This window comes from Streptomyces sp. NPDC102274, from assembly GCF_044766385.1.
Classification (GTDB): domain Bacteria; phylum Actinomycetota; class Actinomycetes; order Streptomycetales; family Streptomycetaceae; genus Streptomyces.
The window spans coordinates 264,428-321,616 of record NZ_JBIWLW010000006.1; the positions used below are offsets into that span (position 1 = coordinate 264,428).

A 57,189-nucleotide genomic window follows, 5' to 3' on the forward strand; every position below is an offset into this window, starting at 1 on the left:
GCCCCGCCGCCTGGAAGACCATCCCCTCCTGGGCCCTCGTCTCCAGCCAGGACAAAACCATCTCCCCCGAGCTGGAGCGCTTCGAAGCCGAGCGGGCTCGGTCTCATACCGTCGAGATCAATGCCCCGCACCTCGCCATGCTCGCCGATCCCAGGGCCGTCACCGACCTGATCCTCGACGCCGCCCGGTCCCGGGCGGCGGGCGGAGAGCCTGACGGGACGCTGGCCGCGTCGGGCCCCACCCCGTCGGTTGTCGTCGGGGTCGCCGGAGCGGCTGTCATCGCGGGGGCGAGCCTGGTCTCAGCGGCCCGCAGGCGCCGGCCTACCGCGAGCTGACGCGCGGGAGCGCGAGCACAACAGGAGACAGGAGCACAGGAGCACAAGCACGGGATCCGGCCGAGGGGTCCGGGCGGTTCACGGCGCGCAGGCCACCCGCCACCGTCACCACCGTCACCGCCCCTCCCATCACCGCCCCTCGGCCGGCCCTTCCGTCGATTCCTCCATCAGCGCCTCCGCGAGCACCTCCGCCAAGTGCCGTGCCCGGTGGCCGCCCAGCTGCGCGAGTTGGGTACGGCACGAGAAGCCGTCCGCCAGGATCTCCGTCCCCTTTCCGGCCGCCCGCACCGACGGCAGCAGCTGGTCCTCCGCGCAGGCCACCGAGACGTCGTAATGGCCGCGTTCGAAGCCGAAGTTGCCCGCCAGCCCGCAGCAGCCGCCGCTCAGTTCGCCGGTCAGGCCCGCGCGCTCACGCAGCCGGCGGTCCGCCTCGTCGCCCAGGACCGCGTGCTGGTGGCAGTGCGTCTGGCCGGTGACCGGACGGTCGAGCCGGGGCGGCCGCCACTGCGGCGCGCACTCCTCCAGGGCCTGGGCGAAGGTCCGTACGGACGCGGCCAGCCGCGCCGCGCGCGGGTCGTCTCCGAGCAGCTCCGGCAGGTCCGTGGTGAGCGCGCCCGCGCAGCTCGGTTCCAGGACGACGACCGGCAGGCCCGCGTCCACCAGCGGTTCCATCAGGTCCAGCGTGCGGCGCATGACCGTACGCGCCCGGTCGAGCTGGCCCGTCGAGACATACGTCAGTCCGCAGCAGACCCGGCCCCCCTGCGGGGGCGCCACGACACCGATCCCGGCCGCCTCGAACACCCCTACCGCCGCCCGGCCCACCGACGGCGTCAGATACTCGGTGAAGGTGTCCGGCCACAGGACGGCGGAACGGCTTCGGTCGAAGACCTCCGTACGGGCCTTCACATGCCGCCCCAGCCACCGTCCGAAGGGCTCGGGCGCCAGCCGCGGAATCGCACGCTCCGGGGCGATGCCCCCCAGCCGCTTGGCGAGCGACGCCAGCGGGCGCACCCGCGCCGCCGCGTTCAGCACCCGCGCGAACGGCGCCGCCAGCCGCAGCCAGCGCGGCAGCAGGCCCATCGCGTAGTGCGCGGCGGGCCGCATCCGGCCCGCGTAGTGGTGGTGCAGGAACTCCGCCTTGTACGTGGCCATGTCCACGCCCACGGGGCAGTCGCTGCGGCAGCCCTTGCAGGACAGACAGAGATCCAGCGCGTCCCGTACCTCCGTCGACCGCCAGCCGTCCGTCACCACCTCGCCCGCGAGCATCTCGTGGAGCAGCCGGGCGCGCCCGCGCGTGGAGTGCCGCTCCTCGCCCGTCGCGCGGAACGACGGGCACATCACCCCCGGCCCGGAATGCGCTCCCACGCCCGAACCGGGCCCGCCCACCCGGCACTTGGCGACGCCCACACACCTGCGTACGGCCGCCGAGAAGTCCCCGCCTCCCGGCCCGTCGTGCGGATAGCCGAACGCGACCTCGACGGGCTCGCGCGGCAGCACCGCGAAGCGCAGATTCTCGTCGAGCCGGGCCGGGCGGGCCAGCACGCCCGGGTTCATCCCGCCCGCCGGGTCCCACAGGTCCTTGAACCGGCCGAAGAGCCCGACCAGCTCGTCCCCGTACATCTTCGGCAGCAGCTCCGAGCGCGCCAGCCCGTCGCCGTGCTCACCCGAGAGCGAGCCGCCGTGCGCGACGACCAGCGACGCCACCTCCTGAGAGAAGCGCCGGAAGCGCCGTACGCCGTCGTCGGTCAGCAGGTCGAAGTCGATACGGACATGGATGCAGCCGTCGCCGAAGTGCCCGTAGGGCGTGCCGCGCAGGCCGTGTTCCGCGAGCAGCGCGCGGAAGTCGCGCAGATAGGCGCCGAGCCGGGCGGGCGGCACCGCGCAGTCCTCCCAGCCGGGCCACGCCTCCGTGTCGTCGGGCATCCGGGTCGCGGTCCCGGCCGCGTCCTCCCGTACGCGCCACAGCGCCCGCTGCCCGGCCGGGTCGGCCACGACCGTCCCGTCCAGCGCGTCGGCCGCGCGGAGGATCGTGGTGGCGGCGGCCCGTGCCTCGCCGGGCGTCGCGCCGCCGGTCTCCACGAACAGCCAGGCCCCGCCGCGCGGCAGTCCGTGCCCGCTGTCGCCCCGTACGCGTACGAGGTCCTCGGACATGCCCTCGACCGTCAGCGGACCGTACGGGAGGAGCCCGGCCGCGGCTTCGGCGGCGGCGCTCTCGTCCGGGTAGCCGAGGACGGCCAGGGCGCGGGCCGGGGGCGACTCGACGAGCCGTACCGTCGCTTCGGTGACGACCCCGAGGGTGCCCTCGCTGCCGCAGAAGGCACGGGCCGGATCGGGGCCGGCCTCGGGCAGCAGCGCGTCCAGCGCGTATCCGGAGATCCGCCGGGGCAGCCCGGCGGGGAAGCCCGTGCGCAGCGGTGCGAGATTGCTCTCGACCAGCTCGCGCACCCCGGCGGGGACGCCGTCCCAGCCCCTTCCGAGTCGCAGTGCGGCGCCTCCGTAGGTGGTCACCGACAGCTCGTGGACATTGTCGGCGGTCGTGCCCCAGGCCACCGAGTGCGCTCCGCACGAGTTGTTGCCGATCATCCCGCCGAGCGTGCACCGGCTGTGCGTGGACGGATCGGGGCCGAACGTCAGCCCGTACGGCCGTACGGCCTCGCGCAGCTCGTCCAGGACGACGCCGGGCTGGACGACCGCCGTGCGCGCCGCCGCGTCCACCGACACGATCGACCGCAGATGGCGGGTGAGGTCGAGCACCACGCCCAGGCCCGTGGCGTTGCCGGCGATCGAGGTCCCGGCGCCGCGCGGCACCACCGGCACCCCGTACGTACGGCAGACCGCCAGCGCCGCCGCCACGTCCGCCGCGTCGTACGGGGCGACGACGCCGACCGGTACCCGCCGGTAGTTGGACGCGTCCATGGTCGTCAGCGCTCTGGCCGCCGCGCCGAAGTCCACCTCACCGCGCACGGCCGCCGTCAGCGCCGCGGCCACTTCGGTGGCCGGTGGGGCGTCCCTCGCCGGTGCCGTCGCTTTTCGTGCGTTGCGGGTATCCCGCGTATCGCGCTCAGCCATGAATCCAGCATGCCCCCGTCGCACTCACCGTCCCGGTTTTTCCGGGTTCGCCGCTCCCGGAACAGCGAAGAAAGGAAACAGGAACCTCCCAAACTGATCGCCAATTCTCATATAGTGGCCACCGTTTGACACTATCCAACAGCGCCCGCGCCCCTCATCCCCGGACGGCCCGGGCGGCCGACCGCCTTCCCGATCCCCACATCCTGGAGCAGGTGCGCGTTGGACTCCGCGACCTCCGAACGGGCCACCAGCCCGTCAACGGCCCGGCCCACCCTGGCCAGTACCGCCGACAACGGTCTGAAGATCGTCATCGTCGGCGGCTTCGCTGTGGGCAAGACGACCATGGTCCGTTCCGTCAGCGAGATCCGTCCCCTCAACACCGAGGAGGCGATGACGCACGCGGGCCGGGACATCAGCGAACTCGCGGGGCTCGACGGACTCCAGAGGAAGAACACGACCACCGTCGCCTTCGACTTCGGCCGGATCTCCCTCGACGCGCGGTCGGTGCTCTATCTCTTCGGGGCTCCTGGGCAGGAACGCTTCTGGTACCTCTGGGACCGGCTCTTCTCCGGCACACTCGGCGCGGTCGTACTCGTCGACACCCGCCGCCTCTCCGACTCCTGGTACGCGATCGACCGGCTGGAGCACCACGGCATCCCCTTCATCGTGGCCTGCAACGACTTCGGCGGGCCCGTCCACACCGAAGAGGAGATCCGTGCGGCGCTCGTACTGACGCCGGACGTGCCGCTCGTGGAGTGCGACGCGCGGGACCGCTCGTCCAGCAAGTACGTACTGATCACGCTCGTCGAGTACCTCCACGCCCTGTCCGAGAGAAGAGCGGCGGCCACGGCCCCGGGCGCGAAGGCGGAGACCGCCCTGGAGTCAGCCGCCCCGGGGGCGGCTCCCTGACGACCGCCCTACTCCGTAAGGGTGAAGCGCTGATCGCGGAGGCGCGGGCGGCGGCGACACGGGCGGGGCCGCCGTGACCTCCTTCCCACCACCCGGACGGGGTGTCTCACCCGACGGACACGGTTATCGACCGTGCGCCGGGAGCGACTACGCTCCGACTCGTGGCCGATATCCAGATTCCCGCTGACATCAAGCCCGCCGACGGCCGTTTCGGCGCAGGCCCCTCCAAGGTGCGGACGGAGGCGGTGGACGCGCTGGCCGCCACCGGTACATCGCTCCTCGGCACATCCCACCGCCAGGCCCCGGTCAAGAACCTGGTCGGCGCGGTGCGCGAGGGCGTACGGAGCCTCTTCGAGCTCCCCGAGGGCTACGAGGTGATCCTGGGTAACGGCGGCTCCACCGCCTTCTGGGACATCGCGACGCACGGTCTCATCGAGAACAAGTCTCAGCACCTCTCCTTCGGTGAGTTCTCCTCCAAGTTCGCCAAGGCGGCGAAGCTCGCGCCGTGGCTGGCCGACCCGACCGTCATCTCCGCCGACCCCGGCTCGCACCCGGACCCGGAGGCCGAGGCGGGCATCGACGTCTACGCGTTCACCCACAACGAGACCTCCACCGGTGTCGCGGCCCCGGTCAAGCGCGTCGCGGGCGCCGACGAGGGGTCGCTCGTCCTCGTCGACGCGACCTCCGGCGCGGGCGGCCTGCCGGTCGACATCACCGAGACGGACGTCTACTACTTCGCCCCGCAGAAGTCCTTCGCCTCCGACGGCGGCCTGTGGATCGGCGTCTTCTCGCCGGCCGCGCTGGAGCGCGCCGCGCGCGTCCACGCCTCAGGACGCCATGTCCCCGAGTTCTTCTCGCTGCCGACGGCGATCGACAACTCGCTGAAGAACCAGACGTACAACACCCCGGCGCTGGCCACGCTTTTCCTCCTCAACGAGCAGCTCAAGTGGCTCAACTCCCAGGGCGGCCTGGACTGGTCGGTCCGCCGTACGGCCACCTCCTCGCGCACGCTCTACGGATGGGCCGACGCCTCCAAGTACGCGACGCCGTTCGTGGTCGACCCTGCGAAGCGCTCGCAGGTCATCGGCACGATCGACTTCGCGGACGAGATCGACGCGGCGGCCGTCGCCAAGACGCTGCGCGCCAACGGCATCGTCGACACCGAGCCCTACCGCAAGCTGGGCCGCAACCAGCTGCGGGTGGCGATGTTCCCGGCGATCGACCCGGCGGACGTCACGGCGCTGACGGAGTGCATCGACTATGTGATCGAACGCCTCTGACGGTTCGGATCCGATGATCCGGAACTTCGCTTCCCGGGCCCCGGCGCGCACACACCGCGCCGGGGCCCGTCCCATGCGCCCCGGACCTCGTCTCATCTGCTCAGCCGCTTGAACCTCCGTACGGCCAGCGGTACGAACACCGCGGTGAGCGCCACCGGCCAGGCCACCGACAGCAGCAGTGCGTGCTCCTCCGGCCAGCTGCCGCCGCTCGCCACCGGATTGCCGAACAGCTCCCGCGTCGCCGTCACCGTCGAGGACACCGGGTTCCACGCGGCCACGGTGCCCAGCCAGTCCGGCATCAGCGAGGGCGCCACGAAGACGCTGGAGATCATCGTGAGCGGGAAGGCGATCACGAAGAGGTTCCCGGCCGCTTCCGGGCCGGGGACCAGCAGTCCCAGCCATACCCCCACCCATATCAGCGAGAAGCGCAGGAGCAGCAGCAGTCCGAAGGCCCCCAGCGCGCCCGGGAATCCGCTGTCCCACCGCCAGCCGATCACGAACGCCGTCACGGCCAGGATCAGCAGTTCCGCGACCGCCGTGAGCAGATCGCCGACCCCCCGGCCCGTGACCACCGCCGACGGGGCCATCGGCATCGACCGGAACCGGTCGATGACCCCCTTGGTGCTGTCGGTGACCACCGCCAGCGCCGTGTTCATGAAGCCGAAGGCCATCGTCATCGCGAACATCCCGGGCATCAGGAACTCCCGGTAGTCGCCCCCGCCCGGCACCTTCATGGCGCTGCCGAAGACATATCCGTACAGCAGCACCGAGATGATCGGGAAGCCCAGCTGCCAGACGATATAGACCGGCTGGCGCTGGTAGTGCGTCAGCCCTCGCCGTACGACATTCCAGCAGTCGGCCACCGCCCAGTACGCCCGGCCATGGCCGCTTCCGTAGTCGCTCCCCGTCTCCAGATCCAGCGCGACACTCATGCCGCCACCCCCTCCTTCACGCCCGGGGCCACGTCCCCGTCCGGGCCGGCGCCGGTATCCGCACCGGCATCGGCGTCGGCGCCCGTACGGCGCCCGGTCAGCCGGAGGAACACATCGTCGAGGCTCGGCCTGCGCAGCCCGATGTCCTCCACCGCCGTCCCCCGGTCCTGGAGCGTGCGCGCCACCTCCGTCAGCGCGGCCACCCGGTCGCTCACCGCCGCGTGCACCCGGCGGGCCGCGTCGTCCGTCTCCACCGCCGCGTCGGCCACCCGCGCCACCGCCTCGACCGCCGCCGGTATGTCCGCGTGCTCCGCCACCACGACCTCGATCCGGTCACCGCCCACGGTGTTCTTCAGCTCCGCCGGGCTGTCGTCCGCGATCGCCCGCCCCTGGTCGATGACCGTGATGCGCGAGGCGAGCTTGTCCGCCTCGTCCAGATACTGCGTGGTGAGCAGTACGGTCGTACCACCCGCCACCAGGGCTCGGACCGCGTCCCACACCTCACCGCGGCCACGCGGATCGAGACCGGTCGTCGGCTCGTCGAGGAAGAGGACCTGCGGGGCGAGGATCATCGACGCCGCCAGGTCCAGGCGGCGTCTCATCCCGCCGCTGTACTCGCCGACGCCCTTGCCGCCCGCCTCCACCAGATCGAACTGCTCCAGCAGTTCACCGGCGCGCAGCGCCGCCCGCCGTCCGCCCAGGTGGAAGAGGCGGCCGAACATCTCCAGGTTCTGCCGGCCGGTCAGGATCTCGTCGACCGCCGCGTACTGCCCGGCGAGGCCGATCCTGCTCCGTACCCCCCGGGGATCGCGCGCCACATCGACGCCCGCCACCTCCGCCCGCCCGGCGTCGAACCGCAGCAGGGTCGCCAGAACACGGACCGCGGTGGTCTTGCCCGCGCCATTGGGCCCGAGCAGCCCGTGCACGGTGCCTCTGCGCACGGCGAGGTCGAAGCCGTCGAGCGCGTACGTCCCTCCCCGCTCCCCGTACCTCCCTTTTTCTCCCTTCTCTCCCGCCGCTCCCTTCTTCCGCTTCCCCCTCTTTCCGCCCTTCTCCCCGAACCTCTTCCGGATCGCCTCCGCCAGCACGGCGTGGTCGTTCACAGCCCCTCCCAGGCAAGCAATCGATCAACTGAGTACAGCGTACCCACATGAGAGTACACCGTACTCATTTTCTTTCCAGGGGATTACGCTGGGCCCATGACCTCGACGCAATCGACCGGCAGCGGCAATGTGGCGCGCAGTCTCGAACTTCTCTGGGGATCGGGCGAACGCCCCGGCCGCGGCCCCAAACCCGGCCTCACGCTCGACCGGATAGTCACGACGGCCGTCGCGCTCGCGGACGCCGAGGGGCTGGACGCGGTCTCGATGCGCCGGCTCTCCACCGAGCTGGGCACGGGCACCATGTCCCTCTACCGGTACGTGCCCGGCAAGGCCGAGCTGATCGACCTGATGCTGAACCATGTACAGGGCGAGACGGACGCGTCGGCCGAAAGCCCCGCCCCCGCCGGCTCCAGCGCCGACCTCGGCTCAGGCTCCGGCTGGCGCCGCGCCGCCGAGGCGATGGCGCGCGCCGCGCTCGCGCTCCATCAGCGCCACCCCTGGCTGCTCTCCGTGAACCAGGCCAGGCCGGTCCTCGGCCCGAACACGGTCAGCGGGCTGGAGAAGGCGCTCTCCGCCATCAAGGGCATGGGATTGACCGACCCGGAGATGATCTCCGTGATCGTCATGGTCGAGGGCTATGTCACCGGGGTCGCCCGTACGCATGTCCATGCCATCGAGGTGGAGAAGCGGTCGGGCATCACCGACGAGGAGTTCTGGCAGGTGCAGGAGCCGGTCCTGTCGAAGGCCATGACCAGCGGGGTGTATCCGGTCATGGCCTCGCTGTCCATGGAGGCGTTCAGCCCCGAATTCGACCACTTCGAATTCGGGCTCCAGCGGATCCTCGACGGCTTGGAGGTGCTGGTCGAACGACGCGCGGCAGAGCGGGGTACGTCGGAGCAAGGTACGGCGGAGCGGGGTACGGCGGAGCGGGGTACGGCGGAGCGGGGTACGGCGGAGCGGGGTACGGCGGGATGACGCCGGACGTCCGCGCTCCTGCTCTTGCTCCTGTTGCTCGTGCTCTGCCTCAGTCCTTCCGGCGCTTTCGCTTGAAGGCGAAGACCAGCGCGGCCCCACCGATGACGATGATCGCGCCGAGGGTGGCATTCCCTTGGTCCCCGCCGTCGCCCGCGCCGTCGGCGGTGCCCCCGTCCCCACCCCCGCCCGACGAGGAACTCCCGCCACCGGAAGGCGAGTTGCCGCCGGAGGACGAGTCGCCGCCGGTGTCCTTGTCCAGCTCCACCCGCACCACCCCGCTCTCCTCGCCCTCGGTACCGAACATCAGCGCCTTGCCGTCCGCCGTGTAGGTCACCGACTCGGCCTGCCGCTGGAACGGCGCGCTGACCCGGCGCTCCGTACCCAACCGGCCGTTCTGCCACGCGTAGGCACGCGCGCTGAAGTACGAGCGCAGCACCAACTCCTTGCCGTCCGGCGAGAACGCCCCGTCCGTCACCCAGGGCACGTCGTCGATCCGCCGGAAGATGTTCGTCCCGGACGAGGTCAGCTTGGCCGGGCCCTCGTACAGGCCGCCACCGTTCTCGTTCTTCGAGGCGATATAGACCCGCCCGGTCGTGGGGTCGACCATCATCGACTCGGCGTCGCGCGGCCCGTCGGCGTACTTCACGGTGAACTGTGTGGCGCGCACCGTCGCGTCCTGGAGCTCTTTGGGCTCGGGGAAGCGGTAGATCCACACGTGATCCCAGGTGCCGTTCAGGTTGTCGCCGATATCACCGACATACACATTCCCATCGGGACCCATGGAGATGGCCTCTACATCCCGGGGCTTGCCGATGCCTTCGAGGGTGAGCGTCGCAACCGTCTCACCCGTCCTGGAGTCCACGGCATAGATCTGGGGCCCATAACCGCTGTCGTTGTGTGTCCAGTAGACGCCGGGGTGGGCTCGGCTTGCGGCCAGACCGCTGGACTCGGTGATCCTCGGGTCCTTGATCGTGAAGTTCCGGTCGGGCGCCCCGTCGGCCGCCGCGGCCGGGGTGACGGCGGGCGCGAACACCACCGCCGAGGCCACCATCAGCAGTACGGCGGCGATGGCGCCGGTGATGGCACCGGCGGTCGCGGTGGCGGTGGTGGCGGCAGCAGCAGCAGCAGCACCGGAAACGCGCGGGCCGGGATGGCACGGAAGCGAACGCATTCACCAAGACTGCCATCCCCGCCCGTACCGGCCCGTCCGGGCGGCCCGCGCGGAGGGCCGGGGAACGGGGCTAAGGCGACCGCGGGATCCGCCCCGAGCTGAGGGTCGATCGGCGCCCGAGTGAGCCGGTTGCCATGGCATGCGTTGCGTACGGCGACGGTCATGACCCGAGGGCAGGGCATGAGAAAGCCTCGCCCGGCACATGGCCGGACGGGGCTGGTCCGCTGCCTCTGCTGTCGTGTTCGGGCATGAAAAGCCCCCGTGACTCGTCCGCCCGCACTCGCGCCACCACCCCGCCCCCGTCCGGGGTCCAGCAACACCTCCGTCCGGTGCTCAGACCTCCTGCCCCGGGCCGCGTTCCACCGGAGACTTCTGGTTGTCACTCCGCGAACCAGCGGCCACAACCACACCACGGGGGATCGACCATGACCGACCGGACTCGGCGGAACATCATGCGCGGCGCGGCAGTAGCAGCCGCCGGAGGGTTCTTCGGCCTGCACAGCGGGACACCCTTCGCCGCACGAGCCACCGCCGCAACCGCCACATCAACGCCCACGCCCAGCGCCACCGCGAGCCGCCCCTTCCTCGAAGGCCCCTTCGCTCCGGTGACGGACGAGCTCACCGCCTTCGATCTCCCCGTCACCGGCCGCATACCCCGTGAGCTCAACGGCCGCTATCTGCGCAACGGCCCCAACGTCCTCGGTCTTGAGGACCCCATGGCGCACCACTGGATGCTGGGCGACGGAATGGTCCACGGTGTACGCCTCCGGAACGGCCGCGCCGAGTGGTACCGCAACCGCTGGATACGGTCGGCCGCCGTGGCCCGCAAGCTGGGCGAGCCGTACAACGGTCCGGTTCCGGAGGACGACTTCGCGGCCAACACCCACGTGATCCCGTACAAGGGGCGCGTTCTGGCGGTACAGGAGAGCGGGCCGCTGCCGTACGAACTCGACGACGAGCTCAACACCATCGGCACGCACGACTTCGGCGGAACGCTGAGCGGCGCGTTCACCGCGCACACCAAGTTCGACGCGCGAGCCGACGAGCTGCACGCGATCACGTACTACCCGACGTGGGACCACGTGCGGCATCTCGTCGTGGACCGCACCGGCCGGGTCGTACGGACCACAAAGATCCCGGTGGCCGACAGCCCGATGATGCACGACTTCGCGCTGACCGAGAAGTACGTGGTCGTCTTCGACATGCCGGTGACCTTCGACCCCGTGGCGGCCGGGGCGGGCGCCCTCGTCCCGTACGTCTGGAACGACCGGCACCCCGCACGCGTCGGGGTGATGCCACGGGCCGGTGGCCGGGTCCGCTGGTTCGAGGTGCCGTCCGCCTATTACTCGCACACCCTGAACGCCTATGACGAGGGCTCGTCCGTGGTCGTGGATCTCACCACCATGCCGGCGCCCTTCTTCACGGCCGGCCGGGGCTCCGGCGGCCCCTCGGCGCTCGGCACCCCGTCCCTCGACCGCTGGACCATCGACCTGGCGCACGGCCGCGTGCGTACGCGGCGTCTCGACGACCGTCCGCAGGAATTCCCGCGGGTCAACGAGGGCTTGGTGTCCCGGCGGCATCGCTACGCGTACTCCGCCACGGCCGGGGAGATGTGGCAGGCGTATCTGACGGTCGACGGCGTCCCGCCGGACCACGCCTTCAGCAACGCCCTGATCAAGCACGATCTGTTCCGCGGCACCACCGAGGTGCACCGTTTCCCCCGGGGCGCGGCGGTGGGCGAGGCCGTGTTCGTACCGTCGCGGGCAGGGGCCGGCGCCACCAAGGGCACCGGCACCGAGAAGGGCACCCGCGCGGAGGACGACGGCTACGCGCTCGCCTACGTGCACAACCCCGAGCGCGGCGCGGCCGACCTGGTCATCCTCGCCGCCCAGGACTTCACCGGGGAGCCGGTCGCCCGGATCCATCTGCCGGGGCGGGTCCCCCTCGGCTTCCACGGCAGTTGGGTCCCCGACGCGTGACCACGTGACGGCGTCACCACATAACGGCGTGACGGCGGAACGGCATGACCGCTTCCGCCGTACGCCCGGCCCGGTCAGTCCCCAGTCCCGGTCCCGATCCCAGTCCCACTCCCGATCCCAGTCCCACTCCCGGTCCCAGTCCCACTCCCGGTCCCGGTATCCGAGTCCGGGCCCGGCCCCAAGGCCGACCGGTCCGCGATCCGCCGCCGCATCGGGCGCCGGTCCAGCGCCTCCAGTGCCTCACCGATCAGCCGGCTCAGCGGATACGGCAGCTCCGCCTCGAACTCCGCCGCCGCGGCCGATGTCGCCTCCCACTCGGCGTTCAGCGCCGGAAGCAGCTCCTCCGCCCCGGGTGTCAGCCGGACCATGCGCCGCCGGGCGTCGTCCCCCGGAGCCAGGGCGACCAGGCCGTTCTTGGCCATCTGCGCGACGGTCTGGCTCGCCGCGGAGTGCGTCACCCCGGTCGCCTCCGCCAGTTCGCGGATGGAGCACGGCCCGGGAGCGGCGGCCAGGGCTCGGGCGACGGGGGTGTAGCGGGGTCGGAAGCCATCCATGCCGAGATCGGCATAGACGGCCTCGACACCGGTTTCGAGACGGTCGAGGAGATGCCGCAGCCGGGTCCCGAGCAGCTCGGGACCCGGTGAACCGGGGCTGGCCGAAGTCATAAAAGGAAATGTAACAGTGCTGTTGTATCTGTAGGGTCGGCGCCGACACGACCGAACGACCCGCCCACCGCGTGACGCACCCAGGGAGCCCGCCCCATGCCCCAGCCACCGGACCCGCTCCACCCGCCCGTCGACCCCTACGACCACGGCATGCTCGATGTCGGCGACGGCAACCTCGTCCACTGGGAGGTCTGCGGCAATCCGCGGGGCAAGCCCGCGCTCGTCGTCCATGGCGGCCCCGGATCGGGAACCGGCCCGCATTCCCGGCGGTTCTTCGACCCCGAGCGCTACCGCACCGTCCTGTTCGACCAACGCAACTGCGGACGCAGCACCCCGCACGCGAGCGACCCTGCCGCCGACATGCGCCACAACACCACCGGCCATCTCATCGCCGACATGGAGCGGTTGCGTGTCCATCTGGGGATCGACCGCTGGCTGCTGTTCGGCGGCTCCTGGGGCTCGACGCTGATCCTCGCGTACGCCGAGCGGCACCCGGAGCACGTCTCCGAGATCGTCATCTCCGGGGTCACCACGACCCGGCGGTCGGAGATCGACTGGCTGTACGGGGGCGTCGGACAGATCTTCCCCGAGGCGTGGGACCGCTTCCGCGCGGGCGTCCCGGAGGCCGAACGCGGCGAGCGCACCGCCGATCTCGTCGCCGCCTACGCCCGGCTGACGGAGCATCCCGACCCCGCCGTACGGGAGCGGGCCACGGCCGACTGGTGCGCCTGGGAGGACACCGTGCTCTCCATGGAGCCGCACGGCTCGGCCCATCCGTACGGCGGGCGGGCACCCGCCGCCCGGCGGGCCGTCGTCCGGATCTGCGCGCACTACTTCTCGCACGGCGCCTGGCTCGACGAGGGCGCGCTGCTGCGCGACGCGGGGCGGCTGGCGGGGATCCCGGGCGTACTGGTGCACGGCCGCTTCGATCTGAGCGCGCCCCTCGGTACGGCATGGGAGTTGGCCCGCGCCTGGCCGGACGCCCGGCTGATCGTCGTCGAGGACGCCGGGCACAAGGGAAGTACGACGGAGCGCCGCGAAGTACGGGCGGCGATCGACGCGTTCGCGAGCTGAGACGGGCAGGGACCGAAGCGAGCCGAGACGGGCTTTGGACCGAGGTGAGCCGAGACGCGCGCGGGGCCCACGGCCCGCCGAACGGCCGTGAGCCCCCGCGCATGCGCCCCGTCCACCGGTGCGAAGGAGGCCACAAGGCCCAGCAGGGGTTGCTTCGAGTGCGCTCGAACGCGTTGGCTGTGGAGTCATGAAGTACACGCAGCTCGGACGCACCGGACTCAAGGTAAGCCGACTCGTCCTCGGGACGATGAACTTCGGCCCGCTCACCAATGAGGCCGACAGTCACACGATCATGGACGCCGCGCTCGACGCGGGCATCAATTTCTTCGATACCGCCAATGTCTACGGCTGGGGCGACAACAAGGGCCGTACCGAGGAGATCCTCGGCACCTGGTTCGCCAAGGGCGGCGACCGCCGCGACAAGGTCGTCCTCGCCACCAAGGTCTACGGGAACATGGCCGGCGACGGCCCCGCGTGGCCCAACCACGACAAGCTCTCCGCCCTCAATATCCGCCGCGCGGTCGACGCCAGCCTCAAGCGGCTCCAGACCGACCACATCGATCTCTACCAGTTCCACCACATCGACCGCGACACCCCGGTCGAGGAGATCTGGCAGGCCATCGACACCCTGATCCAACAGGGCAAGATCATTTACGCGGGCTCCTCCAACTTCCCCGGCTGGAAGATCGCCCAGACCAATGAGACGGCCCGCAGGCTCGGTTCGTACGGCCTGGTCAGTGAGCAGTGCCTGTACAACCTGGCCGAGCGCCGCGCCGAGATGGAGGTCATCCCGGCCGCGCAGGAGTACGGCCTCGGGGTCATCCCCTGGTCACCGCTGAGCGGCGGTCTGCTGGGCGGCGCGATCCGCAAGGAGCGCGAGGGCGGCGGATCCCGTACGTCCGGAGGCCGTTCGGGCAGCGGGCTCGCCAATACGGCGATCCGGGCGCAGGTCCAGTCGTACGAGGACCTGCTCGACAAGCACGGCATCGAGCCGGGCGAGGCGGCTCTGGCCTGGCTGCTCACGCGGCCCGGGGTGACGGGCCCGATCGTCGGCCCGCGGACGCTGGAGCAGCTGGAGTCGGCCGTGCGCGCGGTCGAGCTGGAGCTGTCGGAGGAGGTCCTGTCCTCGCTGGACGAGATCTTCCCGGGTCCGGGCCCGTCGCCGGAGGCGTTCGCCTGGTAGTTCTCGGGTACCTGGTCAGTACGCCGACGCCCGTACTGACCAGGTAGTACGCCGACGACCAGGGCCGCGACGCGGCCGAGGGCGGCCGGGGCCGGTGACCAGCCCCTGTCCGATCGGACAGGCGCTGAGGGCTCTCCCGTAATTCCCGGCGGGTGCGCGGCGTCAGCTGCCGCGCACTGATCCACCAGGGACAACGGGACAGCCCTTGGGGCGTGTTTCAGAAGTCCCGTCCGCACCGCCCGCCCTGCGCGCGGACGACGCTACTTCTGAAACACGCCCTAGCCGACCGCGGCCGCCACAGCGATGATCGCGAACATCAGCACAAGCACGACCGCCATGATGCGGTTCCGGGTTTTGGGGTCCACACATCGAGGTTAACGGCCGGGGGTGACAGCACCGGCGCCCGGGTTACCCGGGCGCCCCCGGCCGGGCCCTGCCGAGCGGGCAGCGCACGACCGCCTCATACCGCGGCTGCTCCCGCGCCACCCCGCTCACCGGCAGCCGGCTGTGTACGAGCACCAGCTCGGCCACCTCCCAGGGCGTGCCCGCGAACCCGCCGAGGGCCTCCACGTACAGCGGCAGGTCCACGTCCGTACTGTCAGTCATGTCCGTACCGCCGGTCACATCTCTACCGTCGGTCACATCCCTACGGCCGCCACGGCTGCGCGCGAGCGTCAGATGCGCCTGGTAGTGGCGGTGTTCCTCCATCGGCACCCCGGCCCGCCGCGCCGCCGCACCCGCGCGCTCCGCGAGAAGGCGCAAGTCGCCGATCCCCCCGGCGGCCCCGGCCCACAGGGCCCGTCCGCCGAAGTGCCCGCCCCCATGGATACGGAGCGGAAACGGCTCCGTACGCCGCGCGGCCCGCTCCAGCCGCTCGGTCAGCTCGGGCAGCAGCCGGTCCTCGACCTCCCCCATGAAGGCGAGCGTGAAGTGCCAGCCGCCGCGGCCGGTCCACCGCAGCCCGTCGGCGCCGGGCAGCACCTGAAGCGCGTCCACGGCACGGGCCAGTTCCCCGACGGCTTCGGCGGGCGGCAGCACGGCGGCGAACAGTCTCATAGTCATACGGCCGAGTCTCCCAGCCGTCCGAAAGCAGGACGCTCGTGGCCGATGGGACTTCGCGGACGTGGAGTTCATCGCCGAGGTGATCTCGAAGGACACGGCCGCCAACGACTACGGCCCGAAGAAGGCCGTATACGCCGCGGCCGGCATCCCCGTCTACGTCATCGCGGATCCGTACACCGGCAGGTGCCACGTCCACACGGATCCGAAGGAGGGCGAGTACACGGGCGAACTCACAGCCACCTTCGGCATGGAAATCGACCTCACCATCGCCGGCTCAGCCCTGACGTTGCGGACTGACGACTTCCCCCGCCTCTGACACCGCGCCCCGTGGTGGTCCGCACCCAAGTTCCTCGGTCCGGACCACCGTCGCCTCACGCGGCCGTCGCCAGCTCCTCCGTTTTCGGTACGAACGTCACGTGCGGCCGTCCGCCCCGCAGGCCGACCTTCAGCCGTACCCCTGCCACACGGGTCAGGATCAGGCCGATCGTCGCCGCCGCGAGCAGCGAGACCAGGCCGCCCGTCGCGAAGCCGACGCGGGCGCCGTACGTATCGGTGACCCAGCCGAAGAGCGGGCCGCCGATGGGGGTGCCCCCGACGAAGACCATCATGTAGAGGCTCATCACGCGGCCCCGCATCTCGGGGTCGGACGCCATCTGGACGCTCGTGTTGGCGCTGATGTTGGTCGTCATGCCGAGCATGCCGATGGGCAGGAGCAGCAGCGAGAACAGCCAGACCGACGGCGAGAAGGTCACCACGATCTCCAGCGCGCCGAAGGTCATGGCCGCCAGGACGAGCAGCCGCAGCCGGCTGGAACCGCGCCGGGCGGCGAGCAGGGCACCCGCCAGGGAGCCTGCCGCCATCAGGATGTTGAAGAAGGCGTACAGCCCGGCGCCGCCGTCGTAGACCTGGTGCGCGTAGGCCGTCAGCCATATCGGGAAGTTGAAGCCGAAGGTGCCGATGAAGCCGACCAGGACGATCGGCCAGATCAGCTCGGGGCGGCCACGCACATAGCGCAGTCCCTCCCTGAGCTGGCCCTTTCCGCGCGGTACGCGGACGGACTTGTGCAGCTCGTGCTGACGCATCAGCAGCAGTCCGACGAGCGGGGCGCTGAACGACAGGCCGTTGAGCATGAAGGCCCAGCCACTGCCGACCGTGGTGATCAGGACACCGGCGACGGCGGGGCCGATGAGCCGGGCGGACTGGAAGTTGGCCGAGTTGAGACTGACCGCGTTGCGCAGTTGGTCCGGGCCGACCATCTCGGAGACGAAGGACTGGCGGCTCGGGTTGTCGACGACCGTCACCATGCCGAGCAGGAAGGCGATCAGATAGACGTGCCAGACCTGGACATGTCCCGAGAGCGTCAGGGCGGCGAGCGAGAGGCCGCACAGGCCCAGCGCGCTCTGGGTGAAGAGCAGCACCTGACGTTTCGGGTAGCGGTCGGCGATGACGCCGCCATAGAGGCCGAAGAGCAGCATCGGCAGAAACTGGAGAGCCGTCGTGATGCCGACGGCCGCCGATGAGCCGGTGAGGCTGAGGACCAGCCAGTCCTGGGTGATCCGGGACATCCATGTACCGGTGTTGGAGACGACGGCGCCCGTCGCGAACAGTCGGTAGTTGCGGATCTTCAGCGACGAGAACGTCCCGCCGCCGGTCGTGCGCTCGACGGCCGTGCCGTCGGGTATCTCACCGTCGGACAGACCGCTTTCGGGTATGTCACTGTCGGGTATGCCGCTTTCGGGTATGCCGGGTGTGCCGCTGTCGAGCGGACCGTTGTCCTGAATAGCACTTTCCGAGGTGTTGCTCTCCGAAGTCGTGCTCTCCGAGGCGGTTCGATCCGACGCGGATCCGACCGAGTCGGCTCGATCCGAAGTGGCTTCGACCGAGGTGGCTCTGTCCGAGGTGGTGAGGTCGTGGGTGGATTTCGGTGCGGGGGCGGAGTCTGCTCCGGATCCCGTACTCAAAGTGGGTTCGCCTCCTTACAGCGCGCGGATCACAAGTGGGCGAGCTTCTCCAGAACGGGGGCGGCAGCGCGCAGCTTCGCCCACTCGTCATCGTCCAGGCCCTCGGCGAGGGACGCCAGCCAGACATTGCGCTTGCGGCGGCTCTCTTCGAGCATCGCCTCGGCCCGTTCTGTCTGGCTGACCACCTTCTGCCGACGGTCGTCGGGGTGCGGCTCGAGCCTGACGAGACCCTTCGCTTCCAGCAGCGCCACGATGCGAGTCATCGACGGCGGCTGGACATACTCCTTGCGCGCCAGCTCGCCCGGGGTGGCGGAACCACATCGGGCGAGGGTGCCCAGAACCGACATCTCGGTGGGACTCAGCGACTCGTCGACACGTTGGTGCTTCAGACGCCGGCCCAGCCGCATGACGGCGGAGCGAATGGAGTTCACGGCGGCGTCGTTCTCGTCGCCGTGGGGCAGGTCAGGCATGTTGTTAGGGTAACTCATTACCCAATCTAAATACCACCCACATGCACACACCTGAAGGCGGGCTCCGCACCGATCGCGAAGATCATGCGAAAGATCACCCAAACGAGTGAGACCGCTGCGGAAAGTGATGACTCGGGGCGCGCACGGGGCCGACCCTGGTGCGTATGGGATCGACAGTGCTCAGCCTGCGGATCGACGGTGAGCTGCTCGACCGGCTCCGGCGGCATGCCGCCGTACGCGGAATGAGCGTCCAGGACTATGTGGTCCGGACGCTCATCCGTGATGACTTCGACGAACGCTTCAAGTCGGCCGTCGAGGAGACGGAGAAGTTCTACGGGGTGAATGAATACGGGGTGAAATGAGGCGGCCCGCGCCGGGCCCGGCGACTACGTCAGGCCGAGCGCCGGCATCGCGTAGTAGAAGACGAAGACCGCCGAGACGACGTACATCGCCACCGGCACCTCGCGCCCCCGCCCGGCCGCCAGCCGCAGCACGCTGAAGCTGATGAAGCCGATGCCGATGCCGTTGGTGATCGAGTACGTGAACGGCATCATCACCATCGCCAGGAAGGCCGGAACGGCGATGGTGTAGTCGCTCCAGTCGATGTCCCGTACCGAACCGGCCAGGATCAGGAAGCCGACCGCCAGCAGAGCGGGTGTCGCGGCCTGGGACGGGACCATCGTCGCCAGTGGTGTGAGGAACAGCGCCACCGCGAAGAGCAGACCCGAGACGATGGACGCCAGCCCGGTCCTCGCCCCCTCGCCGACACCTGCCGTGGACTCCACGAAGCAGGTGTTCGCCGAGGCCGAGGACGCGCCGCCGGCCGCGACCGCGATGCCGTCGACGAAGAGGACCTTGTTGATACCGGGCAGGTTTCCCTGCTTGTCCATCAGCTTGGCCTCGTCACCGACGCCGAGGATCGTGCCCATCGCGTCGAAGAAGGACGACAGCAGCACGGTGAAGACGAACAGCACGCCGGTCAGGACGCCGACCTTCTCGAAGCCGCCGAACAGACTGAAGTCCCCGATCAGGCCGAAGTCCGGGGTGGAGACCGGATTCCCCGGCCACTTCGGGGTCGTCAGCCCCCAGCTCGGCACCTTCACGAACGCGTCGATGATCATCGCCAGGACCGTCATCGCCACGATGGAGATCAGGATCGCGCCCGGCACCTTGCGGATGATCAGCGCGAGCGTGAGCAGCGCCCCGATGGCGAAGACCAGCACGGGCCAGCCGTGCAGATGTCCGTTGGAGCCGAGCTGGAGCGGCACGGTGGTCTGGGCAATGTCCGGGATACGCGACACGAAGCCGGAGTCGACCAGACCGATCAGCATGATGAAGAGGCCGATACCGATCGCGATGCCCTTGCGCAGCCCGAGCGGCACGGCGCTCATCACGCGCTCCCGCAGACCGGTCGCCACCAGCAGCATCACCACGAGACCGGCGAGTACCACCATGCCCATCGCGTCCGGCCAGCTCATCCGGGGAGCGAGCTGGAGGGCGACGACGGTGTTGATGCCGAGGCCGGCCGCCAGGGCGATCGGCACATTGCCGATGACCCCCATCAGCAGCGTGGAGAAGGCCGCGGTCAGCACGGTCGCGGTGACCAGCTGGCCGTTGTCGAGCTGATGCCCGTACATGTCCTTCGCGCTGCCGAGAATGATCGGGTTCAGCACGATGATGTAGGCCATCGCGAAGAAGGTGGCGAAGCCGCCGCGTACCTCACGGCCCACCGTGGAGCCGCGCTCCGAGATCTTGAAGAACCGGTCCAGCCCGCCGGACGGCTGCCCGGGGGTCGGCGGCTGGACATCGGAGCCGACCGGAGCGGTGGCCGAGGGGGGCATGCGGAACCTCAGTCGTCATACGAGAAGGACGGGCAGGACGGCAAGAAGAACGGATGAGCGAGCGAAATCCAGCCGGACTTGGACATTCAGACGAATAAAACAAGTCAGCCAGAAACCGTATCAGTATGAATACATGAGTCGAAGATCGCTATCTCCGCGCGTAGAGCCTTGCGGCGCCCGCCTCCCCGGCGTCCCGCCCCTGCTCCCCTCAGCCCCGCCCGTGCCCTCCGCCGGCCCCGCATAGACTGACGCGCATGAGCGGTTCTTGGACGGGAACTCCCCGGCGTGCGGCGCCCGAGCCCCTGGAGGGGCCGGTCGTCGGCACCGTCACGGGCGGCACGATCATCTGGTTCGCCCTCTTCCTTCTCCAGCTCCCGTTCTACGGCTGGTTCAGCGACCACGGGCACACCTGGTGGATCTGGACCTGTCTCGCCGGCGGCGGGCTCGGGCTCATCGGCATCTGGTACGTACGGGGACGGGACGCGGCGATCAAGCGCGCGGCAGCCGCGGCGGCAGCCACGTCGGACCGGACGGACGGGACGGACGGCACGGACCGGACGGACAGCGCCGACCACCCCGACGGCACCCCCTGAGACCGACCCCGGCCGAAGTCCCGTCCCGGACCCCTCCCCGTACTGCCTGGGGACGATCCGCCTCGTCCCCGGGTCGGATCTTCCCCCCGGTCGGTGGGTGAACGCGCCCGACCGGCCGTACCGTCGGAACCATGACACAGCGGGCGAAGATCGACACCGACGGCCCCGAGCCGCACGGCCCCGAGCCGCACGGCCGTGGATCTCACGGCCCGTCCGACCCGACCGGCCTGTCCGAGCCGACCGGCCCGGCCGGCTCCAGTGGCCCGGCCATCGACGCGGGCGCCGAACTCGACCCCGTACACCCCATGAGGCCGCCCCGGCCCAGTGACCGCCACGGCGGCCTGACCGCCGCCGAGGTGGCGCGGCATGTCGCCCGCGGCGAGGTCAACGACGTCCCGGTCCGCAGCAGCCGCTCCGTCTCCGAGATCATCCGTGCCAACGTCTTCACCCGCTTCAACGCGATCATCGGCGTGCTCTGGGTGATCATGTTCTTCGTCGCGCCGATCCAGGACACCCTCTTCGGCTTCGTGATCATCGCCAACACCGGAATCGGCATCATCCAGGAGTGGCGCGCCAAGCGGACCCTCGACGGGCTCGCGGTCATCGGCGAGGCGAAGCCGACCGTACGGCGTGACGGCGTCGCCGCCGAGATCTCCACCAGTGAGATCGTCCTCGGGGACCTCATCGAGCTGGGCCCCGGTGACAAGGTCGTGGTCGACGGCGAGATGGTCGAGGCCGACAGCATCGAGGTCGACGAGTCGCTGCTCACCGGCGAGGCCGATCCGGTGCTGAAACGCCCCGGCGACCAGGTGATGTCCGGCAGCTTCGTGGTCGTGGGCGGCGGCGCGTTCCGGGCGACCAAGGTCGGCCGCGACGCCTATGCCGCGCAGCTCGCGGAGGAGGCGTCCCGCTTCACGCTGGTCGACTCCGAGCTGCGCAACGGCATCAGCACGATCCTCAAGTACGTCACGTGGATGATGATCCCGACCGCCCTCGGACTGATCGTCAGCCAGCTCGTCGTCAAACAGACCGACGTCAAGAGCTCCATCGCCAGGACCGTCGGCGGCATCGTCCCGATGATCCCCGAGGGCCTCGTCCTGCTGACCTCCGTCGCCTTCGCGATCGGGGTCATCCGGCTCGGCCGCAAGCAGTGCCTGGTGCAGGAGCTGCCCGCCATCGAGGGGCTGGCGCGCGTCGATGTCGTCTGTCTCGACAAGACGGGCACGCTCACCGAGGGCGGCATGGACGTCCGCGAGCTGCGACCGCTGAACGGCGCGGACGTGACGTACGTACGGCAGGTCCTCGGCGCGATCGGGCAGTCCGATCCGCGCCCGAACGCCAGCCTCCAGGCGATCATCGACGCCTACCGCGACGAGAGCGGACGGTGGCCCGTCACGAAGGCGCTGCCCTTCTCCTCCGCCCGCAAGTACAGCGGCGCCGCCTTCGGCGAGCTGGACGGGGAACCCTCCCGCTGGCTGCTCGGCGCGCCCGATGTGCTGCTCGCCTCCGACGATCCCGCCCTCGCCGAGATCGACCACCTCAACCAGCAGGGCCTGCGCGTCCTGCTGCTCGCCCGCATCGACCGTGACCTGGACGCCCCCGACGCCGCCTCCGGAACCCGCGCGACCGCGCTCGTCGTCCTGGAACAGCGGCTGCGGCCCGACGCCGCCGACACCCTCGCGTACTTCGCGGAACAGGACGTCGCCGCCAAGGTCATCTCCGGCGACAACGCGGTCTCGGTGGGCGCGGTGGCCGGAAAGCTCGGCCTTCCGGGCGCGGAGCACACGGTCGACGCCCGGCACCTGCCCGCCGACCGGACGGAGATGGCCGAGGCACTCGACTCCGGCGCGGTCTTCGGCCGGGTCACCCCGCAGCAGAAACGCGACATGGTCGGCGCGCTCCAGTCACGCGGGCATACGGTCGCGATGACCGGGGACGGCGTCAACGACGTCCTGGCACTGAAGGACGCGGACATCGGTGTCTCGATGGGCTCGGGCTCGGAGGCGACACGCGCCGTCGCCCAGATCGTGCTGCTGAACAACAGCTTCTCGACGCTGCCGTCGGTGGTCGCCGAGGGCCGCAGGGTCATCGGCAACATCACGCGCGTGGCGACGCTCTTCCTGACGAAGACGGTCTACTCGGTGCTGCTGGCGATCCTGGTGGCCTGCTTCCAGGTGGAGTACCCGTTCCTGCCGCGCCATCTGACGCTGCTCTCCACGCTGACGATCGGCATCCCGGCGTTCTTCCTGGCGCTGGCCCCGAACACCGAGCGCGCGCGGCCGAACTTCGTTCGCAGGGTGATGCGGTACGCGATCCCCTCGGGCGTCATCGCGGCGATCGCCACCTTCGCCACGTATCTGCTGGCCCGGAGCCACTACTCGGGTCCTGACGCCCTGAACGCGGAGACCAGCGCGGCCACGCTCACGCTGTTCCTGGTCTCCATGTGGGTGCTGGCGATCGTCGCGCGCCCCTACACCTGGTGGCGGATCGGCCTGGTGGTGTCGATGGGGGCGGTGTTCCTGGTGGTGCTCGCCGTGCCGTGGCTCCAGCACTTCTTCGCGCTGAAACTGGTGGGTACGACGATGCCGTGGACGGCGGTCGCCATCGCGGTGGTGGCGTCGGCGGCGCTGGAGTTCTGCTGGCGTTGGGTGGGCCGCAGATTCACCGCGTAGTTCCCGCCGGATAACGACGAAGGGCCCGGCCGACGGCTGCCGGGCCCTTCTCCGCTGTCGCTAGCGCGCGCTTCCCAACCCCCGCCCGTCCTCCGTCAGTCGAACCAACGGTCCCTGGCCAGCTCCGCCGTCCGCGACGGATCCTCCAGCAGCGCCGCCACCTCGAAGCGCCGCGGCCACTGGCCCGCCGCCCACGCGAGCCCCGCCGCCACGCCCTCCAGCGTGGCCGCGTGCAGCACTCCGTCCGGCGTACGGCGCCAGTCCAGCTCGACGCCGCCCGCGAGGAGTTCCTCGTGTTCCACATAGGTGTCGGGGGTGTCCGCGCCGAGCAGTACGCGGACCGAGTCCGGGACCGTGTGCTCCTCGCCCTCGGTGGTCACCTCCGCCGCGCCGGCCACCACCTCGCTCAGCCGCCGTACCTGAAGCAGGTCGGCCAGCTCGGTCACCCGGGTCGGCGACACCGGCAGCAGTGGCAACCCGCCCGCCAGCGGCAGCAGATCGGGCGCGTCCGCGATCACCGCGTCCGCCGCGTCGGCCACCCGCACCTCGCCGTCGACGACCGCGCGCAACTCGTCCGGGAGCGTCACCTGCTCGGGATCGAGGTCCGCGAGCGCCGTGTAGAGCCCGTGCAGCTGCTCCGGGCTCACCTCCCGCTCCGGGTCCGCCAGCCTCCCCAGCAGCTCCGCCGCGCCGCCCGGCTCGTCCAGCAGCGCGGCGACCGAGGTCCGTACCCCCAGCGCCCGCAGCACCTGTGCGTCGTCGAAGCCCGTAGCGTCCACGGAGTCGTACAGCCCCGCCAGCAGCGGATCACCGCTCGCGGCCCGCAGTCCGGCCGGGCGCCGCCCGTCGAGTACCGGATGGCCGCGCAGCCACCACGCGGTGTACGAACGCACCGTCTCCGTCGTGCCGTCCGGCAGCAGCACCCGTACGGACTGGGTCAGCGCGTCCCGCAGCGGCGGCCGTGCCAACAGCGCCAGCGCCCGCGGCCACGCGTCGTCGTCGACCAGGTCCAGGTCCCGTACGGCCACGATCTCCGTCGCGACCGGCGGCACCGGCGTCTCCGGCAGTCGGTCCAGTACGTCCTCGCACCACACATCGACGGCGTCCAGCAGCCCGGCGTCGTCGGGCTCGGCGAAGTCCCCGTCGCGGGGCTCCAGTTCATCGGGGTCCAGAACGACATCCGTGGCCCGTACGAGCGCGAAGTCCGCCAGGACGCCGCACGCGGCGAGCGGCTGCTCGCCCCAGCGCTCGGCCAGCTCCGCGTCACAGAAGGCGAGTTCGTCCTCGCGGAGCACGGACGCGAACGACCCGCCGGGCAGCACCAGTTCACCGGCCGGCGCCAGCTCCCCGTCCTCGTCGGTCAGCGCCAGCGCGCCGAGCCACGGCTCGTCCCCCGCCTCCAGACCGGCGTCCCGTACGAGACCGAGCACGATCTCGGCCAGTTCCTCCGCGTCGGGCGTGTCGGCCTCCTCGTCCCAGACCTCTCCCGCGTCCAGCGAAGCGGCGACCGCCGCGCGTACCTGGGGGGTCGTCAGTACGGCACGAGGAGTGGCGGGCAGCGCGCCCAGCTTCTCCAGCAGCGGATGCGCGGCCTCCGGATGGGCCACCTTCAGCCCCAGCCGCGCGAGTTCGGCCGATCCCTCGGCGTCCGGCAGCGGCAGCAGGATCTGGCGCGGCCCGATCGTCGTACGCCCATTGGCCAGCGGCACCGGCAGCCCGGACAGCCGCTCGGGATCAACCCCCGCGAGCGACTCGTACAGCCGCCACCACCAGGCCGGCGGCCGCTCCGCGCCCGCGATCCGCTCGATGGCCTCACCGAGCGGCAACCGTCCGACGCCCAGCGTGCGCAGCTCCACCCGCCGCTCGAACCCGGCGGGCAGCAGCGTCGGCAGCACCTCCGCCAGCACGCCCACGGTGTCGGCGCCCGCGCCCTCCACGACCTCCGCCTCGAACGGCCGCAGCGCGGTCAGCTCCTCGCTCGGAGCCGCCGGGGCGAGGAAGGCCACCCGGGGCAGCCGCTCCAGGATCGCGGCCCGCAGCCGGCCGTCCAACTCGCCCTTGCCGAGCGGGCCCGGCACCAGATCGATGGTGCCGGTCGAGACCGGCTCCCAGCCGCCCAGCAACTCCGCGTACGCGTCGGCCGCCTCGCCGACCAGGAAGTCGGTGAGCGGCCCCGGCGCGGGATGGCGCCGTGTGGTGTCGAGCGGCAGCGAGGCGATCAGCAGCGCGGGCACGCCGAGCGGCTCGTCCGTGGGCGTCGGCGCGTGCACGACGGGGACGGTACGGAGCCGCGCCGGGGCGCCCTCCCCGTCCACGGGCACGGCCCAGGTGACCGACCAGTGGGGCCGCAGCCGCTCCTCGACGGGCCGCCCTTCGAGCAGCGCGGGAGGAGTGGCGCCATGGTGGCTGACGACCCGCCAGCGGTGCGTGGCGCCGTCCGCGCTGTCGTCCACGTCGATGTACGGGCCGTCCTGCGAGCGGCGCAACACCCGCACCCCGTCAGGGGTTTCGATCACGACCTCGGCGAGTCCGGCGAGCGTCAGCAGCAGCGCGTCATCGACCTCGGCGAGGAGCCGCGCCACCAGATCGGCGGCGGTGCCGTCCCGCAGCGGCAGGATCACGGCGGTGTCGTACCCCTCGGGGGCCGTGCCCTCCGCAGGCAGCGGCAGCCGCAGCAGCGGTACGTGTCCATTACGGCGCCGCAACTCGTCCCCGAGACCGGGGCTCGCCTGGGCCGCCGCCCCGGCCAGTTCGCGGGCCTCCGCGAGGGACCACCGCACCCCGCCGTGCCGTCCGATGACGGCGGGCTCGTCGCTCACGGCGAGCACGGCGGCGAACCCGACACCGAACCGGCCGACGGCGCTCTCGTGCCCCTCACGCTTCGCCGAGGCGCGCAGCGTACTGAGCGACTCAACGCCGATCGCGTCGAGCGGCGCGCCGGTGTTGGCGGCCACGAGTACGGCGGGGCTCTCGGGGTTGCCGTCCGCGCCGCCGGGCCGCAGGGTCAGCCTGAGCCGGCCGGGCACGCCGGCGCGGGCGGCCGCGTCGGCGGCGTTCTGGGCCAGCTCGATGACAAGCCGGTCGCGGTAACCGCCGAGCGCGAGGTCTTCCTCGGCGTTGGCGTCCTCCCGGAAACGCGCGGGGCTGGCCCCCCAGGCATCGAGCACCCCACGCCGCAGCCGAGCCGTCCCGAACGGGTCGGCCCCTTCGGTGGTCCTGACGCTCACGCTGTGACTCCGCTCTTTCGCTGTCGCGTACGTGCGGGCCCGAAGGTACCGCGATGCGGTGTCCTCCGGGGGGTGCGGGTGCGCCTCCGGCGGGGGGCGGGTGCGGGTGCGGTGCGCCTCCGGCGGGGGGGCGGGGTGCGGTACGGGGTGCGGGGGGGGCGGGGTGCGGGTGCCAGGTGCGGGTGCCGGGTGCGGGTGCCGGGGCCCGGGGCCTCCGGAGGTCCGTGTCCGGACTGCGCTGCGATCGATATGCGACTCCGTCGCGTGGTCACCGCGCTTCGCGCGAGCTGCGACGCTTTACGTCCTGACACGCACCTCCTGCGACCCCGACCCCCTCCCCCCGGCGGTCAGCTCCCACCCGCAGCCCGGCTGGGGGATTGGGGGTAGGTGCGGCCCGGTGGCCCCGGCCACTCGCCATCTCGGCGGGGGTGAGTGGGCCGGTGCGCCAGAGCCTGGCCACTCACCGCCTCAGCACCGGGTGCGGGAGGATGCCGCCGCCTCCGCCCGCCCTCGCGCACGACCCCGTGGCTTGTGCGGGCGGTGAAGGGGGGCGCGCAGGGGTCGTGTCCGGGACACTAAAGCGTGATGTGTGGCGCGCGACCGCCCGTGCCCTGACTGTGGGCAGCTGCGCGCCAAAATCATGCCGTCCAGGGCGTGAGCCCCGGAGCGCCACCCGGCGACAACCCGCACCGCACCACCGGCCCCAGCCGAAACGCGGCCGGACAACGACCCCCGCCGGACGGCGCACCGCGACGCCCGGCGGGGACCCGCACCCGGAAACCGGCCCCGGGCCAAAGACGACCGCACCACGGCCCCCAGCCGGGAGGCTAAGAGTGGCCCAGGTCCTCCGACTCGTCCTCCGCCGTGATCACCGACCCGCTGTCCGCCGGCGGTCTCAGCGGAAACGCGTCCGTCGCCATCGAGTCCAGTACCGGCGCCGCCCGCCGCGGCGGCTTCGGCATCACCGCCGCCTCGGAGTGCCCCCCGCATCCGTACGCCAGCGACACGACCCGCCCGTCCGCCGGCGAGAACTCGTTCGCGCAGACGCCGAAGGCCTGCCGCAGCGAGCCCGCCAGCGGCAGCAGGAAGCCGCAGGTCACGCATGGCGCGGGCGCCGCCTGTGCCATCGGGGTCTTCGCGCCGAACGCCTCGTCCCAGCGGTCCGCCGCCGCGTGCAGCCCGTACCGCGACAGCACCCGCGCCCGGCGCATGCCAAGTTCCTCGGCGACCGACGCGATCGAGCCACGCTCGGGCGCGGGCGACGTGTCCGTCGCGCGGTCGGCCGGTTCGAGAGCCTCCGGCCCCGCGTCCTCCGCCTCGACGAGGTCCGCGAGGTTCTGCGGGGTCACCGCGTCCGGCAGCACCGAGTTCGGCGGCAGGGCGTCCGCGCCGGAGTAGCCGGGCTCCAGCCGCAGATCCTCGGCCTCGGTGGGCAGCAGATCGCCGGGGCCCATGTCCCCGGGCCGCAGCCGTTCGCTCCAGGGCACCCACTCGGGAGCCAGCAGGGCGTCGGGGCCGGGCAGCAGCACCGTTTCGTCCAGCGTGACGACCTTCGCGCGGGATGCCCGCGCCACCGTCACCGCCCAGCGCCAGCCCCGGTAACCGGGCTCCTTGCACTCGAAGAAGTGCGTGACGACCCGGTCCCCGTCCGCCACCACCGAGACATGTTCCCCGACGACACCGGGCGCGGCGGCCTCCTCGGCAGCCGACCTGGCGAGGTCTACCGCCTCGGCGCACAGGCGGTCGGGGGTTCGGCTTCGCGTCGTCGCAGCACTCACAGGTCTCGCTTCTCTCCTACGCCGTCTCACGGGTGCGCCGGCCGATTCGCGATGTACGAGCCGAGGGCGGAGCGGACCAGAGGGCCGCATCGACGTCCACGCCCGATCTCTCCTCGGGCACACCTATCGTTATCCATTCTGCGGGATGACGAAGAGGCGCGCGGCCGAGAACAACCGCCGGTGGCGCGCTACGCACGCTACCCCCTCTGTCGCCCCCCGCCCACCTGCACGCCGCCTTTCCCGGACTTCGGACCACACCGCAACCAGGCCGTGACCCGGGGAAACCCCATGGCGGAAGGCCGACAATGTGTTCGGATCCGGCTGGGAGAGATTCCGGGCGCGTTCGCCGTTCCGGCGCCGGAACGCCTCGCTCCGGTACCAGCCGGTGAACTCCCTCCGGCTCGCCGGTGACCCGGGCCGGCTCGTCCGTCATGGCAGCGTCACGGCCCCGTCACGCTCGGGTTCGGTTCGCACCAGGGGCCCTTGGGGCACTATGACGAGGTGGCAGCCGTGAGGTCGTCCGACACACGTACGTCCGGCCCGCTCCGGAGGACCGGGCGGGCCATCGGTCATGCCCTGCGGCTCCCCTTCACGGCCGGGGCGAGGGGAATCCGCAAGGCCACGCACGCGCACGGCGCGGGTGAGTCGGGGCTCGGCAAGCTGATCGAACTGCACGCCGTGAACGGCGCGGGCGATGTCATGATCACCGTCGCTCTCGCGTCCACGGTCTTCTTCTCCGTGCCGACGGACGAGGCGCGGGGCCGCGTCGCGCTCTATCTCGCCGTCACGATGGCGCCCTTCACCCTGCTCGCCCCCGTCATCGGCCCGCTCCTCGACCATCTCCCGCACGGCCGCCGCGCCGCCATGGCCTGCGCCATGTTCACCCGGGCCGCGCTCGCGATCCTTATGTCGACCGCCGTCATCACGGGCAGTCTGGAGCTGTATCCGGCCGCGCTCGGGGTGCTCGTGGCGTCGAAGGCGTACGGGGTGGTCCGCAGCGCGGTCGTGCCCCGGCTGCTGCCGCCCCGTTTCTCGCTGGTACGGGCCAACTCCCGGGTCACGCTGGCCGGGCTGCTGGCCACCGGCGTGGCGGCGCCGATCGGCGCGGGACTGCATCAGATCGGTCCGAGGTGGCCGCTGTACGGCGCGTGTCTGATCTTTCTCGTCGGAACGTTCCTGGCGTTCACGCTGCCGCGCAAGGTGGACTCCGCGAAGGGCGAGCGCAGGGCGCGGCTGGTCACGGTCGTCCAGGGGAAGAAGCGGAAGCCCTCGCTGCGTACGGTCGGCCCGGCGGTGCTGCACGGTCTCCAGGCGAACGCTTCCCATCGCGCCCTCTCGGGCTTCCTGACCTTCTTCCTCGCCTTCCTGCTGCGCGAGCACCCGCTGTTCGGTCACAGCGCCGTCGTCTCCCTGGGCATCGTGGGCGTCGCCGCGGGTGCGGGCAACGCCCTGGGTACGGCGGTGGGCGCCTGGCTGAAGGCGCGTGGTCCGGAACTGATCATCGTCACGGTCCTGGGCATCGCCCTCACCGCGGCGATCGTCGCGGCGCTGCTCTTCGGCGGCGTGATGATGGCGGTGCTGTGCGCGGTGGCCGGTTTCACCCAGGCCCTGTCGAAGCTGTCCCTGGACGCGGTGATCCAGCGGGATGTCCCCGAGCAGGTACGGACCTCCGCCTTCGCCCGTTCCGAGACGCTGCTCCAGATGTCCTGGGTGGTGGGCGGCGCGATCGGTATCGCGCTGCCGCTCAACGGCGTGCTGGGCATGTCGGTGGCCGCGGCGATCGTCCTGATCGGGGCGATCACCGCCGGACGCGGTCTGCTGTCCGCGGCCCGGCGCGGCACGGCCCATGCGCGCATCGCGTGACACCGGCCGACAGGGCACCCCGACGTGACACCCGGCGACATGGCACCGGCCGGGCACCGGCCCGTCCGGCGCCCCCGGTACGTCCGTTGACGGCTCGCCGTACCCCCTCGCGGCGTGGACGCGGGCGACCGATAGCCTTCGCCCCATGACCGTTGCGTTCTTCTCTGGTAGGTCCCGCCGGGCCGGCGCCGCCCTCGGCGCGGTGTCCGCCGGGCTCCTCGTCCTCGCCGCCTGTGAAAAGCCGACGCCGCTCGCGACCGTGACGGTCGGTGACAACTCGATCAACACCGCGGCGGCCTGCTACAACGACGGCAACGCGATCAAGACCGCCGACATCCAGCCCTGCCTGAACAAAAAGGCGGAGAAGGTCGTCGAGATCTCGATGGACGACAAGGTCCGCTTCGGGGTCGACCCGGCGATCGCCGAGCACGGCTGGACGCTCTTCATCAACGGCCAGCAGGCCGAGCAGGAGCCGTACAAGAAGACCTACCGGACCATCCCCGGCAACGCGTTCTTCTCCACCCAGACCGGCGAGACCACGAGCGACACGCAGGTCAGCATCGTCGAGACCAACGGCAAGACGCTGACCGGCATCTGGCACTTCGAGTTCAAGAAGATTTCCTGACCGACCCGGTGATCCGGCGGCCGGTACGGCCCCGGAGACCGGGCGCCCCTGGAGGCTCCCGCCATGCGTGTACTTGTCGTCACGGCGGTGGCTGCGGAAGCGGACTCCGTCGCCGCGGGCCTCGAACGGTTCGCGGGCGCCGGTGTCCGGGAGCTGACGGGTGGGTACGAGATGACGACCCACGCGCAGTTCACACCGCGGCCGGGGTCCGTGCGGATACCGGTGGTGGAGGTCCTGGCGGGCGGCGCGGGACCGGTGGCGGCCGCGGTCGCCACGGCGACGGCGCTGGCCGCCTCCCCGTACGACCCTCCGTACGATCTGGTCATCTCCGCCGGTATCGGCGGCGGCTTCGCGCCGCACGCCCCGCTCGGCTCGCTCGTCGTCGCGGACACGATCATCGCCGCGGATCTGGGCGCCGAGACCCCCGACGGCTATCTGCCGGTCGAGGAGCTGGGTTTCGGCCGCAGCGTCCACTCGCCGCCGGCCGCGCTGACCGCCCGGTTGTCGAAGGTCCTGGACGCCGATCCGCGAGTCCGCTCGGTCCTCGCGCCCGTCCTCACCGTCACCACCGCGACCGGCACGGCCGCCCGTACCGCCGAGCTGACCGCGCGTCATCCGGGCGCCGCCGCCGAGGCGATGGAGGGCTTCGGTGTCGCGGAGGCCGCCGCCGCCCACTCCGTACCGTGCGCCGAGATCCGCGCCATCTCCAACACCGTCGGCCCGCGCGACCGCGCCAGTTGGCGGATCGGCCAGGCGCTGGACGCGCTGCGGTACGCGTTCACGCTGCTCACCCCCGTATTCGAGGAGCCGTCATGACCCCGCCCCCGTTGCAGATCGCCTACTCGCCCTGCCCCAACGACACCTTCGTCTTCGAGGCGTGGGCGCACGGCAGGGTCACCGGCGCGCCCGACATCGACGTCACGTTCGCGGACATCGACATCACCAACGGCATGGCGGAGCGCGGGGAGTTCGACGTACTGAAGGTCTCGTACGCCGTGCTGCCCTGGGTCCTGGAGGAGTACACCCTGCTGCCCTGCGGCGGCGCGCTGGGCCGGGGCTGCGGCCCGCTCGTCCTGACGAAGGAGCCGGGCGCGGATCTGACCGGCAGGACCGTCGCCGTACCGAGCGAGCGCTCCACGGCCTATCTGCTCTTCCGGCTGTGGGCGGCGGATATGGTCCCCGGCGGGGTGGGCAAGGTCGTCGTGCTGCCCTTCCACGAGATCATGCCCGCGGTACGCGACGGCAAGGTGGACGCCGGACTCGTCATCCACGAGGCGCGGTTCACGTATCAGGACTACGGGCTGCACCGCCTCGCCGACATGGGCGAGCACTGGGAGTCCACGACCGGGCTGCCGATCCCGCTCGGCGCGATCATCGCGAAGCGCTCGCTGGGCACCGAGGCGCTCCAGCTGCTGGCCGAGTCGATCCGCAGGTCGGTACGGATGGCCTGGGACGATCCGGAGACCTCACGGCCGTACGTGCTGGCGCACTCCCAGGAGATGGACCCGGCGGTGGCGGACCAGCACATCGGGCTGTACGTCAACGAGTTCACCGCGGACCTGGGCGAGGACGGCTACGCGGCGGTCCGCGGGCTGCTCACCCGCGCCGCGGCCGAGGGGCTCGTACCGCCCCTCGGCCACGATGCGCTGCGTTTCGTCTGAGAGGCCCCACCTCTGTGCGCGGCCTCTGAACCGCCAGGCCGGTCAACAGCCCGGATCACACGTCCGAACCGCCCCCGCGCGGCTCACACGTCCAGTTGGTCGGCCACCGCGCGCAGCAGGCCGGCGATCTTCCCGCCCTGCGCCTTGTCGGGGTAGCGCCCGCGCTCCAGCATCGGCGTGATGTTCTCCAGCAGCGTCGTCAGATCCTGGACGATCGAGGCCAGTTCGTCGGGCTTGCGCCGCTGGGCCGCCGCGACCGAGGGCGTCGGGTCGAGGACCGTCACCGAGAGCGCCTGGTCACCGCGCTGTCCCGCTACCACGCCGAACTCGACGCGCTGGCCTGGCTTGAGCGCGTCGACTCCGGCGGGGAGGACCGACGAGTGCACGAAGACGTCGCCGCCGTCGTCGCGGGAGAGAAAGCCGAAGCCCTTCTCGCTGTTGAACCACTTGACCTTGCCGGTAGGCACGTCTGTCCTCGTCCTCGTACTCGTTGGGGCGCCGGAGGGTGTCGACACCCCCCGGCGCGCGCAGAAAACGGCTCTGGATAGCACTACAGCGGGTCCATCGACCCGCCATCACCAAGGCTAATGGTCCAGAGGCTGGTGACAAGACGTCGCCGGATGGTTCCTGTCCGCTGCTTTCCGCAGGGAACTACCCTGGTGGCGTGACTGCTACTCCTGAATCCCGTGCGACGGAAGAGGCCGGACCCGGCGACGGGCTGGTCCGTATCGGCGCGATCGTCTTCATCGTCGGCGCCCTCGCCACCCTGATCACCGTCGCGCCGCTGTTCCTCGGAACCGAGCCCTTCCCGTCCATCGCGTACGCCGTCTGCATGCTGATGGGAGTGGGTTTCCTGATCGCGGCCGCGGGTGTGCTGCGTTCGATCGCCGCTCAGCGGCGGCGGGCCAAACCGGCCGCGTAGCCCTCCAGCCAGGTGGGGAAGGCCGTCAGATCGGGCAGGATCACATCGGCTCCGGCCCCGCGCAGCGTCTCCTCGTCGCACGGCCCGGTCGGTACGGCGACGGCGAGCGCCTCCGCCGTGAGCGCCCCTCGCACATCACCGATGTGGTCGCCGACGAACACCGACGCGCCGTGCTCCCGCAGCGCCTCGCCCTTGGCCTCGGCCCACAGCCAGCCGATCACCGCGTCCGGCGCGATCCCGAGGTGGGTCAGGTGGAGCTTGGCGTTCGGCTCGTGCTTGGCCGTGACGACGATCGCGCGCCCGCCCAGCTCCTGGACGGCGGTGACGGCCTCCCGGGCGCCGGGCATCGCCCGCGTCGGCGGGATGGCGAATGTGGGATAGATCTCCCGGTAACGGTCGGCCACTTCAGCGACCCGCTCCTCCGGAAACCAGTGCGCCAGCTCCTGTTCGAGCGGCGGCCCGAGCCGGGTGACCGCGAGATCGGCGTCGATCGGCACCCCAGTCTCCTCGGAAAGCGCCTGGTAGACGCGGCGAATCCCGGGCCGTGAGTCGATCAGGGTCATATCGAGGTCGAAGCCGACGGTGAGCGGTTGCCGAGCCGTGAGGGAAGCCATGGGGCCATTGTGCCCAGGCGGCCGGTACGTGCGTCGGGCCCCGGCGGATGGCTGGAACCGGATGCTTAGACTTAGCCAAGCCTAACCATTGCTCGTCCGTCTTCACCCGTCCGTCTTCGCCTGTCCGGTCCCATCTGTCCGGTCCCATCTGTCCGGCTCCATCTGTCCGGCCTCGGCCGCCTGCCCCCGTCCGTCCTGCCGCACCGTCCGATTGGTTCCGATGCCAGCCGCCGCCCCGCCGATCCACAGCACCAGACACGCCCTGGTCGCCCGCCGTATCGGCTGGACGGCAGCAGCCGTCGTGGCCGTGCTGCTCTCGATCCTGCTGAGTCTCGCGGTCGGGGCGCGCGCCGTCGCTCCCTCCGCCGTCGTCGACGCACTGCTGCACGGCGGCCACAGCGACGACGCCGAGGTCATCCGTCAACTACGGGTGCCGCGCACGCTCATCGGGCTGATGGTCGGCGCCGCGCTCGCCCTGGCGGGCACCGTCCTCCAGGGCATCACCCGCAATCCGATCGCCGACCCCGGCATCCTCGGCATCAGCCAGGGCTCCTCCGTGGGCGTCGTCCTGGCCATCGCCTTCGCCGGGGTGCACACGCTCTCCGGCTATGTCTGGTACGCCTTCGCGGGCGCGGCGGTGGCGTCGGTGGCGGTGTACGCGATCGCCTCCGGCGGACGCGGCGGCGCGACCCCGGTCAAACTCGCCCTCGGCGGCGCGGCGATCAACGCGCTGCTGGTGTCCGTGACGATGGGCGTCCTCACGACGAACGCGGCGACGCTGGACGAGTTCCGCTTCTGGCAGGTGGGTTCGATCGCGGGCCGCGACGCCGAAGTGGCCGGTCAGGTCTGGCCGTTCCTGCTGCTCGGCACGGTACTGGTGATATCCGTGGCCCGCGGCCTGGACGCCCTGGCCCTCGGCGAGGACGTGGCGAAGGGCCTGGGCCAGAATGTCGCGGCCGTCCGGATCGTCGGCGGCCTCGGCGCGACCGTACTGACCGGAATGGCGGTCGCGGCGGCGGGACCGATCGCCTTCATCGGGCTCGCCGTTCCGCATATCGCCCGCGCGATCGTCGGCTCGGACCACCGCTGGGTGCTCCCGATGGCGGCCCTGATCGGCCCCGTGATGCTGCTGGTCTCCGATGTCATCGGGCGGATCCTCTTCCCGCCGAGCGAGGTCCCCGCGGGTGTGATGACGGCCCTGCTCGGGGTGCCGTTCCTGGTCACTCTCGTACGCCGGAAGGCGGTGTCGGCATGACGACGGCTCTCAAGGAAGCCCCGGAGCGCGTCGCCGGGGCGGGCAGGGCCCGCCCGGCGGGCTATGCGCGGGTACGGATCGGACGCGCCTCGCTCCTGCTGCACCGGCGGGCGGCGGTCGTGGCGGTCGCGCTCGCCGTCGCGCTGGCCGCCGTGTGCGTGGCCTATCTGAGCGTCGGCGAGAGCTTCGTACCGCCGTCCGAGGTCCTGAAGGTGCTCCTCGGACAGACCTCGCCGGACGATCTGGTGGTCGGCACCCTGCGGCTGCCGCGCATGGTGGTCGGGCTGCTGGTCGGGCTCGCGTTCGGCATCGCGGGCGCGCTGATCCAGACCGTCGCGCGCAACCCGCTCGCCAGCCCCGACATCATCGGCATCAGCCAGGGCGCGAGCGCGCTCACCGTCGGCGCGATGACCTTCGGTGTCACCTCGTACACCGTCCTTCCGTATCTCTCCGTGGCCGGCGGCATCGCCGCCGCGGCGCTGGTGTACGTCTTCGCCTGGCGCGGCGGCCTGCACGCCACCCGCTTCGTGCTCATCGGCATCGGCTTCGCGATCGCCCTGCGCTCCATCACCACGCTCTTTCTGACCAAGGGCGACTATCTGGTCGCCCAGCAGGCCCAGGTCTGGATGACGGGCTCGCTCAACGGCCGGGGCTGGGACTCCGCCGCGCCGCTCGGCTGGCTGCTGCTCGCGCTGGTGCCCGCGGTGCTGTGGGCGGCGCGCGCGCAGCGCACGGTCTCGATGGACGACGACACCGCCACGGCCCTGGGCGTACGGCTCGGCCGTGTACGGCTCGGGCTCGTCCTGCTCGGTGTGGTGCTCGCGTCGGTCGCGACGGGCGCGGCGGGTCCGGTGGACTTCGTGGCGCTGCTCGCGCCGCAGATCGCCCGGCGCATGACCCGTACCGCGCAGATCCCGCTGCTGTGTTCGGCGCTGATGGGCGCGGTGATCGTCGTTCTCGCCGATCTGCTGGCCCGCAAGCTGCTCTCGCCGACCGAACTCCCGGTGGGTGTACTGACGGCGGCGGTCGGCGCCCCGTATCTGATCTGGCTGATCGTTCGCGGCCGTACCGCAGGAGGCAAGGCATGAGCAGGATCGTGGCCCGCGAGCTGACGCTCGCCTACGAGGACCGCACCGTCGTCCACGAACTGGACCTGGCCGTCCCCGACGGGCAGGTGTCGGTGATCGTCGGCCCGAACGCCTGCGGGAAGTCGACGACCCTGCGCGCGCTCGGCCGGCTGCTGAAGCCGCGGGGCGGTTCCGTACTGCTGGACGGTACGGAGCTGGCGCGGATCCCGACCCGGAAGATCGCGCAGTCGATCGGCCTGCTCCCGCAGTCGCCGGTCGCCCCGGAGGCCATCACGGTCGCCGACCTGGTCTCGCGCGGCCGCCAGCCGCACCAGCACTGGTGGCAGCAGTGGTCGGACGAGGACGAGCGCGCGGTGACGGACGCCATGGAGCGTACGAACGTGACGGCCCTCGCCGACCGCTCGGTGGACGAACTGTCGGGCGGTCAGCGCCAGCGGGTGTGGATCGCGATGGCGCTGGCGCAGGAGACGGATCTGCTGCTGCTCGACGAGCCGACGACGTTCCTGGACATCGCGCACCAGGTGGAGGTGCTCGATCTGGTCCGCCGCCTCAACCACGACCAGGGCCGTACGGTCGTGATCGTGCTCCACGACCTCAACCAGGCGGCGCGGTACGCGGATCACCTCGTCGCGATGAAGGCGGGGCGGATCGTGGCGGAGGGGCGGCCGGGAGAGGTCGTGACGGCGGAGCTGGTACGGGAGGTCTTCGGCCTGGAGTCGGTGGTGGTCCCGGACCCGGTGACGGGATCGCCGCTGGTGGTGCCGAGCGCGCCGTACCGGCCGGGTGGTGACCCCTCGTAAGCGTCTCGGGCTCGCCCGCAACTCGTAAGCCTCCCGGGCTCCCCGCTGCCTCTCGGCCTCTTCCGCGACGGGGCCCCGCTCGCCCCTCGCCTCGCCCCCGCCTACCCCGCCGACTTCCGCCGCGCCCGCCAGACCAGATACAGCGCGGAGGTCACCGCCGCCGTGCGGAGCACCACCGGCCAGGCGCTGGAGAGGACGTCGGCCATCCCGTCCTCCGGGATCGCCTCGCCCCAGCGGCGGTCCAGCCGGCCCCAGAGCCAGACCAGACCCCCGGCGACCGAGATCCCGGGGAGGCCGAAGACCGCCCATTTCGCCTCGGCGCGGGAGAGCGTGCGGGAGGCGTACGCGAGGAGCCAGCCGCCTCCCAGGGCCAGCAGGGAGCCGAACACCGCTCCGGTGACCAGCAGCGCGGCGGCGAGCAGCAGGAACGGGTGGGAGACGCCGCCGGCCCGCTTCTCCGGGCTCCGGCCCTTGCCCTGGCCCTGGCGCTTTCGCGACAGCCGGGGGCGCCAGTTGCGACGGCCCGCGCCCTGCGGCGCCTCGTGCGCCTGGTCCCGCGGGTCCGGCGTCGTGTCCGCATCCTCGGCGGCCTCGGCGGCCTCGGCGCCCTCCGCCGTCTTGCCCGGCTTCTCCTTCGGCGGCGGCTTGAGTATGTCGGGGATCTCGACCCCGCCCACGAACCCGGGCACGTGGTCGGCCGAGCCCGCGCCCATCGGCCCCGGTTCGATCCGCCACCAGTCGGGCCCCGGGCCGGGCGGACCCAGCTCGTCCATGCCCGCCAGGTGCGGCGGCGACGCGGCGGGCATCGCGGGGGCGGGCGACTCCGACGCCTGCTCCGGGATGACCAGTCTCCTGGCTCCCCTCACCCGGCGGGTGCGCTGCTCCGGCAGCGCGGACCGCGGTTCCGGCGCACGGGCGTCGTCGCCCGAGGCGCCGTCGGAGGCCGCCCGTACCACCGCGTCCGGTGTCCCCAGCCGCCCCAGGATGCGGCGTACGGCGGCCGGGCTGTCCCCGCCGGCCTTCCCACGCTGCTTGTCGATCTCGTTCCGCAGCGACGACACCAGCCGCATCCGGTCCCCGGAGGGCAGATGCCGCTGCTGAGCCTCGTCTCCCACGCGGCTCAGATAGTCATAGACCAGCTGATCGCTCTCGATCCCCACACAGTCCTCCGCACAAGCACGCCCGGCAGCCGCCATCACGACGGATACCCGTAGGCGATCGTGTCGAAGTCACCCCCGTACGTCCACCCCGTGCCCCCGCCCGCGAACGCGCCCGCACATCCGCCCGCGAACCTGCCCGTACATCCGCCCGTACATCCAGTACGAAGAAGGCTCGGCGGCGACCCCATGGCCCGGGGGCGCGGGCAGAGCGCCTCCCAGGGGCTAACGTGGAACGGATGGGGACCCGCGAAGCCTGACCAGGAGGCGCACGTGCCAGAAGGAACCGGCGGTACGCCACCGCGTACGCTCGCGGAGGCCCTGCGTGCCCAGGGTGACGGATCGCTCGTCGCGCTCCTGCGTGCCCGCCCCGATCTGCTCAACCCCGTACCCAGCGACCTCTCACAGCTCGCGACGCGCGCGGGCACCCGCGCCTCCGTCGTACGGGCGCTGGAGCGGCTCGACCGGTTCACGCTCCAGACCGCGGAGGCCCTGGCCGTCGCCACGGAGCCCGCGCCGTACGACACGCTGCGCGCGCTGCTGACCGGCGACGAGGGCGACCCGGAGATCGAGGCGGCCCTGCCCCGCGCGGTGGAGACGCTGCGCGACCGGGCGCTGATCTGGGGCGCGGACGACCGGCTGCGGCTGGTGCGCACCGCCCGCGAGCTGCTCGCTCCCTCCCCCACCCATCCCTCGCCGACCGGGCTCGGCCCGACGGTCGCCGAGGCCACCGCGGGCATGTCGCCGGGCCGGCTCCAGGAGATCCTGACCGCCGCCGGACTGCCCTCCACCCACGATCCGGTCTCCGCCGTGGCCTCGCTCGCCGCGCTCTTCACCGACCGGACGCGGATGGCGTCGCTGCTCGACACCGCCCCCGTGGAGGCCCTGTCGGTGCTGGACCGGCTGGTGTGGGGGCCGCCGTACGGCGAGGTCACCTCCAGCCCCACCCCGCCCGTGCAGTGGCTGCGCGACCGCGGGCTGCTGCTGCCGGCGACCACCCGCACGGTCGTCCTGCCGCGCGAGGCGGCGCTGCATCTGCGCGCCGGGCGCGCGCACCGTACTCCGGAGCCCGTGGCGCCCACCGTCGCGCCCCGCGCCTCGGATGCGAGCGCGGGCGCCCGTCCACAGGTTGTGGACAACACGGCGGCCGGGCAGGCGTACACGGCGCTTGCCACCATCGAGGAACTGGCCAAGGACTGGAACGAGGGCGGCCCGAACGTCCTGCGGGCCGGCGGTCTGTCCGTACGCGACCTCAAGCGCACCGCCACCGCCCTCGACGTGACCGAGTCCGTCGCCGCGTTCTGGGTCGAACTCGCCTACGCGGCCGGACTGTTGGCGGCCGACGGCGAAACCGACGAACGGTACGCCCCGACGCCCGCCTACGACGACTGGCAGGAGCTGCCCGCCCCGGAACGGTGGGCCCGGCTCGCCACGTCCTGGCTGACGGCGACCCGCACGGCCGGTCTCGTCGGCAGCCAGGACTCCAAGGGCCGTACGCTCGCCGCGCTCGGCCCCGATCTGGACCGCGGCGCCGCGCCCGAGGTACGGCGCCGGATCCTCGACCTCCTCGCCACCCTCCCCGAGGGCACGGCCCCCGAACCCGAATCGCTGCTCGCCCGGCTGCGCTGGGAACGCCCCCTGCGTGGCGCGTCCGCCACCGGCCGGCACGACGATCTGCGCGCGCGGCTGGCGGCCTGGACCCTGAACGAGGCGGAGATGCTGGGCATCACGGGCCGGGGGGCGCTCTCGTCGCACGCGCGCGCCCTGCTGGCACCGGACGCCGCCGACGCCGCACGCACCTCTGGTGAACCCGCTGTCACCGCGGACGGCACGCGTGCCCCCGGTGAACTGGCCGCCGCGAGCCTCCGAGCCGTCCGCGCCCTCGCGCCGCTCCTCCCCGAACCGCTCGACCACGTCCTCCTTCAGGCGGACCTCACCGCCGTGGCGCCCGGCCCCCTCCTGCGCCACCTGGCCGAACTGCTCGCCATCGCCGCCGACGTCGAGTCGAAGGGCGGGGCGACCGTCTACCGCTTCACCCCCGGCTCCGTACGCCGCGCGCTCGACGCCGGACAGACGGCCTCCGACCTGCACGACTTCCTCAGGAACCACAGCCGTACGCCCGTCCCCCAGCCGCTCGCCTACCTCATCGACGACGTGGCCCGTAAACACGGCCACCTCCGGGTCGGCGCGGCCTCCGCGTACGTACGCTGCGACGACGAGGCCGTACTCGACGAGATCCTGGCCGACAGACGCTCCCAGGGCCTACGACTGCGCCGCCTCGCCCCGACCGTACTGGCCGCCCACGCCGACGCGGTGACCCTGCTCGACGGGCTGCGCGTCATGGGCTTCGCACCGGCGGCGGAGTCGGCCGAGGGCGACGTGATGATCACCCGCGCCCACGCCCATCGCACCCCACCCAGAACGCCCCCCGCCCCGGTCCCGGACGGACCCCCCGCCCCGGGCACGGCGCTGCTCGGCGCGGCGGTGAAGGCGATCCGCGCGGGCGACCTGGCCGCCACGGTCGTCCGCAAACCGGTCCCCGAACCCTCCGGCTCCGGCTCGGCCGCCCTTGCCTCCGCGGCAGCCGCCTCCAGAAACGGCGCCCTCCCCCGCACCACCTCCGCCGAAACCCTCGCCACGGTCCAGGCCGCCGCCATGACCGGCTCAGCGGTCTGGATCGGCTACGTCAACGCGGACGGCGCGGCCAGCCAACGCGTCATCGCCCCGGTACGGGTGGAGGGCGGCTACGTCACGGGCTACGACCACACGGCGGACGAGGTCCGCACGTACCCCTTGCACCGGATCACGGGCGTGGCGGAACTGGCGGACGACCCGGCCTGAGCCTGCCCCTCCCCCTCTTTTCTGGGGCTCGGTTCGCCTCCGGGGCGCTTTGTGCCGACGTCGACGGTCGACCGTGCTCGATTCGCTCGTTCCTCACGAACCTCCGCCCGCGCGGCGGAGCCACATATCGAGCACAGCCTCCCTTTCGACGTCGACGCGCCCCTTCGGCTCACTCGCCACCGGAAAGACCCCACCCGGAACGAATCGGCACCCCACCCAGCCCGCACCCCGCGAGCCGGTCCGGGCCCGACCGTCCGCACCGACGCTGGATACGCTCGTCTCGTCTTCTTCAGGGAAGTCGTGTACTCCGCTCGGGCACTTGGTCATGACCTGGCCGCCCCATGGCAATGGCAGTCGCAGCGAAGGGTCTCCACGGGCGGCTGGATCAGTGCCTGCCAGGGCAGCCGCGTCTCCCCGGGCCCCGGACACTCCCCGTGCTCGTCGATACGGCAGGCGGGCGCCTTGTACTCGGGTGTCCTGGTGGCCGTCACGGCTTCTCATCCGTCCGGCGTGGCCAGTACCCGTGGGTGTCGCGGTGGAAAGGGCCGCCATGGCCCCCTTGCTCGGTGCCGACATCCTCAACCCGCGCCCGACCGACCCGGAGCAGCTTGGCCACCTCGTCGGGGGCGCACAGCGTTCCCACCTGCTGAACCGGCACAGCCCAGTATGGATTGACGGAGGCGGCTTCCGTACGGTCGGGCCGGGGGATGCCGAGCCAGCCGCCCCGGCCGCGGACCACGGCCTCCGTGCAACGCCACGTCTCGCAAGTCCCGGGCGGTACCAGTGCGTAGTACCAGACGCCTGGGTGACAGATCACCGGGCCGTCGAGGACCTCGGCCAGTACACCGGCCACCACGTTCGGGACACTGCTCTCGGCCGCCGCGTGGACCAGCATCCAGGGCATCCGTACCGCGTCGTACGCGCCGCCGGTGCGCAGCATCGCCGGGCGGCCGTGGTACCACGCCTCCTTGGCGACAGCGGGGTCCGGGCTGGAAGATGTCAGCCATCGGGCGATCGCGCTCTCGATGAACTGGCTCATACGACGGCCCTCGGCTCTGTGTGTCGCAGCTGGTTGGAATATCCGGAGTCCCCTGTGCGGCAGGGCGTACTGGTGACAGCCATAGAGACCTCGTAGGTGCGAAGTGAGCGGTCTTGTCCGAGTGAACGACGGCCAACGGCGCGGGAGCAGGAAGAATCGGTCGAGTACAGCTCCCCGCCGACCGGAAATTCGGGCCGACTCCGCTCACAGATCGGGTTTCGGTGGCTACGGTGGGTAGGTGGAGGGGAACGAGAGCCTCAACGGCGCCATGCGTGAGTGCGGCTACACCCAGGCCGAGTTGGCCGACGCGGTGAACGCCCGTCTGATGTCCCTCGGGTACGAGGGCACAGTGAGCGACCGCACGGTTCGCAACTGGCTGACCGGAAAAACACGTTGGCCGCACCCCCGTCAGCGTGAGGCGTTAGTAGCGGTATTCGGCAGTACCGCCGAGGAGCTGCGGTTCAGCCCACCGGCACCAGGACGACGCCCCTTCACCACTCCGGAGCAGCCCGTGAGGCGCAGGAACTTCCTCACCGCAACCACCGGCACGACGGCCGCCGTAGTCGCCCCGCTCATTACCCAGCACTCTGTGGGCACCTCCGACGTGATCCGGCTCCGCTCCGGCCTGGACGCACTCATGGCCCTGGATGCCACGCGAGGCGGTCACGAGGGCCTGGAGCATGCGGCCCTCGCCGGGGCCGGCGAGGCCCTGGGGAAGCAGAAACAGGCGGCCTCCCAGCGCATCCGCCAGAGGCTGTTCAGCGTGGCCGCCGACTACACGGCGACGGCCGCCTGGTCCGCCATCGACGCCCGCCGGTCCGACCGGGCGCAGAGCCTTCTGGATCGGGCGCTGTACCTGGCAGGAATGGCAGGGGACCCCATCGCGGAGCTGCGGGTCTGGAACTCGTACGCCATGCTGGCGCACCAGCGCGATCAGCACGCCGTAGCAGTGGACTCCGGGTATGCGGCCCAGTCGACGGTCATCGCCCGGCGCAACCCTCTGTTCGGCTCCCTGGCGCACGCCCGTACGGCCATCGCCTACTCCAACCTGGGTGACTGTCAGGCCGCCCTGCGATCCCTGGGATATGCGCAGGAGGCCCTGGACAAGGCGGCTTTGGACGAGCCCCGTCCGAGCTGGCTGGCCTTCTACGGCCCTTCCGAGCTGACAGCCATGACGGCCATCATCCGGGATCGGATCGGTGACCCCGTGGAATCTGAGGCCGCCTCCCACCAGGCCCTGGCTGCCATCCCCGCTCAGTTCCGGCGGAACCGGGCTTTGGCGACCACCCGGCTCGCCCTGGCCCAACTCCACCAGCGCGACATCGACCACGCATGTTGTGCCACGGCCTCGACCGTATTCGAGTTGATGAGTGGCAATCCGATGCCCGGCCGGATGCGGTCTCTGCTCGGGGACTACTACCGGGACTTGATCACCCTTGCGCCGGACGCGAGCGTCGCCAGAGAGTGGGGAGACCGCTACCGATCCGAATGGAGCCGAGCTTGAGCGCCGCCGAGCTGGACGTCCGACACTTCACGCACGAAGACCTGTCGCAGATCGGGCAGACGATCATCGACGTGCACGCCGAAGCCCAAGGCGCCGACAGGGATGACGAGTTCAAGAAGAAGTTCCCCTGGTTCGTGGACCACTGGGGCGGCAACCCGGCCTTCGCCTGCGTGATCGCGTACGACGGTGACGAGCCAGTGGCTTTCGCGTACGGTGCTCCGGCCAACCCGGACCGCGAATGGTGGCGCGAGCACCTCGACCCCGCGCCGATGAAGACCCGTACGTTCGCCTACTCCGAGCTGGCCGTCCGACCGAAGTGGCGCAAGAAGGGCGTCGCCGAGCTGGTCACGCGCATGCTGCTCGAAACCCGGGCCGAGGATCTCGCCGTCCTCCTGGTGGACGTGGAACATCCCAGGGTGCAGACCCTGTACGAGTCCTGGGGCTTCCGGAAAGTCGGGGAGCGTCGGCCCTTTCCGGACTCGCCGGTGTACGCGGTGATGTTGACGGAACTTCCGCTGGGCTGAGCCCGGACGCACGAACGAGCCCCCAGCCCACCGCGGTGATCGGGCCGACCCGCCGGGGGGAGGGGGTCGGGGTCGCAGGAGGTGCGTGTCAGGACGTAAAGCGTCGCAGCTCGCGCGAAGCGCGGTGACCACGCGACGGAGTCGCATATCGATCGCAGCGCAGTCCGGACACGGACCTCCGGAGGCTCCGGGCCCCGGCACCCCGCACCCGGCACCCGCACCCCCGCCGGACGGCGCACCGCACCCCCGCCGGAGGCGCACCACACCCCCATCAGCGCCGCCCCAGCCTGCCGAGCCGCTCACGCCAAGCCGCCGCAGGCGCCGACTTCCGCCCGGCGGACGCACCCGCACCCGCACCCCGCGCGCCCGCCGCACCACCCGCGCCTCCCGCACCCGGCGCGCCCGCCGCGCCCCGCGCGCCCAACGCGTGGAACCGCCGCCCAATCACCCTCCCCACCAGCACATACGCGATCACCGCACCACCCGTGTTCAGGATCACGTCGTCCACATCGAACGCCCGCCCCCGCACCACCGCCCCCTGCGCCAGCTCCACCAGCACCGTCACCACACCCGTCAGCGCCACCACCCGCACCAGCCGCAGCCTGCGCGGCACCAGCACCGGAAGGATCAGCCCGAAAGGCGCCCCCATCAGCAGATTGCCGCCGATCTGCTTGCACGCGGCGAGGAACGTGTAGTCCTCCGCGTACTGCCTCAGCGAGTGTCCTGGCCTGAGATTGGCCCCCGCGATGTCCTCGGACGCGGGGGACGGCGTCAGAGTGAGTTCGGCCAGCACCGCGGCGAACCCCGTCAGGGCGACCAGCGCCACCGTCATGATGAGCATCCGCAGCACAGCACGCGCGGCACGCCCCCACGGGATTCCCCCGGGGGCCCCGGGGGCCGCCTTCGCCGGCTTGGGCCTTTCCTTCTCCGCGGTCATAGACCCCGGGTGCCCCCGCCGGCCGCGGATACGCGGCCCCGCTCCCGATACGCGGCCCGTGCGCCGGATACGCCGTCCCGCCCCCCGGATACGCGCCCCCGTCCCCGATCCGTCGAAGATGCGCGACACTGGTCATTTGGCCACTGGTCATTTGGCCGTGCAGAGCCATCCCGAAAGGCAGCCGCGCGTGAACGGACCCCTCATCGTCCAGAGCGACAAGACCTTGTTGCTCGAAGTCGACCACGAGCAGGCCGATGCCTGCCGCCGCGCCATCGCGCCCTTCGCCGAGCTGGAGCGCGCGCCCGAGCACATCCATACCTACCGGCTGACCCCGCTCGGGCTGTGGAACGCCCGCGCCGCCGGGCACGACGCCGAGCAGGTGGTCGACGCGCTCGTGGAGTACTCCCGGTATCCCGTGCCGCACGCTCTGCTCGTCGATGTCGCCGAGACGATGGCCCGCTACGGGCGGCTCACCCTCTCCAAGCACCCCTCCCACGGCCTGGTCCTGACCTCCACCGACCGTCCCGTGCTGGAGGAGATCCTCCGGTCCAAGAAGGTCCAGCCGCTGGTCGGCAACCGCATCGACCCGGACACCGTCGCCGTCCACCCCTCGGAGCGCGGCCAGATCAAGCAGACGCTCCTCAAGCTGGGCTGGCCGGCCGAGGATCTCGCCGGTTATGTCGACGGCGAGGCGCACGCCATCGAGCTGGACGAGTCGGGCTGGGCGCTGCGCCCGTACCAGAAGCAGGCCGTCGAGGGGTTCTGGCATGGCGGCTCGGGTGTGGTCGTGCTGCCCTGTGGCGCGGGAAAGACGCTGGTCGGGGCCGGTGCGATGGCGGAGGCCAAGGCGACGACGCTGATTCTGGTGACCAATACCGTCTCGGCCCGCCAGTGGAAGCACGAGCTGGTGAAACGCACGTCACTGACCGAGGACGAGATCGGCGAGTACAGCGGTACGAAGAAGGAGATCCGCCCGGTCACCATCGCCACGTACCAGGTGCTGACCACCCGCCGTAAGGGCATCTATCCGCACCTGGAGCTGTTCGACTCCCGTGACTGGGGCCTGGTCATCTACGACGAGGTGCATCTGCTGCCCGCGCCGGTCTTCAAGTTCACCGCCGACCTCCAGGCACGGCGCCGCCTCGGGCTGACGGCGACGCTCGTACGGGAGGACGGCCGCGAGTCGGACGTCTTCTCGCTCATCGGGCCGAAGCGGTTCGACGCGCCCTGGAAGGAGATCGAGGCACAGGGCTATATCGCTCCGGCCGACTGTGTCGAGGTACGGGTCAATCTGACCGACAGCGAGCGGCTGGCGTACGCGACGGCCGAGACCGAGGAGAAGTACCGCTTCTGTGCGACGACCGCGACGAAGCGGAAGGTGACGGAGGCGCTGGTACGCAAGCACCGGGGCGAGCAGACGCTCGTCATCGGCCAGTACATCGACCAGCTCGACGAGCTGGGCGAGCATCTGGACGCCCCCGTCATCAAGGGCGAGACCAGCAACGCGCAGCGCGAGAAGCTCTTCGAGGCGTTCCGGCAGGGCGAGATCTCGGTGCTGGTCGTGTCGAAGGTCGCGAACTTCTCGATCGATCTGCCGGAGGCGACGGTCGCGATCCAGGTCTCGGGTACGTTCGGCTCCCGTCAGGAGGAGGCCCAGCGCCTGGGCCGTGTCCTGCGCCCGAAGGCGGACGGCCACGAGGCCCGCTTCTACTCGGTGGTCGCGCGCGACACGATCGACCAGGACTTCGCGGCGCACCGCCAGCGGTTCCTGGCGGAGCAGGGCTACGCGTACCGGATCGTGGACGCGGACGAGCTGCTGGCGGAGAACTGAGAGCTGGGAGCGAGTGCCGAGAGCCGAGAGCGCGGCCGGGCCTCCGGCCCTCTCGCCTCGACGCCCGTACTCACCCCGTACCCGACGTCGTACTCACCCCCGAGCCGGCCTCCGCGCGCTGCACCGGAAGGACGAGGGCGGAGCCGTCCTTGCCCGCCCCCGCGCCCGTGCGCCACACCGCGAACGCCAGCAGCCCCAGCGCGAACAGCGGGTACGGCGACGCCGGCAGCTGCTGCCACCACGGCAGCCGGAGATCCAGATCGCCGTCGTGCGGCACGATCCAGAAACTGCGCGCCGTCCAGACCACCCCGACCGCCGCGGCCGTACGGAACCGGCGCTCCGCGATCAGCACCGCCAGCAGCGGTACGCACCACACCCAGTGGTGCGACCAGCTGATCGGCGATACGAGCAGCGCGGTCAGCGCCATGACCAGCACGCCCCAGGTCTCCAGCCCGGCCCGTACGACGGCCCGCCGCGCGATCCACAGCCCGGCGACAGCCGTGACACCGGCGACCACCGCCCACGCCACGCCCGGTTCCGGGGTGTGCAGGAGGCGCCCCAGCATCCCTTGCAGTGACTGGTTGTCGACGATCCACGCCTTGCCGACCCGGCCCGTCTCGAAGAGGCGCGTCGTCCAGAACTCGCCACTCGCCTCGGGCAGTACGAGCGCTCCGAGCAGCACGGTGCCGGTGAAGGAGGCCAGGGCGATCAGTCCGGACCGTACGCGCCCGGTCACCAGCAGATACACGATGAAGACGGCCGGAGTCAGCTTGATGCCCGCCGCGACACCGAGGGCGAACCCCTTGCCGAGCGCGTGCTCGGGTCTCGACAGGTCCCACAGGACGAGGCAGACGAGTACGAGGTTGATCTGTCCGAAGAGGACGGTCTGGAAGACGGGTTCGAGCCAGAGCCCGACGGCGACGGCGGCGAGCAGCGGCACGGGACCGGCGGGCATCCCCGCGAACCGCCAGGACAGCCGTACGAGCAGCGCCAGCAGCGCGGCGTTCCCGATGACGAACGCGACCTTGAGGGCGTCGACGGGCAGCCAGGTGGTGGGTACGAAGAGGATCGCGGCGAACGGCGGGTAGGTGGCGGGAAGTTGCCACTGGGTGACCGTGAAACCGTAGAGATCGGTGCCGTGCACGACGGCAGCGCCTTCCGCACGGTAGACGAGTGTGTCGGCCATGGGGATGCGCCGGGCGACGCAGAGAGTGGCGAGTGCGGCCAGCGACAGGGCGAGCGCGCCCACTGCGGCGAGTGAACGAGGCGTCACGGTCCGGTAGGTCACGGCCGCGACCCTAGTGGATCAGAGGCGTTACTCAGGAGCGCGGCGGGACGAGGCGGCGCGCTGTCGGCGCGATACGGATCAACGGCGCTTGATACCCGCCTCCTCCGCGTACTCCCCGAGGACGGCCACTCTGAACGCCGTGCTCACGAAGACCTTGATGGCGCGCAGCGCGTTGCCGACATGGTGGGTGTGGTGGGGAACGGAGCCCGTGGCGGTCGCGCCGGGAAGCGGCGAACCGTGCGGGGCATGGGCCGGGGTGAAGGTCGCTGTACTCATACATCCATGATGGGCACGTGCGCCGTGTGAGTCATCGCTCCCGGGTTTGAGCCTCGTGCGAGGCCGTGTACGACTCCGGTCCAACGGCATCCCCTACGAGACGGAGGCCGCCGATGGCCCGGAGGATGGACGCGCTCCCGCCGCCTAGGGCGTGTCTGATAAATAGCGCCGTCCGCCCGGAGGGCGGGGCTCACGGCGTCTGGTGCGTGCGATCGCAAGGCAGAGGGTCGTCCTCGTAGCGGAGCTACGTGGACGGGCCCGACAACGCAGCGAGCGCGCGTGCCAGACGCCGCGAGCCAGGCGGGATGTGTCAGACACGCCCTAGAGGTCCCGCCGGACCGTACGCACGCCCGGCAGCAGCCCCCGAGCCTGCCCCTCGCGGAAAACCATTCGCCTCCCCGTCACCCGCTGGCTACAATCGCCCACCTTGCCCGCCTCCCTCGCGGAGCGCCGTCGTCCGGACGGAAACCGGACGGCCCACCGCCATGACGTGATCCACGCCGAACGGCCACCCGCCGCCCGTCGCCCGACGGGTCGCGCCCCGTCGGCCTGCGTAAAGCCCCCGGAGGCACCACCGTGTCCGCGCACGCCCCTGACCCCGCCACGCCCCCCGCCGACCCCCTGGATCCGCTGGACCCCCTGGCACGGGAACGTTCCCACCTCGCCGCCTCCCGCTCCGCCCTCCGCACCATGCGCGAGGACGTCCAGGCGCTCGACATCCGCGACGTCACCGCGAACTGGGTCAACGCCGCCGTCCTGGAGGCCCAGATCGAGGACCGCATCAAGGCGCTGGCCGATCTCTCCCACACCCCGCTCTTCTTCGGCCGCCTCGACTATCTGCACCCCGTGGGCGCGGATGAGGCCGAGGGCGCCGAGGGCGAGCGCCCGCCGCCGAAGGCGGCTTATAGGACACTGCACATCGGCCGGCGCCATGTCCACGACGCCGACGGCGATCCCATGGTCATCGACTGGCGCGCCCCCGCCTCCCAGCCGTTCTACCGGGCCTCCAAGAAGGACCCGCTGGACGTCGGACTGCGCCGGCGCTTCGGCTACACGGCCGGCGACATCACCGCGTACGAGGACGAGCACCTCTCCGACCCGGCCGAGGCCGCGCACTCCAGCAAGCTGCTCCAGGCCGAGATCGAACGGCCGCGCGTCGGCCCGATGCGCGACATCGTCGCGACGATCCAGCCCGAGCAGGACGAGATCGTACGGAGCGGCCTCGGCGGCACCGTCTGCGTCCAGGGCGGCCCCGGCACCGGCAAGACCGCCGTGGGCCTGCACCGGGTCGCGTATCTGCTGTACGCGCACCGCGAGCGGCTGGCCCGTACCGGCACGCTCGTCATCGGCCCGAACGCCTCCTTCCTCCACTACATCGAGCAAGTCCTGCCCGCGCTGGGCGAGTTGGAGGTGAAGCAGGCGACGGTGGACGATCTGGTCGCCTCGGTGGACGTACGCGGCACGGACCCGGCGCCCGCCGCCGTCATCAAGGGCGACGCCCGCATGGCGGAGGTCCTCCGACGGGCCGTACGGTCCCATGTCACGCCCCCGACCGAGCCGGTCGTGGTCGTACGCGGCTCGCGGCGGTGGCGGGTGCCGGCGTACGAACTCGAAGAGTTCGTCGAGCAGTTGCTCGCCCGGGACATGCGGTACGGCGCCGCGCGCGAGGCCCTCCCGCAGCGGATCGCGCACGCCGTGCTCGTACGGATGGAGGAGTCGGGCGAGGCGCCCGACGACCGGGTGCAGGACGCGGTGGCCCGCAACCCGGCGGTGAAGGCGGCGGTGAAGGCGATCTGGCCGCCGGTCGATCCGGCGAAGCTGGTGCTGCGGCTGCTCTCCGACGCGGAGTTCCTCGCGGCGCAGGCCGAGGGCGTCCTCACGCCCGACGAGCAGAAGACGATCCTGTGGACGAAGCCGGTGCGGAGCGTGAAGTCGGCGAAGTGGTCGGCGGCGGACGCGGTACTGATCGACGAGGCGGGCGATCTGATCGCCCGTACCCACTCGCTGGGACATGTGGTGCTCGACGAGGCGCAGGATCTGTCCCCCATGCAGTACCGCGCGGTGGGCCGCCGCTGCTCGACCGGCTCGGCGACGGTACTGGGCGACCTGGCGCAGGGGACGACGCCATGGGCGACGGCGAGTTGGACCGACGCGCTGCGGCACCTGGGCAAGACCGACGCGGTGGTGGAGGAGCTGACGGCGGGCTTCCGTGTGCCGCGCGAGGTGATCGCGTACGCGTCGAGACTGCTGCCGTCGATCGCGCCGGGGCTGGCGGAGGTGGCGTCGGTACGGGAGTCACCGGGGTCGCTCTCGGTACGGCCGGTCGCGGGGCCGGCGGGTCTCGACGAGGCGGTCGTCGCGGCCTGCGTGGAGTCACTCGCGCACGAGGGCTCGACGGGCCTGATCACGGCGGACGCCCGTATCCCGGCGCTGCGGGAGGCGCTGACGGCGGCCGGGCTGCCGTATCTCTCCCCGGGCGAGGAGACGACGGCCGAGGCCCGGCTGACGCTGGTCCCGGCGTCCCTCGCGAAGGGCCTGGAGTACGACTACGTGGTCCTGGACGAGCCGACGGCGGTGGTCGACGGCGAACCGGACGAGCGGACGGGGCTGCGGCGGCTGTACGTGGCCCTGACGCGGGCGGTGTCGGGCCTGATCGTCCTGCATGCGGCGGAGCTGCCGGCGTCGCTGTCCGCGAGGTAGCGCCTCCGGCGGTGCGCCGTCCGGCGGGGGGCGAGTGCGGTGCGCCGTCCGGCGGGGGGCGGGTGCGGGGTGCGGGGTGCGGGTGCGGTGCGCCTCCGGCGGGGGGCGGGCGCGGTGCGGGGTGCGGGTGCGGGGTGCGGGTGCCGGGGCCCGGGGCCTCCGGAGGTCCGTGTCCGGACTGCGCTGCGATCGATATGCGACTCCGTCGCGTGGTCACCGCGCTCCGCGCGAGCTGCGACGCTTTACGTCCGGACACGCACCTCCTGCGACCCCGCCCCCCTCCCCCCGGCGGTCGGCTCCCACTCGCCGCACGGCTGGGGGGGTTGGGGGTGGGTGCGGCCCGGTGGCCCCGGCCACTCGCCATCTCGGCGGGGGTGAGGGGGCCGGTGCGGCCAGAGCCTGGCTACTTCGCCCGTCCTGGCGGAGCGATCGGGCTCGGTACGGGAGGATGCCACCGCCTCCGCCCGCCCCGCGCACGACCCCGTGGCTTGTGCGGGCGGTGAAGGGGGGCGCGCGGGGGTCGTGTCCGGGACACTAAAGCGTGATGTGTGGCGCGCGACCGCCCGCGCCCCGACTGTGGCCCGTCACGCGCCGCAAATCATGCCGTCCCGGGCGCGAGGCCCGGAGCGCCACCCGGCGACAACCCGCACCGCACCACCGGCCCCAGCCGAAACGCACCCCGTACCGCGGCCCCCGCCGGACGGCGCACCGCACCACCGACCCCAGCCGAAACGCGGCCGGACAACGACCCCCGCCGGACGGCGCTACGCGTCAAGCCGCGCCCGCCACCCCCGCACCGCGTCCGACGACACCGACCCCGCCCATCCCCCCGGCCTCGCCGCGCCCCCGATGTGGAACGCGTCCACCCCCGCCGCCAGCAGCGCCCCCAAGTGGTCCAGCCGCAGCCCGCCGCCGACCATCAGCCTCGCCCCGTACCCCGCTTCCCCACGCGCCCCGGCCGCCGCCTCCGCCAGCAGCGTCGGCAGCCCGTCGTCCACGCCCGCCGCCGAGCCCGCCGTGAGGTACGTGTCCAGGCCCGGCAGATCCGCCAGCCGCTTACGGAGCGCGTCCCGGTCCGTCGCGCGGTCGATCGCGCGGTGGAAGGTCCACCGGCAGCCGTCCACTTCCGCGAGCAGGCGTTCCACCGTCACCAGGTCCGGCATCCCGTCCACGTCGAGGAAGCCGAAGACGAACTCGTCCGCCCCCTCGGCCCGCAGCCCCCGCGCCACCTCGACCAGGGCGTCCGCGCCGCCCGGCCCGCCCGCCGCGAACCCGTCGGCCAGCCGCAGCATCACCCTCAGCGGGATGTCGACGGCGGCCCGGATCTTCGCGAAGGTCTCGCGGGGTGGGGTCAGCCCGTCCGCCGCCATGTCGGTGACGAGTTCAAGGCGGTCCGCGCCCCCGTTCCGGGCGGCGACCGCGTCCTCCGCGTCGAGAGCGATCACCTCCAGGAGTGCACGCTTACTCATGGGACCTCATTCATAGGTATGCAGGCGGATCAAGAACATGACTGGACGGGACCCAAATATAGGTCTAGTCCAATATCAAGCCTACGGGGCCTCCCCGCCCGCGCGCATCAGCGCACCCACGCAGCCCCTTGCGTTGTATACCCCATGGGGGTATACATAGAGGAGTGAGATACCCCTAGGGGGTAGGATGCTTTCGATCGAGGAGAAGGAGCCGCCAGCCATGAGCCCCACACAGACCGCAGCCGGCACCGCCGGCACCGGCACAGCCGCCGAAGTCGAGCTCATGATCGGCGGTATGACCTGCGCCTCCTGCGCGGCGCGGATCGAGAAGAAGCTGAACCGGATGGACGGGGTCGAGGCCACCGTCAACTACGCCACCGAGAAGGCCAAGGTCAGCTACCGAGGCCAGGACGTCGCGGTCGAGGACCTGATCGCCACCGTCGAAGCCACCGGCTACACCGCCACCCCACCCGCCCCCGTCCAGACGGACACCCACGCCTCCGGCACCCCGGACACACCGGACTCGGCGGACGCGGAGCTACGGCCGTTGCGGCAGCGGCTGACCACCGCCGTCATCCTGTCCGTGCCGGTGATAGCGATGGCGATGATCCCCGCCCTCCAGTTCGACTACTGGCAGTGGCTCTCCCTCACCCTCGCCGCCCCCGTCGTCACCTACGCGGCCTGGCCCTTCCACCGCGCGGCCTTCACCAACGCCCGCCACGGCGCCGCCACCATGGACACCCTCATCTCCGTCGGCACCTCGGCGGCGTTCCTCTGGTCCCTGTGGGCGCTGTTCTTCGGCACCGCCGGCGCCCCCGGCATGACCCACCCCTTCGAGCTGACCATCGCCCGCACCGACGGCGCGGGCAACATCTACCTCGAAGCCGCCGCCGGCGTCACCGCGTTCATCCTCGCCGGCCGTTACTTCGAAGCCCGCTCCAAGCGCAAGGCCGGCGCGGCCCTGCGGGCGCTGCTCGAACTCGGCGCCAAGGAAGTCACCGTCCTGCGTGACGGCACCGAAGTGACCGTCCCCACCGCGCAGCTCCGGACCGGTGACCACTTCCTCGTCCGCCCCGGCGAGAAGATCGCCACCGACGGCACCGTCGTCGAGGGCTCCTCCGCCATCGACGCCTCCATGCTCACCGGCGAGTCCGTCCCCGTCGAAGTCAGCACCGGAGACCCCGTCACCGGTGCCACCCTCAACGCCGGGGGCCGCCTCGTCGTCGAAGCCACCCGCGTCGGCGCCGACACCCAGCTCGCCCGCATGGCCCGCATGGTCGAAGACGCCCAGAACGGCAAGGCCGCCGCCCAGCGCCTCGCCGACAAAATCTCCGCCGTCTTCGTCCCCGTCGTCATAGCCCTGGCCCTGGCCACCCTCGGCTTCTGGCTCGGCAACGACGCCGGGCTCACCGCCGCCTTCACCGCCGCCGTCGCCGTTCTGATCATCGCCTGCCCCTGCGCCCTGGGCCTGGCCACCCCCACCGCCCTCATGGTCGGCACCGGCCGGGGCGCCCAGCTCGGCATCCTCATCAAGGGCCCCGAAGTCCTCGAATCCACCCGCCGCGCCGACACCATCGTCCTCGACAAGACCGGCACCGTCACCACCGGCCATATGACCCTTCTCGCCATCCACACCACCAGCGACACGGACGAGAGCGAGGTCCTGCGTCTGGCCGGCGCGCTGGAGCACGCCTCCGAACACCCCATCGCCCAGGCCGTCGCCGCCGGCGCCGCCGAGCGGACCGGCGCGCTCCCCACCCCCGAGGACTTCGCCAACATCCCCGGCCTCGGAGTCCAGGGCATCGTCGAAGGCCACGCCGTCCTCGTGGGCCGCACAAAACTCCTCGCCGAGTGGGAGATCCACCTCCCCGAGGACCTGGCACGCGCGAAGGAAGCCGCCGAGGCCGCCGGACGCACCGCCATCGCCGTCGCCTGGGACGGTCAGGCCCGCGCCGTCCTCGAAGTCGCCGACGCCGTCAAGGACACCAGCCCCGAAGCCATCCGCCGCCTGCGCGCCCTCGGCCTCACTCCCTTCCTCCTCACCGGCGACAACAAGGCCGTCGCCCACACCGTCGCCAAGGAAGTCGGCATCGACCCCGACCATGTCATCGCCGACGTCATGCCCGAGGACAAGGTCGACGTCGTCAAGAAGCTCCAGGCCGAAGGCCGCACCGTCGCGATGGTCGGGGACGGTGTCAACGACGCCGCCGCCCTCGCCCAGGCCGACCTCGGACTCGCCATGGGCACCGGCACCGACGCCGCCATCGAAGCCGGCGACCTCACCCTCGTCAGCGGCGACCTGCGCGCCGCGGCCGATGCCATCCGACTCGCCCGCCGCACGCTCACCACCATCCGGGTCAACCTCTTCTGGGCCTTCGCCTACAACGTGGCCGCACTCCCCCTCGCCGCCGCCGGACTCCTCAACCCCATGATCGCCGGCGCCGCCATGGCCTTCTCCTCCGTCTTCGTCGTCGGCAACAGCCTCCGACTCCGCGGATTCAAGGCCGCCTGACAACCGCGCGAACTATGTCCGCCGGGCCCCGGAACCCCCGTTCCGGGGCCCGGCTCTATCGTCGTCCCATGCCCGCATCTGATCTGCGCAGCCGGTTCGCGACCACGCTTCTCGCACTCCGGGAGGGAGCCGAGGAAGCCGGGAGGGCCGAGGGGGCCGAGGGCCCCGACCCGTACGCGTACGCCGACCGCCTCCTCGCCCGCTGGTCCGAACCCCAGCGCCGGTACCACACCACCGATCATCTGCTCGCCGTCCTGAACCACATCGACACGCTCGCCGAGTACGCCGACGATCCCGACGTCGTACGGCTCGCCGCCTGGTTCCACGACGCCGTCTACCGCCCCGACCGCTCCGAGAACGAGGAGCGCTCCGCCCGCCTCGCCGAACGCGCCCTCCCCGAGGCCGGGCTGAGCGACGACCGTACGCGCGAGGTCGCCCGGCTCGTCCGTCTCACCACCACCCACGCCGCCGCACCCGGCGACCGCGACGGCGCCGTCCTGTGTGACGCCGATCTCGCCGTCCTGGCCGTCGGCCCCGACGCGTACGCGGCGTACACGGCGGCGGTACGGGAGGAGTACGGCTTCGTCCCCGACGACGCCTTCCGCACCGGCAGGGCCGCCGTGCTGGAGCAACTGCTCGCCCTGCCCGCGCTGTTCCGTACCCCGTACGGCGCGCGTGAATGGGAGGCGCGCGCCCGCGCGAACCTGGCCGACGAGCTGCGCGGTCTCACCCGTCTCACCGGCTGAGAGCCGACGGAATGCGACGGCCGGGACGGGCGTTGCCACCTGTCATGCCCGACTCCGCCGATTCCTCGCCGACGAAGCCGCTCCCGTCCCCGGACCTGCCCACGCCCCAGGACCGGGAACGGCCCCAGGGCCTGCCCCAGGACCCGTCCCGGACCGCCGCCCCGACCCGCATGCCGCTCGCCGTCTACATCCTCGGCCTCTCCGTCTTCGCCCTCGGTACGAGCGAGTTCATGCTCTCGGGCCTGCTGCCGCCCCTCGCCGACGACATGAACGTCTCCATCCCCACGGCCGGGCTCCTGATATCCGCCTTCGCGATAGGCATGGTGGTGGGCGCGCCCCTGCTCGCCGTCGCCACCCAGCGCCTTCCCCGCCGCACCACACTCATCGCCCTGATCTCGGTCTTCGGCCTCGGCCAGGTCGCGGGCGCCCTCGCCCCGACGTACGAGATCCTCTTCACGTCCCGCGTCATCAGCGCGTTCGCCTGTGCCGGGTTCTGGGCGGTCGGCGCGGCCGTCGCCATCGCGATGGTCCCGCACAACGCGCGCGCCCGCGCCATGGCCGTCATGATCGGCGGGCTCTCCATCGCGAACGTCCTCGGCGTCCCGGCCGGCGCGTTCCTCGGCGAACACCTCGGCTGGCGCTCGGCGTTCTGGGCGGTCGGCGCGGCCTCCGCGGTCGCGCTCGCCGGTGTCGTCACGCTCATCCCGCGTATCCCGCTACCCGACGAGAAGCCGCGGCTCAAGCGGGAGCTGACCATCTACCGCGACCGTCAGGTCTGGCTCTCGATCGCCGTCACCGCGCTCTCGGCGGGCGGTGTCTTCTGCGCGTTCTCGTATCTCGCCCCGCTGCTCACGGACGTGACCGGCCTCGACAGCGGCTGGGTGCCGACCGTGCTCGGGCTCTTCGGTGTCGGCGCGCTGGTCGGTACGGCGCTCGGCGGCCGGTTCGCGGACGCGCATCTCTTCGGCGTCATGATCAGCGGTGTCATCGCGTCGACGGTCCTGCTCGCCCTGCTGGCGCTCACCGCCTCGCACCCGGTCGCCGTCATCACGCTGACCTTCCTGCTCGGTTTCTCGGCGTTCTTCACGGCCCCGGCCCTCAACGCCCGGATGTTCAACATCGCCGCCGCGGCCCCCACTCTCGCGGGCGCCACCACGACCGCCGCCTTCAACCTCGGCAACACCGGCGGTCCCTGGCTCGGCGGCACGGTCATCGACGCGGACTTCGGCTTCGCCTCGACGGCCTGGGCGGGCGCGGC

At 71.7% G+C, this 57,189-nt stretch carries 47 protein-coding genes and 1 pseudogene (2 of these 48 only partly in view); 28 read left to right on the plus strand and 20 right to left on the minus strand.

The window, feature by feature from the left end:
- Positions 1 to 335, plus strand: the end of a protein-coding gene (locus ACIRQP_RS11475) for an alpha/beta fold hydrolase (protein WP_403886966.1). Its footprint begins 619 nt before the window's first position; only the last 335 of its 954 coding nucleotides appear in the window; the start codon falls outside the window, past its left edge; it ends in the stop codon at positions 333 to 335.
- A gap of 129 nt (positions 336 to 464) precedes the next feature.
- Here the strand turns inward: ACIRQP_RS11475 and ACIRQP_RS11480 are convergent, their stop codons facing one another.
- On the minus strand, positions 465 to 3,404 hold the full coding sequence (locus ACIRQP_RS11480; RefSeq protein ID WP_403886969.1) for an FAD-binding and (Fe-S)-binding domain-containing protein: 2,940 nt from the start codon (positions 3,402 to 3,404) through the stop codon (positions 465 to 467).
- A gap of 149 nt (positions 3,405 to 3,553) precedes the next feature.
- On the opposite strand from ACIRQP_RS11480, the pseudogene ACIRQP_RS11485 reads away from it, so the two are divergent.
- The 3 genes and pseudogenes from ACIRQP_RS11485 to serC all read left to right on the plus strand — a co-directional run.
- A pseudogene (locus tag ACIRQP_RS11485) lies at positions 3,554 to 3,640 on the plus strand (DUF742 domain-containing protein); the annotation flags it as partial.
- Positions 3,624 to 4,313 (plus strand): GTP-binding protein, encoded by a 690-nt coding sequence (locus ACIRQP_RS11490; protein ID WP_403886972.1) that lies wholly within the window; start codon positions 3,624 to 3,626, stop codon positions 4,311 to 4,313. The pseudogene ACIRQP_RS11485 and the gene ACIRQP_RS11490, both read left to right, overlap by 17 nt.
- A 161-nt stretch (positions 4,314 to 4,474) precedes the next feature.
- Entirely contained in the window at positions 4,475 to 5,593 is a 1,119-nt protein-coding gene (serC, locus tag ACIRQP_RS11495) for a phosphoserine transaminase (RefSeq protein WP_403886974.1), read from the plus strand.
- Between the two features lie 92 nt (positions 5,594 to 5,685).
- Here the strand turns inward: serC and ACIRQP_RS11500 are convergent, their stop codons facing one another.
- Both ACIRQP_RS11500 and ACIRQP_RS11505 read right to left on the minus strand, forming a co-directional pair.
- Positions 5,686 to 6,525 (minus strand): ABC transporter permease, encoded by an 840-nt coding sequence (locus tag ACIRQP_RS11500; RefSeq protein ID WP_403886977.1) that lies wholly within the window; start codon positions 6,523 to 6,525, stop codon positions 5,686 to 5,688.
- Entirely contained in the window at positions 6,522 to 7,613 is a 1,092-nt protein-coding gene (locus tag ACIRQP_RS11505) for an ATP-binding cassette domain-containing protein (protein ID WP_403887175.1), read from the minus strand. The genes ACIRQP_RS11500 and ACIRQP_RS11505 overlap by 4 nt, the downstream gene beginning before the upstream one ends.
- Before the next feature lie 111 nt (positions 7,614 to 7,724).
- Here ACIRQP_RS11505 and ACIRQP_RS11510 point away from each other — a divergent pair, with 111 nt between their 5' ends.
- A complete protein-coding gene (locus ACIRQP_RS11510) occupies positions 7,725 to 8,603 on the plus strand; it encodes a TetR/AcrR family transcriptional regulator (protein WP_403886980.1) in 879 nt (292 codons plus the stop codon).
- Positions 8,604 to 8,652: 49 nt separating this feature from the next.
- Here ACIRQP_RS11510 and ACIRQP_RS11515 read toward each other — a convergent pair whose 3' ends face one another.
- Positions 8,653 to 9,774, minus strand: a complete 1,122-nt coding sequence (locus ACIRQP_RS11515; protein ID WP_403886983.1) for a WD40 repeat domain-containing protein — start codon at positions 9,772 to 9,774, stop codon at positions 8,653 to 8,655.
- Between the two features lie 425 nt (positions 9,775 to 10,199).
- Between ACIRQP_RS11515 and ACIRQP_RS11520 the strand changes: the two genes are divergently transcribed.
- Positions 10,200 to 11,753: a carotenoid oxygenase family protein gene (locus ACIRQP_RS11520; RefSeq protein ID WP_403886986.1), complete on the plus strand. Its 1,554-nt coding sequence runs from the start codon at positions 10,200 to 10,202 to the stop codon at positions 11,751 to 11,753.
- 74 nt (positions 11,754 to 11,827) lie between these two features.
- Here the strand turns inward: ACIRQP_RS11520 and ACIRQP_RS11525 are convergent, their stop codons facing one another.
- Positions 11,828 to 12,418 carry a MarR family winged helix-turn-helix transcriptional regulator gene (locus ACIRQP_RS11525; RefSeq protein ID WP_403886989.1) on the minus strand — a complete coding sequence of 197 codons (591 nt, stop codon included), beginning with the start codon at positions 12,416 to 12,418 and terminating at the stop codon, positions 11,828 to 11,830.
- Positions 12,419 to 12,514: 96 nt separating this feature from the next.
- Here ACIRQP_RS11525 and pip point away from each other — a divergent pair, with 96 nt between their 5' ends.
- Complete coding sequence (gene pip, locus ACIRQP_RS11530) at positions 12,515 to 13,492, plus strand: prolyl aminopeptidase (protein WP_403886992.1); 978 nt, start codon at positions 12,515 to 12,517, stop codon at positions 13,490 to 13,492.
- A gap of 187 nt (positions 13,493 to 13,679) precedes the next feature.
- Positions 13,680 to 14,675, plus strand: a complete 996-nt coding sequence (locus tag ACIRQP_RS11535; protein ID WP_403886995.1) for an aldo/keto reductase — start codon at positions 13,680 to 13,682, stop codon at positions 14,673 to 14,675.
- A 408-nt stretch (positions 14,676 to 15,083) separates the two neighbouring features.
- Here the strand turns inward: ACIRQP_RS11535 and thpR are convergent, their stop codons facing one another.
- A complete protein-coding gene (thpR, locus tag ACIRQP_RS11540) occupies positions 15,084 to 15,731 on the minus strand; it encodes an RNA 2',3'-cyclic phosphodiesterase (protein WP_403887178.1) in 648 nt (215 codons plus the stop codon).
- Positions 15,732 to 15,735: 4 nt separating this feature from the next.
- Here thpR and ACIRQP_RS11545 point away from each other — a divergent pair, with 4 nt between their 5' ends.
- A complete protein-coding gene (locus tag ACIRQP_RS11545; RefSeq protein ID WP_403887181.1) occupies positions 15,736 to 16,053 on the plus strand; it encodes a Uma2 family endonuclease in 318 nt (105 codons plus the stop codon).
- A gap of 55 nt (positions 16,054 to 16,108) precedes the next feature.
- Here the strand turns inward: ACIRQP_RS11545 and ACIRQP_RS11550 are convergent, their stop codons facing one another.
- Both ACIRQP_RS11550 and ACIRQP_RS11555 read right to left on the minus strand, forming a co-directional pair.
- The gene (locus ACIRQP_RS11550) at positions 16,109 to 17,698 is read right to left on the minus strand and encodes an MFS transporter (protein ID WP_403886998.1); all 1,590 of its coding nucleotides are present in this window, start codon (positions 17,696 to 17,698) and stop codon (positions 16,109 to 16,111) included.
- A gap of 29 nt (positions 17,699 to 17,727) precedes the next feature.
- The gene (locus tag ACIRQP_RS11555; protein WP_403887001.1) at positions 17,728 to 18,168 is read right to left on the minus strand and encodes a MarR family winged helix-turn-helix transcriptional regulator; all 441 of its coding nucleotides are present in this window, start codon (positions 18,166 to 18,168) and stop codon (positions 17,728 to 17,730) included.
- Positions 18,169 to 18,332: 164 nt separating this feature from the next.
- Here ACIRQP_RS11555 and ACIRQP_RS11560 point away from each other — a divergent pair, with 164 nt between their 5' ends.
- Positions 18,333 to 18,530 carry a ribbon-helix-helix protein, CopG family gene (locus ACIRQP_RS11560; RefSeq protein ID WP_403887004.1) on the plus strand — a complete coding sequence of 66 codons (198 nt, stop codon included), beginning with the start codon at positions 18,333 to 18,335 and terminating at the stop codon, positions 18,528 to 18,530.
- 24 nt (positions 18,531 to 18,554) lie between these two features.
- Here ACIRQP_RS11560 and ACIRQP_RS11565 read toward each other — a convergent pair whose 3' ends face one another.
- Positions 18,555 to 20,009: an NCS2 family permease gene (locus tag ACIRQP_RS11565; protein WP_403887007.1), complete on the minus strand. Its 1,455-nt coding sequence runs from the start codon at positions 20,007 to 20,009 to the stop codon at positions 18,555 to 18,557.
- A gap of 254 nt (positions 20,010 to 20,263) precedes the next feature.
- Here ACIRQP_RS11565 and ACIRQP_RS11570 point away from each other — a divergent pair, with 254 nt between their 5' ends.
- Both ACIRQP_RS11570 and ACIRQP_RS11575 read left to right on the plus strand, forming a co-directional pair.
- Positions 20,264 to 20,602 carry a DUF2530 domain-containing protein gene (locus ACIRQP_RS11570; protein ID WP_403887010.1) on the plus strand — a complete coding sequence of 113 codons (339 nt, stop codon included), beginning with the start codon at positions 20,264 to 20,266 and terminating at the stop codon, positions 20,600 to 20,602.
- 131 nt (positions 20,603 to 20,733) lie between these two features.
- Complete coding sequence (locus tag ACIRQP_RS11575; RefSeq protein ID WP_403887013.1) at positions 20,734 to 23,274, plus strand: HAD-IC family P-type ATPase; 2,541 nt, start codon at positions 20,734 to 20,736, stop codon at positions 23,272 to 23,274.
- Between the two features lie 95 nt (positions 23,275 to 23,369).
- Here the strand turns inward: ACIRQP_RS11575 and ACIRQP_RS11580 are convergent, their stop codons facing one another.
- Positions 23,370 to 26,501, minus strand: coding sequence for a sacsin N-terminal ATP-binding-like domain-containing protein (locus tag ACIRQP_RS11580; RefSeq protein WP_403887015.1), 3,132 nt, complete (start codon positions 26,499 to 26,501; stop codon positions 23,370 to 23,372).
- Between the two features lie 827 nt (positions 26,502 to 27,328).
- The gene (locus ACIRQP_RS11585; protein WP_403887018.1) at positions 27,329 to 28,279 is read right to left on the minus strand and encodes a DUF3027 domain-containing protein; all 951 of its coding nucleotides are present in this window, start codon (positions 28,277 to 28,279) and stop codon (positions 27,329 to 27,331) included.
- A 501-nt stretch (positions 28,280 to 28,780) separates the two neighbouring features.
- Here ACIRQP_RS11585 and ACIRQP_RS11590 point away from each other — a divergent pair.
- From ACIRQP_RS11590 to ACIRQP_RS11605, 4 genes are all read left to right on the plus strand, one after another.
- Positions 28,781 to 30,142, plus strand: a complete 1,362-nt coding sequence (locus ACIRQP_RS11590; RefSeq protein WP_403887021.1) for an MFS transporter — start codon at positions 28,781 to 28,783, stop codon at positions 30,140 to 30,142.
- Positions 30,143 to 30,287: 145 nt separating this feature from the next.
- The gene (locus ACIRQP_RS11595; protein WP_403887024.1) at positions 30,288 to 30,767 is read left to right on the plus strand and encodes a DUF2771 domain-containing protein; all 480 of its coding nucleotides are present in this window, start codon (positions 30,288 to 30,290) and stop codon (positions 30,765 to 30,767) included.
- 63 nt (positions 30,768 to 30,830) lie between these two features.
- Positions 30,831 to 31,583, plus strand: coding sequence for a futalosine hydrolase (locus ACIRQP_RS11600; RefSeq protein ID WP_403887027.1), 753 nt, complete (start codon positions 30,831 to 30,833; stop codon positions 31,581 to 31,583).
- Positions 31,580 to 32,428: a 1,4-dihydroxy-6-naphthoate synthase gene (locus ACIRQP_RS11605; protein ID WP_403887030.1), complete on the plus strand. Its 849-nt coding sequence runs from the start codon at positions 31,580 to 31,582 to the stop codon at positions 32,426 to 32,428. Before ACIRQP_RS11600 ends, ACIRQP_RS11605 begins: the two co-directional genes overlap by 4 nt.
- A gap of 83 nt (positions 32,429 to 32,511) precedes the next feature.
- On the opposite strand, the gene ACIRQP_RS11610 is transcribed toward ACIRQP_RS11605, so the two are convergent.
- Positions 32,512 to 32,895, minus strand: coding sequence for a cold-shock protein (locus ACIRQP_RS11610; protein WP_129767066.1), 384 nt, complete (start codon positions 32,893 to 32,895; stop codon positions 32,512 to 32,514).
- Between the two features lie 197 nt (positions 32,896 to 33,092).
- On the opposite strand from ACIRQP_RS11610, the gene ACIRQP_RS11615 reads away from it, so the two are divergent.
- Positions 33,093 to 33,350: a hypothetical protein gene (locus ACIRQP_RS11615; RefSeq protein WP_403887033.1), complete on the plus strand. Its 258-nt coding sequence runs from the start codon at positions 33,093 to 33,095 to the stop codon at positions 33,348 to 33,350.
- Here ACIRQP_RS11615 and ACIRQP_RS11620 read toward each other — a convergent pair.
- Positions 33,320 to 33,964 (minus strand): HAD family hydrolase, encoded by a 645-nt coding sequence (locus ACIRQP_RS11620; protein ID WP_403887036.1) that lies wholly within the window; start codon positions 33,962 to 33,964, stop codon positions 33,320 to 33,322. The two genes, ACIRQP_RS11615 and ACIRQP_RS11620, sit on opposite strands and share 31 nt — an antisense overlap.
- Before the next feature lie 220 nt (positions 33,965 to 34,184).
- On the opposite strand from ACIRQP_RS11620, the gene ACIRQP_RS11625 reads away from it, so the two are divergent.
- The 3 genes from ACIRQP_RS11625 to ACIRQP_RS11635 are packed head-to-tail and all read left to right on the plus strand — an operon-like array spanning position 34,185 to position 37,107.
- Positions 34,185 to 35,219, plus strand: coding sequence for a FecCD family ABC transporter permease (locus ACIRQP_RS11625; protein WP_403887039.1), 1,035 nt, complete (start codon positions 34,185 to 34,187; stop codon positions 35,217 to 35,219).
- Entirely contained in the window at positions 35,216 to 36,307 is a 1,092-nt protein-coding gene (locus ACIRQP_RS11630) for a FecCD family ABC transporter permease (protein WP_403887042.1), read from the plus strand. The genes ACIRQP_RS11625 and ACIRQP_RS11630 overlap by 4 nt, the downstream gene beginning before the upstream one ends.
- Complete coding sequence (locus ACIRQP_RS11635; RefSeq protein WP_403887045.1) at positions 36,304 to 37,107, plus strand: ABC transporter ATP-binding protein; 804 nt, start codon at positions 36,304 to 36,306, stop codon at positions 37,105 to 37,107. The genes ACIRQP_RS11630 and ACIRQP_RS11635 overlap by 4 nt, the downstream gene beginning before the upstream one ends.
- 101 nt (positions 37,108 to 37,208) lie before the next feature.
- On the opposite strand, the gene ACIRQP_RS11640 is transcribed toward ACIRQP_RS11635, so the two are convergent.
- Positions 37,209 to 38,267, minus strand: a complete 1,059-nt coding sequence (locus ACIRQP_RS11640) for a hypothetical protein (RefSeq protein ID WP_403887047.1) — start codon at positions 38,265 to 38,267, stop codon at positions 37,209 to 37,211.
- A 186-nt stretch (positions 38,268 to 38,453) separates the two neighbouring features.
- On the opposite strand from ACIRQP_RS11640, the gene ACIRQP_RS11645 reads away from it, so the two are divergent.
- Entirely contained in the window at positions 38,454 to 41,105 is a 2,652-nt protein-coding gene (locus ACIRQP_RS11645; RefSeq protein WP_403887050.1) for a helicase-associated domain-containing protein, read from the plus strand.
- A gap of 323 nt (positions 41,106 to 41,428) precedes the next feature.
- Here ACIRQP_RS11645 and ACIRQP_RS11650 read toward each other — a convergent pair whose 3' ends face one another.
- Both ACIRQP_RS11650 and ACIRQP_RS11655 read right to left on the minus strand, forming a co-directional pair.
- Positions 41,429 to 41,596, minus strand: coding sequence for a hypothetical protein (locus ACIRQP_RS11650; RefSeq protein WP_403887053.1), 168 nt, complete (start codon positions 41,594 to 41,596; stop codon positions 41,429 to 41,431).
- Entirely contained in the window at positions 41,593 to 42,144 is a 552-nt protein-coding gene (locus ACIRQP_RS11655; protein WP_403887056.1) for a hypothetical protein, read from the minus strand. The genes ACIRQP_RS11650 and ACIRQP_RS11655 overlap by 4 nt, the downstream gene beginning before the upstream one ends.
- Before the next feature lie 238 nt (positions 42,145 to 42,382).
- Between ACIRQP_RS11655 and ACIRQP_RS11660 the strand changes: the two genes are divergently transcribed.
- Positions 42,383 to 43,648: an XRE family transcriptional regulator gene (locus ACIRQP_RS11660; protein WP_403887058.1), complete on the plus strand. Its 1,266-nt coding sequence runs from the start codon at positions 42,383 to 42,385 to the stop codon at positions 43,646 to 43,648.
- Entirely contained in the window at positions 43,633 to 44,172 is a 540-nt protein-coding gene (locus tag ACIRQP_RS11665) for a GNAT family N-acetyltransferase (protein WP_403887061.1), read from the plus strand. The genes ACIRQP_RS11660 and ACIRQP_RS11665 overlap by 16 nt, the downstream gene beginning before the upstream one ends.
- 271 nt (positions 44,173 to 44,443) lie before the next feature.
- On the opposite strand, the gene ACIRQP_RS11670 is transcribed toward ACIRQP_RS11665, so the two are convergent.
- Positions 44,444 to 45,109, minus strand: a complete 666-nt coding sequence (locus ACIRQP_RS11670) for a VanZ family protein (protein WP_403887064.1) — start codon at positions 45,107 to 45,109, stop codon at positions 44,444 to 44,446.
- 187 nt (positions 45,110 to 45,296) lie between these two features.
- On the opposite strand from ACIRQP_RS11670, the gene ACIRQP_RS11675 reads away from it, so the two are divergent.
- On the plus strand, positions 45,297 to 46,940 hold the full coding sequence (locus ACIRQP_RS11675; protein WP_403887067.1) for a DNA repair helicase XPB: 1,644 nt from the start codon (positions 45,297 to 45,299) through the stop codon (positions 46,938 to 46,940).
- A gap of 70 nt (positions 46,941 to 47,010) precedes the next feature.
- Here the strand turns inward: ACIRQP_RS11675 and ACIRQP_RS11680 are convergent, their stop codons facing one another.
- Together ACIRQP_RS11680 and ACIRQP_RS11685 are read right to left on the minus strand one after the other, a co-directional pair.
- Positions 47,011 to 48,228, minus strand: coding sequence for a glycosyltransferase 87 family protein (locus ACIRQP_RS11680; protein ID WP_403887070.1), 1,218 nt, complete (start codon positions 48,226 to 48,228; stop codon positions 47,011 to 47,013).
- A gap of 78 nt (positions 48,229 to 48,306) precedes the next feature.
- The gene (locus ACIRQP_RS11685; RefSeq protein ID WP_403887073.1) at positions 48,307 to 48,504 is read right to left on the minus strand and encodes a hypothetical protein; all 198 of its coding nucleotides are present in this window, start codon (positions 48,502 to 48,504) and stop codon (positions 48,307 to 48,309) included.
- Between the two features lie 576 nt (positions 48,505 to 49,080).
- Between ACIRQP_RS11685 and ACIRQP_RS11690 the strand changes: the two genes are divergently transcribed.
- Positions 49,081 to 51,204 (plus strand): HelD family protein, encoded by a 2,124-nt coding sequence (locus ACIRQP_RS11690; protein WP_403887076.1) that lies wholly within the window; start codon positions 49,081 to 49,083, stop codon positions 51,202 to 51,204.
- Positions 51,205 to 51,968: 764 nt separating this feature from the next.
- Here the strand turns inward: ACIRQP_RS11690 and ACIRQP_RS11695 are convergent.
- A complete protein-coding gene (locus ACIRQP_RS11695; RefSeq protein WP_403887079.1) occupies positions 51,969 to 52,673 on the minus strand; it encodes a copper homeostasis protein CutC in 705 nt (234 codons plus the stop codon).
- A 220-nt stretch (positions 52,674 to 52,893) separates the two neighbouring features.
- On the opposite strand from ACIRQP_RS11695, the gene ACIRQP_RS11700 reads away from it, so the two are divergent.
- The 3 genes from ACIRQP_RS11700 to ACIRQP_RS11710 all read left to right on the plus strand — a co-directional run.
- Positions 52,894 to 55,185: a heavy metal translocating P-type ATPase gene (locus ACIRQP_RS11700; RefSeq protein ID WP_403887081.1), complete on the plus strand. Its 2,292-nt coding sequence runs from the start codon at positions 52,894 to 52,896 to the stop codon at positions 55,183 to 55,185.
- A gap of 68 nt (positions 55,186 to 55,253) precedes the next feature.
- Positions 55,254 to 55,931 carry an HD domain-containing protein gene (locus tag ACIRQP_RS11705; RefSeq protein ID WP_403887083.1) on the plus strand — a complete coding sequence of 226 codons (678 nt, stop codon included), beginning with the start codon at positions 55,254 to 55,256 and terminating at the stop codon, positions 55,929 to 55,931.
- A gap of 170 nt (positions 55,932 to 56,101) precedes the next feature.
- Positions 56,102 to 57,189: the 5' portion of a Cmx/CmrA family chloramphenicol efflux MFS transporter gene (locus ACIRQP_RS11710; protein ID WP_403887184.1), read on the plus strand. 184 nt of this gene lie beyond the right edge of the window; only the first 1,088 of its 1,272 coding nucleotides appear in the window; the start codon lies at positions 56,102 to 56,104; the stop codon falls past the right edge of the window.

What these genes read in the sequence shown, in the direction of transcription:
- ACIRQP_RS11480 (WP_403886969.1), bottom strand. Translation starts at nt 3,404, where the DNA reads ATGGCTGAGCGCGATACGCGGGATACCCGCAACGCACGAAAAGCGACG.
- ACIRQP_RS11500 (WP_403886977.1), bottom strand. Translation starts at nt 6,525, where the DNA reads ATGAGTGTCGCGCTGGATCTGGAGACGGGGAGCGACTACGGAAGCGGC.
- ACIRQP_RS11510 (WP_403886980.1), top strand. Translation starts at nt 7,725, where the DNA reads ATGACCTCGACGCAATCGACCGGCAGCGGCAATGTGGCGCGCAGTCTC.
- ACIRQP_RS11515 (WP_403886983.1), bottom strand. Translation starts at nt 9,774, where the DNA reads ATGCGTTCGCTTCCGTGCCATCCCGGCCCGCGCGTTTCCGGTGCTGCT.
- ACIRQP_RS11520 (WP_403886986.1), top strand. Translation starts at nt 10,200, where the DNA reads ATGACCGACCGGACTCGGCGGAACATCATGCGCGGCGCGGCAGTAGCA.
- ACIRQP_RS11525 (WP_403886989.1), bottom strand. Translation starts at nt 12,418, where the DNA reads ATGACTTCGGCCAGCCCCGGTTCACCGGGTCCCGAGCTGCTCGGGACC.
- pip (WP_403886992.1), top strand. Translation starts at nt 12,515, where the DNA reads ATGCCCCAGCCACCGGACCCGCTCCACCCGCCCGTCGACCCCTACGAC.
- ACIRQP_RS11535 (WP_403886995.1), top strand. Translation starts at nt 13,680, where the DNA reads ATGAAGTACACGCAGCTCGGACGCACCGGACTCAAGGTAAGCCGACTC.
- thpR (WP_403887178.1), bottom strand. Translation starts at nt 15,731, where the DNA reads ATGAGACTGTTCGCCGCCGTGCTGCCGCCCGCCGAAGCCGTCGGGGAA.
- ACIRQP_RS11555 (WP_403887001.1), bottom strand. Translation starts at nt 18,168, where the DNA reads ATGCCTGACCTGCCCCACGGCGACGAGAACGACGCCGCCGTGAACTCC.
- ACIRQP_RS11560 (WP_403887004.1), top strand. Translation starts at nt 18,333, where the DNA reads ATGGGATCGACAGTGCTCAGCCTGCGGATCGACGGTGAGCTGCTCGAC.
- ACIRQP_RS11565 (WP_403887007.1), bottom strand. Translation starts at nt 20,009, where the DNA reads ATGCCCCCCTCGGCCACCGCTCCGGTCGGCTCCGATGTCCAGCCGCCG.
- ACIRQP_RS11570 (WP_403887010.1), top strand. Translation starts at nt 20,264, where the DNA reads ATGAGCGGTTCTTGGACGGGAACTCCCCGGCGTGCGGCGCCCGAGCCC.
- ACIRQP_RS11575 (WP_403887013.1), top strand. Translation starts at nt 20,734, where the DNA reads ATGACACAGCGGGCGAAGATCGACACCGACGGCCCCGAGCCGCACGGC.
- ACIRQP_RS11595 (WP_403887024.1), top strand. Translation starts at nt 30,288, where the DNA reads ATGACCGTTGCGTTCTTCTCTGGTAGGTCCCGCCGGGCCGGCGCCGCC.
- ACIRQP_RS11600 (WP_403887027.1), top strand. Translation starts at nt 30,831, where the DNA reads ATGCGTGTACTTGTCGTCACGGCGGTGGCTGCGGAAGCGGACTCCGTC.
- ACIRQP_RS11605 (WP_403887030.1), top strand. Translation starts at nt 31,580, where the DNA reads ATGACCCCGCCCCCGTTGCAGATCGCCTACTCGCCCTGCCCCAACGAC.
- ACIRQP_RS11620 (WP_403887036.1), bottom strand. Translation starts at nt 33,964, where the DNA reads ATGGCTTCCCTCACGGCTCGGCAACCGCTCACCGTCGGCTTCGACCTC.
- ACIRQP_RS11625 (WP_403887039.1), top strand. Translation starts at nt 34,185, where the DNA reads ATGCCAGCCGCCGCCCCGCCGATCCACAGCACCAGACACGCCCTGGTC.
- ACIRQP_RS11630 (WP_403887042.1), top strand. Translation starts at nt 35,216, where the DNA reads ATGACGACGGCTCTCAAGGAAGCCCCGGAGCGCGTCGCCGGGGCGGGC.
- ACIRQP_RS11635 (WP_403887045.1), top strand. Translation starts at nt 36,304, where the DNA reads ATGAGCAGGATCGTGGCCCGCGAGCTGACGCTCGCCTACGAGGACCGC.
- ACIRQP_RS11645 (WP_403887050.1), top strand. Translation starts at nt 38,454, where the DNA reads ATGGCCCGGGGGCGCGGGCAGAGCGCCTCCCAGGGGCTAACGTGGAAC.
- ACIRQP_RS11655 (WP_403887056.1), bottom strand. Translation starts at nt 42,144, where the DNA reads ATGAGCCAGTTCATCGAGAGCGCGATCGCCCGATGGCTGACATCTTCC.
- ACIRQP_RS11665 (WP_403887061.1), top strand. Translation starts at nt 43,633, where the DNA reads ATGGAGCCGAGCTTGAGCGCCGCCGAGCTGGACGTCCGACACTTCACG.
- ACIRQP_RS11670 (WP_403887064.1), bottom strand. Translation starts at nt 45,109, where the DNA reads ATGACCGCGGAGAAGGAAAGGCCCAAGCCGGCGAAGGCGGCCCCCGGG.
- ACIRQP_RS11685 (WP_403887073.1), bottom strand. Translation starts at nt 48,504, where the DNA reads ATGAGTACAGCGACCTTCACCCCGGCCCATGCCCCGCACGGTTCGCCG.
- ACIRQP_RS11695 (WP_403887079.1), bottom strand. Translation starts at nt 52,673, where the DNA reads ATGAGTAAGCGTGCACTCCTGGAGGTGATCGCTCTCGACGCGGAGGAC.
- ACIRQP_RS11700 (WP_403887081.1), top strand. Translation starts at nt 52,894, where the DNA reads ATGAGCCCCACACAGACCGCAGCCGGCACCGCCGGCACCGGCACAGCC.
- ACIRQP_RS11705 (WP_403887083.1), top strand. Translation starts at nt 55,254, where the DNA reads ATGCCCGCATCTGATCTGCGCAGCCGGTTCGCGACCACGCTTCTCGCA.